This window comes from Methylobacter sp. (genome assembly GCF_023227905.1).
Classification (GTDB): Bacteria; Pseudomonadota; Gammaproteobacteria; order Methylococcales; family Methylomonadaceae; genus Methylobacter_A.
The window spans coordinates 1-57,671 of sequence record NZ_JALOCF010000002.1; the positions used below are offsets into that span (position 1 = coordinate 1).

Consider the following 57,671-nt stretch of genomic DNA (forward strand, 5'->3'; position numbering starts at 1 on the left):
ACTGAACTACCACTCCAAAGTCTGGTGGGTGCTGAGGGGTTCGAACCCCCGACCCTCGCCTTGTAAGGGCGATGCTCTCCCAGCTGAGCTAAGCACCCGACTAAAGAAATACTAGTTTACAGCATCTTTTAAAGATTTGCCAGCTTTAAATGAAGGAATTTTTGCAGATTTAATTGTAATCTCAGCCCCAGTCTGTGGATTACGTCCTTTACGCTCCGCTCTTTCTTTTACGGCATAGGTTCCAAATCCAACTAAAGCAACCGAATCACCACCGCTCAATGCTTTTGTAACCGCGCTAATAAAGCCATCCAATGCACGACCGGCGTCCACTTTAGTTAATTCAGCAGATTCTGCTATAGCATCAATAAGTTCCGATTTATTCATTATTCCCCCTTAGGAAATCATTTTTTAAAGTTATATTGTAGAAGACCAGCGTGATAATTCTTGCGTCCCATCGTCAACAACGCAAGAAACACCTGTATTTATAACAACTGCCCTTACGCAGTGTCAAGCAATAACCAGCCTCCAAGCCATGATTTTTGCGGTTTTGCCAACTTTTTCGACAAATCTACAAATTAATTAATGCGCGGTTACACCCGGTTTTATTTTTTTAACCGCCTCGGTTTCATTTTTGCCTTGCTCTTCAGCTTCCATTTTTTCAAAAGGAATAGGCATATATTGCAACGCAACTTCCAACACTTCATCTATCCAGTGGACAGGCTTTATCTCCAGGTTTTGCTTGATATTTTCCGGTATATCAGTCAAATCTTTTTCATTCTCGGCAGGAATTAAAACCGTTGTTATGCCACCTCGATGTGCTGCCAGAAGCTTTTCTTTTAAGCCTCCGATAGGCAATACCTGACCCCGCAAAGTAATTTCTCCCGTCATGGCAACAGAAGCTCGGACAGGTATCTTGGTCAAAGCTGAGATAATAGCAGTACACATGCCTATACCGGCACTTGGACCATCTTTTGGAGTGGCACCTTCCGGCACATGTATATGTATATCATTCTTTTGAAACAGCTCATGATCAATACCGAAAATTTTCGACCGACTTCTAACTACCGTCATCGCAGCTTCAATCGATTCTTTCATCACATCGCCGAGCTTGCCTGTTGCAGAATGCTTTCCTTTTCCGGGAATTACTGCCGTCTCTATGGTTAGCAACTCACCGCCCACTTCTGTCCAAGCCAAACCGGTAACTTGACCAATCTGATCCTCCTCTTCCGCAAGGCCGTAATGGAAACGTTTAACTCCCAGATACTTATCCAAGCTTTCAGAATCAACCACGACTTTGGTTTTCTCCGTCCTCAACAACAAATCCTTGACCACTTTACGACAAATCTTAGAAATTTCCCGCTCAAGACTTCGCACACCTGCTTCTCGAGAGTAATACCGAATCATATCCCTAACGGCTGCTTCCGTGATCTGAATCTCCTCCTCTTTAAGACCATTATTTTTAACTTGCTTGGGAATCAAATACCGGATTGCGATATTGATTTTTTCATCTTCTGTATAGCCGGCGATCCGTATGACCTCCATCCTGTCCAGCAACGCCGCAGGAATATTCATGGTATTGGCCGTCGCTACAAACATCACATCAGACAAGTCAAAATCCACTTCTAAATAATGATCCGAAAAAGTATGATTCTGCTCGGGATCCAATACTTCTAATAAAGCAGACGCCGGATCTCCACGAAAATCAGCAGCCATCTTATCGATTTCATCAAGCAAGAACATCGGATTTCGCGTTTTAACCTTGGACAAATTCTGTAAAATCTTACCTGGCATAGAACCTATGTAAGTTCGACGATGACCACGAATTTCGGCCTCATCACGCACACCACCCAAGGCCATGCGCACATATTTTCGATTAGTTGCCCTCGCAATGGACTCGCCCAAAGAAGTCTTCCCTACACCTGGAGGACCTACCAGGCATAAAATCGGCCCTTTGAGCTGCTGAACCCGCTGCTGAACCGCAAGATATTCAAGGATACGTTCTTTAACCTTCTCTAAACCATAATGCTCAGCCTCTAAAACTTGCTCAGCAATTTTTAAATCATGCCTGACTTTGGTTTTTTTCTTCCAAGGCACATTGACCATCCAGTCAATATAATTGCGCACTACAGTTGCCTCGGCTGACATAGGCGACATCTGCTTAAGCTTATTAAGCTCTGCATCCGCTTTTGCCCTGGCTTCTTTAGTCATGCCTGCGCTTTCAATTTTCTTCGCCAACTCCTCAACTTCATTGGGCACATCATCCATATCGCCCAGTTCTTTTTGAATCGCTTTCATCTGCTCGTTCAGATAGTATTCCCTTTGATTCTTCTCCATTTGCTGCTTAACGCGCACCCGAATTTTTTTCTCCATCTCCAGAAGGTCAACCTCCCCTTCCATTAACGCCATTAAATTCTCAAGACGCTTTTCAACATCTGCCGTTTCAAGAATGGCCTGCTTTTCATTGATTTTTAAAGTCATATGAGCGGCCATGGTATCGGCAAGTCGGCTAGGGTCATCAATGCCGGACAATGAATTTAAGACTTCCGGAGGGATCTTATTATTCAACTTAACATATTGATCAAACGAGCTAATTACTGTGCGCTGTAACACATCCCGCTCCTGCTCGCTTAACTTAAAAATGCTATTAACCTCTGTTACCGCAGCAGAAAAATAACCTTCTGTTTCTTTGTACTGCAATACTTTGCTACGCTGAACCCCTTCAACCAAAACCTTGACTGTTCCATCCGGCAATTTCAGCATCTGCAGAATATTAGCCAGAGTACCAACCCCATAAAGATCAGCAATATCCGGCTCATCAACTTCCGCTTCTTTTTGCGCGACTAACAAAATCTGCTTATTGTCTTTCATCGCAGCATCTAATGCGTCAATTGACCTTTCCCTGCCTACAAACAAGGGAATCACCATATGCGGGTAAACCACCACATCTCTGAGCGGCAATACCGGAACCAGCGCATCTATTTGTTGTAACTCTGTCATTTTGTGCGTTTCCATAAATGGCACCTTCTAACTATTCTTTAAAAGAAGATTATTGGGACGTTAATTAAAATAGCAAGGATGCCGACTCAAAATAGCACCTCCAGCACAAAAAAAAGGGAGCTTTAAAAATAAAAGCTCCCTTTTCCGCTATCCACCAATAAATTTTAAACTTTAAGATTCAGCGGAAGCCTTTTTCTTTTCGGTTTCATACACCAAAATAGGCTCTGCCTCACCTAAAATAACACTGCCATCAACAACAACTTTGCTAATATTATCCGCAGACGGCAACTCATACATGGTATTCAGCAGGACATTTTCAACAATAGTTCTTAGCCCTCTGGCGCCTGTTTTTCTTTCCATGGCTTTATGAGCAATCGCAGTCAGAGAATCTTCCCTGAATTCCAGCTCAGCACCTTCCATCTCAAATAAATGCTTATATTGCTTAACCAGCGCATTTTTAGGCTCGGTCAATATCTGCACCAGAGCTTTTTCATCCAGTTCTTCTAATGTGGCAACAACCGGAAGACGCCCGACAAACTCAGGAATTAGTCCGTATTTAATCAGATCCTCTGCCTCGACTTCAGCAAAAAGTTGACCAATGTTTTTAGATTCGTCTTTAGTCTTTATATCAGCCGAGAAACCTATCCCGCCCTTTTCCGAACGATTTTTGATAACTCGATCCAATCCGGCAAAAGCGCCTCCAACTATAAACAGGATATTAGCCGTATTAACTTGCAAAAATTCCTGCTGAGGATGCTTGCGTCCACCTTGGGGCGGAACGGAAGCAATCGTTCCTTCAATGAGTTTCAATAAAGCCTGCTGAACACCTTCACCTGATACATCCCGGGTGATTGATGGGTTATCAGATTTTCTGGAAATCTTATCGATTTCATCGATATAAACGATACCCGTTTCAGCTTTTTCCACATCATAATCACATTTTTGTAGAATTTTCTGGATAATATTTTCTACATCTTCACCCACATAACCCGCTTCTGTCAGCGTGGTTGCATCAGCGATAGTAAAAGGTACATCCAGTAAACGAGCCAAGGTCTCAGCCAACAAAGTTTTCCCTGACCCTGTAGGTCCTATCAACAATATATTGCTTTTGGCTAATTCAACAGTCTCTTTTTTAGATTTGCTACGCAGGCGTTTATAGTGATTATAAACAGCCACTGCCAAAATCTTTTTCGCATTTTCCTGTCCGATAACATAGTTATCAAGCTCTTCTTTTATCTCTTTCGGCTTGGGTAATTCACCGCCGCCAAAAGAAGAAAAATCATCCTGTAATTCATCTTTTATAATGTCATTACAAAGATCTACGCATTCATCACAGACATAAACTGACGGCCCGGCAATAAGCTTTCTGACCTCATGCTGGCTCTTACCACAAAAAGAACAATAAAGCAGTTTATCGTCATCTTTGCCGTTTTTGTCATTACTCATAAATTGGACTCCCACAAACATCCAGAGATGATGTTTTTACTTTCGATTGAGCAAAGAATATATCGAAATACAAAAAAATACCAACCGTTATTTATTAACAACGGCTGTTCGGCTCGACAACACTTGATCAATTAGACCATAACTAACGGCATCGTTTGCACTTAAGAAATTATCTCTGTCTGTATCTTGCTGAACCTTTTCTATCGGCTGACCGGTATGATCCGAAAGAATTTTATTCAGTTTTTCCCTGATTGACAGAATTTCTCTGGCATGAATATCAATGTCAGAAGCTTGCCCTTGAAAACCGCCTAATGGCTGATGAATCATCATTCTTGAGTGCGGCAAACAATAACGCTTACCTTTAGCTCCGCCAGTCAGCAGCAAAGCTCCCATACTGGCAGCTTGACCAATACACATGGTACTGACATCAGGCTTAATAAACTGCATTGTGTCGTAGATTGACATACCTGCCGTTACTGATCCGCCGGGCGAATTAATATACAAGTGAATATCCTTGTCAGGATTTTCCGATTCTAAAAAAAGCAACTGAGCAACAACCAGATTAGCCATGTAATCTTCTACTTGGCCGACCAGAAAAATTACCCTTTCCTTTAATAATCTTGAGTAAATATCGAATGAACGCTCGCCTCGAGCCGTTTGCTCAATAACGATAGGGACTAAACCACCTGCTGCTTCCGGGGCCGTCATTTGATTTCTAATATACTGGTTATACATTCAAACCCCTTATTGTTGCTTGCCCATCACATCGTTAAAATTTACTTTTTCCTCAGACACTTTCGCTCTTGCAACCAGCCATTCGATAGTCTGATCCTCCAAAACCATCTGTTGCACATCATTCAAGCGGCTTTCATCTGAATAATACCAATTAACCACATCTTCAGGACGCTCATAGCTTTTCGCCATGTCTTCAATAGTAGAGCGTACTTTATTATCGTCTATTTTAATCTCATTTTTATGAATGATTTCACCCAAAATCAAACCTAGAGCTACTCGGCGCTTAGCCTGTTCTTCAAAGGCATCTCTTGGCAGTTTCAGATCTTCCAGCTTCATTTTCTGTCTTTTAGCCGTTTCAATGTACGGCTTCATCATATTTTCGATTTCTTGGTCAACCAGTGTATTTGGAACGGTAATTTGGATTTTTTCATACAAGGCATCCATTACTGCGTTTTTCAACTTGCCGCGCAATGCTTGATCAAGCTCTCTTTCCATATTATTTTTAATATCTGCACGGAAAGAATCCACGGATCCATCTTCAACACCATAGGCTTTAATAAAAGCCTCATCAATTTCAGGCAGCACAGGCTCTTCAACAGTAACGGCTTCAACTTCAAATACAGCGGTTTTACCAGCCAGCTTTTCATTGCCATACTCTTCCGGAAAAGACACGTCGAAGGTTTTACTATCACCCGCCTTCAGGCTAATCAGATTTTCTTCAAAGCCTGGAATCATTTGTTTTGCGCCAATTTCAACCGGGTAGTTTTCTACTTTTCCATCCGTAAAATTCTCATCTTCGGAAGTCCCTGAAAAACTAATCATCACGCGATCATGTTCCTTGGATTCACGCTCAACAACATTCCAAGTTTTCTTTTGTGCTCTTAATTTTTCGATCATTCCATCAACATCAGCATCTTGAACACTAGCAACAGGACGCGATACTTCAATATGCTCAACACCTTCCAACGATATTTCAGGATAAACCTCAAACTCAGCGGTATATTTAAAACCGTCAGCTTCATCTGTCGGGTGAATATGCGGATGGCCGGCAGGCCTTAAGTTCTGATCTTGTAACGCTTCGAAATAAGTAGACTGAATCAGATCTCCGGCAATTTCGCCGCGCACTCTGTCGCCATACATTTTTTCAACTACATGCTGAGGCACTTTGCCTGGACGAAAACCATCGATTTTTACTGAGCGCGCTAACGACTTTAAACGTGCTGCCATTTTTTCCTGAACAACCTCTTCAGGCACGCTAACAGTCATTTTTCTGCTTAATTCTGATGTCTTTTCGACAGAAACTTGCATTTCTTTACCTCAACTAAATTTAAATAAGAATTTGATAGATTACCGGTAAACGGCTCAAAGAACTGAAGAGTTAATGATGGGGCACTAACTCTTAATTATGAATTGGGTGGTGCGAATGGAGAGACTCGAACTCTCACAGGGTAACCTACTGGAACCTAAATCCAGCGCGTCTACCAATTTCGCCACATTCGCACTTTAAATGAACTTGCAATTATATCCATAACTATACAATTATAACAAGCTGTAAATTTAAAAATGGAAGTATACAGTTGCCCATTACTTAATAATGCCATGTTATTCGCACTTGTATCTTAAAACCATAATCCGATCTTTACATATCGATTTATCAATGTAGTATTAACTCGACGCCAATTTAATGCATAAGGGGGCACGAAATGAACATCACGCCAACTGCCAGCGCAGTTAATCTAATCAATACCGCTCAACATAAATCAGCGGATGCCGCCCATGTGATAGCTAGATTACCTATGCAAAAAGATGAAGTCGGCAGTTCAGAGTTCAAATCCAGCGACATTATCAAACCAGTGATCAGCCTAAAAGAAGCTGAACTTGAAACTTCTGCTGCCGTTAAATTACTTGAAGCGGATAAAGAAACGATTGGTTCTCTATTGGATATCATGGGCTAACGCACCACTCACCCGCACACTAATACCTCATAACCCAAGAGCCTGATTTCATCAGCAAATGCATTCAACACCTCCACCGGCAATCTTTCCAATCGGACTGATTCCGGCTGAAGAGAAGGTCTTGCAATCGTATACAGCATTACCCCCGTCAACATACAGCCCTTCGTTTTAATACTTCTCAGCAAGTCAAGAAATGCATTTTTTTCTTTCCGAGACAAACCTTGTTTATCGTAATCCAATAAACAGGTTTGTAGTTTTGTCGGACAAAGCTTTGCACAAAACAACAGGTTCTCTACACTCGCCTGATAACTTTGCCCGGCATTATTCATTAAAGCCCTACCCTCTTCCGTAGCACTATCAAACTTAAACCATGCCTCTCCACCATATTCTTTTAATTTCTTCAGGCCACTCTGAACGCTAGGTCGATGCACTAAACTGCCGTTAGTGATCAACACAAAATTACTCTGCGGCAGCACCCCGGCTTCTGTCGCTACCCGACCAATCAGAGTTACCGCCTTATCGAAGTCTTTTACGCTGGTCGGCTCTCCATTGCCGGAAATAGCGATATCCTTAATGACCCGCTTGTCTTCATCCACCTGAAAGCGCTGGTAAAAATCACCATTCAACACATCATCAAGAAAAAATCTCAGCTCATCTTCCAATAACTGAAAATCCAAGTCCGGCGCGGCACCGATCTTTAAATCAGGGACTTGGCAGTAAATGCAACGCCAGTTACAGGCATTATTGGTATTAAAATTGATGCCGACAGACAAGCCGCCTGCTCGCCTGGAAAGCACAGGGTATACGTATTTTAGCCCAGCAATATCGCGACTATGATTAGTTGTTGTTAACGTTGTTACCATGACAATACTTGAATGTATCTCCCTTAATAAACAGGCTAATAGATATTAGCGAACTAACAAAAAAGCCCCAGTTTTTATGCTGAGGCTTCCGTTTATCCTTAACCTAAATTACAGAATCAGCTTATTTTAACCAAAATCTCGCCACGCCCCATCTCCGACATATCGCCGGCATAGCGCTGCACCCGGCTGAAAGCCGCCGAATTATTGGCAAAAGCGGAATTTAGCTTTTTAAACGATGCAAATAATATCGGTAAAAACGCCAAAGTATGCGCCCCGCAGTCATTAAATCTTGCCGATGCCTGCGGCTGGTTCCATAACAACAACGTCCCCCGACGCATCGCAAAACCCAAATGCTTGCCGGTCTGCCCCATAACTGCAATGGTGCCTGCCGTCATTCTTGAACCGCAATAATCACCGGCATTGCCTTCAATCAGGATATTGCCTCGGCGCATATGGTCGCCGGCACGCTCGCCGACATTGCCTTTAACCAGAATGGTTCCGCCCTTCATGCCCATTTTGTTGCCGGGCAAGGCGGCTCCCAAAAAGTCTCCGGCATTACCGTTAATGCTCAGATTACCTTTTTTCATTTCACAGGCCGCATAAATACCGACATCGCCCGACACTTCAATCTCGCCGGATTTCATGCCCAAGCCTAGATAAGCCCCTGCATCACCTTCAACCGTTATGCGTCCGCCATCCAGTTCTTTACCGATAAAATCGAGCTTATCAAAGCCGCTCTTTATCACGATGTTTTGTGCGTCGGAGCCGGTAATATCGAATAATTCATCCACGCGGATCTTACGCTTGCCGTTCTGCAAAGTAAGGGCAGCAATTTCAGCAGACTGCATTTCAGCCAGCTTTTGGCAAACCAACGGCGACATATCCACGCGCTGATCCGGCTTCCGTTTCAACGTAAAGGTTAAAGCGCTCATGCCATAATCTCCTGTAAATGAAAGTGGAATGGCCCCAGCTTACCGCCGTAATTACCCGCACTAATGCGTTTAATGCCATTCGCCGCACCTAAATCGCAAACCGCCTGAATACCAACGCGCATGGCTTTATCAATATCCTCTTTGGTTAAACCGTCAATTACGATTTCCATGACCGACTCAATTTCCAGCGACAAATCAGTTTTGGTCATACCCTTTAAGGTCGGGCAGAAAGCATCATTGGTTGATGCCCCCAAAGCCGCATATTTTGAACCGACTTTGGAACCGGAACGTACTACGCCGCCAGGGAAAGGCATGATCACATTGGGGACCTTGCGCATTTCTTCAATTGCCGCCTCGCAGGCCGCCAAGGCTTGCGGTTGTGACTCGGCCAACACCAGAAAGTTGCCGCCGCCGACGGCATCGACCTGCCCGGTAGTCGCTTCGGTTAAAAACTCGCCATCCATAACCGGAATACGCCAGTAACGCTTGCCGTCAATCAGCTTAGCCACCTGGAAACCGTCGCCGAAATAACGCAGATTTTTACCTAGCGCTATACGTGTACCGCCATCAATGCCTGCAAACAAGGCTGAGGTCGGCGATGTCAATACGCATTGCCCCGCCCTGGTTTCAAGCTGCTTCGCCAAGCCTTTGCCGCCCATCGCAAAAATCATGATCGAAACGCCGGGACGACCGTCCGGAGTTTCGGATGGATCAAGAACCCGCTCAATTCCAGCCTCACAACCACAGGCAATTACCGAAGTAGCAAAACCGGTCATAGCTTGCGCTGAAATCATCGCCCATTTTTCGTTTTGTGCGGTGATGATGGCGCGAGTAGCTTTCATCGGAAAAGCCTCGGCAAAGGTTGCGTCTATAGCTACGCCATTAATGATCATGCCACATCTCCTTTAAGCGGATGCACCGTCAAGCTGCCGCGTCCATCCTCTGTTATTTCATCATCGCTGATTTTAAAGTTACCGAGCTTCATGGTCAGGAACCGATCAAAATATTTCTGCAAATCCTTTTCTACCGACAAATCATAATCCGGCTTAACCACATGGGTCGTGCCCCACTTGGTGTGAACAACCTTTCCGTCAACAACTACCAACTCACCGTCTTTAAACACATAATCCGGTTTTTCAAACATAAGTTGCCGGTCGGCATTATCGGTATAAACGGTAATATCCGCCCAATTACCGGCACTCAAACCGCCGCGATCTTGCAACCCGATTAATCTGGCAGCGCCGGCGCGGGTCATAATCGCAATTTCCTGCAAACTGTATTCGCGGTCAATCGACGCCAACGTCGTCATTTTTTGCGCTTCAGGATGAATCGTAGCCAACACATCGTTACGGAAACTTCTGTCCATCAACAAACGGATCAAATGCGGATAGCTGGTAAACGGCGCCCCGTTGGGGTGATCCGTAGTCAGGAAAATGCGCCAAGGATCATCAACCAACAAGAAGGTTTCCAGACCGATCGCCCACTGCAATGCATTGACGAAGTTCTGGTCCTTGTATTTGAACGGTACAACACCGCAGCCCGCATCGCACTCAATATCCATAGTCACCCATTTATTCGGGCTGGCATGCTTATGATTGGCATGTTGACGCATATTATCGCCGGACGCGGTGACGGTTTGCCCAAACAGAATCTGTCCAACATCGATCGTGATGTTTTTGTTTTTGTTGACGGCTTCAGCAATCTGCGCCGCACCGGACGAAAACTTGAAATCCCCTTCCGTGCCGTAACTATGGAACTGAATATGCGTCAAATGCATCGGCAAGCCGCCGATGCCCTGAATGGTATCCAGCGTGGTATTCATGTTGCCGGGCACACCCAGATTACACCCATGCACGTGCAAAGGATGAGTAATACCCAGCTCTTTAACCGCTGTCGCCAATACGCGCAGAATATCGCGTGGGGTCACGCCGTAATGACTGTTCTGCTCATCCAGGTCCAGTTTGCGCTGGTTAAACTTGAATGCACTGATACCGCCGGGATTAACGACTTTAACGCCAATCGCTTTAGCGGCCTGCATGGTAAAAGCGACATAATCATTAATCGCTTTTTGATCTTTTTTGGCCGTCAACAGGCGCAGCAAATAATCATCGCTGCCCATCAACACATAACCGCCCTTATCCAGAATCGGAATATCGGCCATTTCCATATGCGCCTGACGCGCATTGATCGGCAACACCGCAGGCTCGAAACCGGCGGTGTAACCCATTTCCGCATAGCGATAACCTGTCACAAAAGTGCTGGGCATCGCATGACCGCAGCCGGAACGGGTAATATCGGTACGTGCGACAGGGTCGGCGCGATGATCTTCCGGCAATAAGGTTCTGGCGATATTGCCTTTGCCGCCGCCAATATGCGTATGCATATCGATTGCGCCGGACATGACTACCTTGCCGTTTAAATCGTATTCCTTATCGACTTTAAAATCGCCAATCGGCTTATTGACGATGCGTCCGTCCTGAATATAAATATCCTGTTTCCCGCCACCAATCCGCTGGCAGGATCGTAAACTGCGCCGCCTGTTAATCTAATCAACATACTATTTTCCTACAAAGCTTGTTCAATGGCGTTAAGCACGTCAGACGTACTGGGCAAGCCGGAATCGCGCAACTTCTTCAATCGAATTGCAACCACGTTATCCATACGATAAGCATGACCGGCATGGTCAATGCCCGGTGTACCGACAGGAATAAACACATCGGGCTCTTTAGCAAAGGTCATTCCGGAACGGCCCACCACAATGGTAGGCAAATCTGTTGCAGGCGGCACTGCCTTAGCATTAAATGCCTGCACCCAAACCAACGCGTCAGCTTCGCCGTTGTTTAACAGGTAATTGGCATCATTCAAATAAGGATCGTATTCCGGGAAGCCGCTGGAAAAACGGGTACGCGCCGGATAACCGGTTGTCCAACCGCAAACCTGGTTAGCCGTCTGGTCGCCTTCTTTTCCGCCCAGAGGCAGACCGGAACTACGGGTATTTTTATCGTTGATGTCTTTAATCATTTCGGAAAGCGTTTGCACCGTCAGCTCGGCCTGGCTATAAGCCAACGCGCCAGCCGCCCAGGTTACAACGCTATAGCTTGCCGCCTTTAACTTGTCGGCAATGCCCTGTAAATCAGCTACAGCAATACCGCCGACCGAATCGACGCGGATCGGATTACCTTTAACCAGCGCTCTTAATACGGCAACCACATCAGGCAATTCTTCGTTTGCGCATTCAAAAACCTGCGCTTTTTGGCCGCTGGGTGAGGTAGAAGCGTTACCGGAAGGCGCTTTGCCCAAATAAATAACCTCACGTTTGCCGGTGTCGTCCAGGAACATGGACTCTTCATTCCATAGATAACGCTCGAAAAAGCGCGGTGAGAAACTTTCAAGATCGATGCCGACCACAAGTAACAAATCACAACGATTTTTTACTTCAGCCAGCGTCGTATTCATCCAGCCGGAATCTTGCAAGGCCAAGAAATTATTCCGTGCGCCGGTAAAATTCATATTGTCGACAACAGCACCGCTACGATCAGCCAAAGCCAACAATGCCCGCATCCCGTTAACGTCGGTTGCGCAGCCGCCGATAACCGGCTGATTAGTATTGTTTAACAGCGCCGCCGCCTTTGCCACCGCCACATCCAAACTGACTTCCTTGCCCTCAACTCTTGGGCTGGTATCGGTAACAGCCTGTTCAAAAGCGGGCGTATTAACCGCACAGCCGTTTTTAATCACCTTAAGCGATACACCGTCGACCTGAATGGTCAGGTCATCCGTGCCGATGCCGCAAAAAGGGCTAGGTACTTCAGTTATCTCAGCCATGGAGCTGTCCTATTGTTAGTCACTAAATGAGCGTTATTGTGACAGATGCCCTGTATTCATACAACTGTAGGTCCAGCCCAACCAAGCCTTTATTTGTACATTTAAAAGGGTTTCACTTGCTTGGTTATAAGGCATAGACGCCCATATTATTGATACCGGCTCAACCGATGCGCCCAGATATAATCCGCCGACTGATAGTAAGCCATATCTTCCGTTACCAATGAGGCGACCGCATTCATGTCGAGCGGCTTATGCGCACCTAAAGGATCATCAACCACATCGACTTTTTGTTGGGGCGACAGATACACCAGTTTATTGTCTTTAAACAAACCCAGTTTCTGGTAGTTGCTAATTAATGCCCGGCCCTGCTCTTTGGTCATCTGCATAATATCCTGACCGTAAAACTGGCTTTCATAACTGGCGTTTAAAAGCCCAAGCACGGTCGGGGCGACATCAATCTGACTGGACAGGATATCGTTTCTTTTTGCCGGCACATGCTTTGGCGAGTAGATAAACAACGGGATATGGTATTTATCGACTGGCAGCTCGATTTTGCGCGCGCTACCGGCGCAGTGGTCAGCCACCATAACAAACACGGTATCATCGAACCACGGCTTGGTTTTGGCCTGCTCGATAAATTGATGTATCGCAAAATCGGTATATTTCACCGCCCCTTGCCGACCGCTGCCTGACGGTAGATCAATCTTGCCTTCAGGATAAGTATAAGGACGATGATTGCTGGTAGTCATGATCTGGAAGAAGAACGGCTTGTTGGCTTGAAAATCCTGGTCAGCTTCTTTCAGGGTGCGGTTAAAAATGATGTCGTCCGAAACGCCCCAGGCATTGGTAAAGGTTAATTCCTCCTGGGTGAAATCGGTTTGATCAACAATGCGGTAACCGTTACCGGAATAAAAGGCGTTCATATTGTCGAAGTAGCCCCGACCACCGTACAAAAACGCAGTATCGTAGCCTTTTTGCTGCAACACTCTGCCAAAGCTGAATAAATTGCCGTTATCAGGCCGCTTCACGATGGCTTGGCCGGGCGTAGGTGGAATGGACAAGGTTAACGATTCAAGTCCCCTAATGGTTCGGGTGCCGGTCGCGTAAAAATTGGTAAACAATAACCCCTCTTTAAACCATTCATCCATGTATGGCGTGATGTTCTCTTTATTGCCGAAGGTTGCCAGGAAATCGGCGCTTAAGCTCTCGACGGTAATTAACACAATATTCAGGCGTTTTTCTTCGCCCACCGGTTTAACTATGCGTTTGATGTTGTATAAATTCCCGGCTGCATCCTCCGCACCCAGCTGTTTTTTGATGGCATTCGATAAATGCTGATCATCGCCAACCTTGTAAAAATGCCGGTAATCCAGTTCATTGTTTCTAAATGCCGAAAAAAATTGATAAGGCCCGTTGGCGGCCAATTCATTAAGATAGGTATTGGCTGAGAACTGGTACCATGCCGACCCTACGGTGGCGTAGCTAATGACCGGCAGCAGCAGCAAGGCTCCGGTAATTTTCAGCCGGGACGGGAACGATTCACTGGCAGTAAATGTGCGCGCCAGCGTTTTCCTGACCAGTAAGAAGCAAAGCACGGTAATAATTAAAATACCCGATAATAGCCAGCCCAAAGGATAGGATTCAATAATATTGCTGACTACCTCATGGGTATAAATCAGATAATCAACGGCAATAAAATTAAACCGGACGCCAAATTCATCCCAAAAAGTCCATTCCGATAACTCGATAAAAAACAGCCCGTATAGACAGGTAATAAATACCCCAAAGCTGATGATCTTATGAATCTTACTTTGGTAAATCCGGTTGGGCAGCACCAGGAGATACAGAACGAACGGGATTAATAAATAACTGAAAAAAGCCAGATCGTTGACCATCCCTATCAGGAAAGCCAGCACTATCTGGTAAACGGGCGAATCGATATCGGCCAGTTGCTTGATCAGCAAGACCACCCGCAGCAAGGCAAAAGCACCTAAATTAACCAACAAAAACAGCAACACAATAGTGAACCGTGACTTTGAAAACAATGCGTTTATGCCCATTTAAGCCGCTTCCTGAAAAATAAAATAAATAACAGTAATGATGAAAACCAGCATACCGCCAGCGCAAATACATCATGACTAAAAAAATGCGCCCCGCGCGCTTGCTGAGCTGCGCCGAAAACAAAACCTAACGCCAAACCGAAATACAGGCCGTACAACTTATATTCGGGCTTAACGGCCATCAGGAAAAAATACAGGCTGATGAAGGTAAAGCCTGATCCCGCATGAGCTGCCGGAAAGCAATGGCCTATTGGCAAATTATTGGGAATGTCATCGAATAACCGCACATAGGGTTTATCGCCGCCAAACAAGGCTAAATCCCACGGGCAATAAATATGAGTGCTGTTTTTCAACAGCGCGATGATAATCGGTCCGCTGATGCTCGCGACCAGTAAAAAAACCAGCTCACGCCGATAGCGGTGAAAAGCAGAGCTTGTTCTGAGCGACACTAATAGACAGAGCAACATACCGATTGCACTTATATAAATAATATATTGTCCGCCAGTATGCAGAATAGTTTCAGCCAGCAGGCTTTCCTTATAAATCCACTGATGAAGTTCTGCATCGTAAAAATGCCGGCTGATCCATAGGTCCAGCGGGGTAAATTCCAGGCCTGAGAAAAAGATTAAGAGCATCAGAGGGATTGCAAAATGGGATTTGATAAATTGATCAAACTCCAGCTGGATTTGAGTCGGCAAACGGTTTCCTTAGTTGATGGGATTTATCAAGCCGTATAAGTTATACAGGATAGGTAAAAGCCTACCCGCCATATTGTTTTTATATTCTAACATCACCGCTGATTAATTGCTCAGGGCTAAAATCATCCACGCTAATGGCCGCAAATCGGGCCTTTTCGGCGGCTGCTATTAGTTCGGCTTCTTTATTGCTAATAACGGCCTTGCTTATCGCCTCATCCAGTACATCAAGGATCGTGCCTTTGGGCAGCTGTTTTTGCTTTTGCGCGGCATGGATCTTGGCTTCCACAGGCATCGCGGCAAGCACGGCCTGGAAGGCGACTTCAATTCTGCCGGTAGCGTCATCGGGACTATGATTAATGTAAATACCGTGGGTTAAGCGGTCCCGGGCCGGAGAATCTTTCAGCAACAGCGCCGCAGTCTGGTGGATCAAATAGTCGGCGGGTGGCGCATAGGGCTTACCGCTGGGGAAAAGGAAAAACCTGAGCAAAGAAGCCAAGGTGCGTCTAGGCAAGGCCAGGAAAGTAGCCCTTAATAGGACAGCCGGGGTATGCGCAGGCAATGCCTGAAAAATATCCAGCAAAGATTGATGGGCGCGGTGCAGGGTTTGCTGGCAAGCCCAATGCAACAACGGCAAGTCGTCTTTGGGACTCCCCTGATCCTGATAATGTTTCAGCACACAGGAGCACAGATAAAGATTACTCAGGGCATCGGCAAAGCGCCCGGAAATACGTTCCTTGCGCTTAAGCGAGCCGCCCAGCGTCAGCAACGCAAAATCTGTGACTAGCGCAAAGCCGGCGCTAAGTCTGGCAATCTGCCGGAAATATCGCCGGGTATCGTGATCGCCCGGCACATTGACAAAACGTGCGCCGGTTAATCCCAGCCAAAAACCGGCCGCCAGATTGTGCAGCATTGAACCGATATGCTCAAACAGGATCTCATCAAACTGCTGCAACGCCAATTCGGGATCTTCGTGGCCCAAGGCCTCCATTTCCCGCTGGATGTAAGGATGGCAACGCACTGCACCCTGGCCGAAAATCATCATGGTGCGGGTCAGGATATTGGCGCCTTCGACGGTAATGCTGACCGGAATCACTTGGTAAATCCGGCCAAGATAGTTTTTAGGCCCCAGACAAATGCCCGAGCCCCCTTGTATGTCCATCGCATCGTTAATGACCCGGCGCATTCTTTCGGTAAGCTCGTATTTGATAATGGCGGAAATGACCGACGGTTTCTGCCCGTCGTCCAACGCGGCGGCAGTCACTTTACGCGCCGCATCGATAATATAGGTTTCTCCGGCGATGCGCGCCAGCGGCTCTTCAATGCCTTCAAACTCGCCGATCGGCAGATTGAACTGCTTGCGGATACGGGCATAAGCGCCGGTATTGCGGCTGGCCATTTTCGACGCGCCGGTGCTGAGCGCCGGCAAAGATACCGCCCTGCCGGTAGCGAGACACTGCATCAGCATTTTCCAGCCGTTGCCGACCTGCTCGAGGCCGCCGATAATCCAGTCCATCGGAATAAACACGTCTTTGCCCCAGTTCGGGCCGTTCTGGAACGCGGAATTCAGCGGGAAGTGACGATTACCGATGGAAACACCAGGCGTATTAGTGGGAATCAAGGCGACGGTAATGCCGACGTTTTCCTTGTCGCCGATCAGGTGTTCCGGGTCATAAAGCTTGAATGCCAGGCCCAGCACCGTGGCGACCGGGCCTAAGGTAATGTAGCGTTTTTCCCAATTGAGCCGTATGCCCAGCACCTCGTCCTTGCCTTCGAATGGGCCGTAACAGACCACGCCGGTATCGGGCATCGCTCCGGCATCGCTGCCGGCATGTGGGCCGGTTAAGGCAAACGCGGGAATTTCCTCGCCTGTTGCCAGACGCGGCAGGTAATGGTTTTTCTGTTGTTCGGTGCCGTATGCCAGCAGTAATTTGGCCGGACCCAAGGAGTTGGGCACCATCACCGTAACGGCGGCGGTGCTGCTGCGGCTGGAAATTTTCATCACCACTTCGGAATGCGCGTACTCGCCGAACTCCAAGCCGCCGTAGTGCTTGGGTATGATCATGCCGCAGAATTTATTGCGCTTGATATAGTCCCAGACTTCATCCGGCAGGTCAAAGCGGTTATGGGTAATGTCCCAATCATCCAGCATGCTGCATAATGTTTCTACCGGGCCGTCAATAAATGCCTGCTCCTCAGCGCTCAGTTTCGGAGCAGGTAAATCCAATAATACTTTCCAATCGGGATGACCGGAGAACAGTTCGGCATCCCACCAGGTATTGCCCGCTTCCAATGCGTCGCGTTCGGTTTGCGACATTTGCGGCAGCGCCCGTTTCATGATCCTGAAAACCATGCTACTGAAGTGTTGTTGGCGGATCGCCGGAATATTGAGCGTGACAAAAACGACGCTGAAAATAAGCCAGAGCAGGAATACAAAACCGCTAGGCCCCTGCACCAGCGAATAAAGCCCTAACCACCCGAACAGAACCAGCGTAGACCGGCGCAGAGATGCCCTGACATAAGCCAGAACGCCGATAGCAATGAGTAATACGATTAACCAGCTCATGGGATATTCCTTAAGTTAATTGCGTAACGGCTTTCCCGTTTTTAAAAGGTGATCCAGCCTGACCAAAGTGCCGGGTTGCTTGACTAGATGCAAAAACGCGCTCAATTCCAGATTTAGCAAGTCGTCTTCGCTTAATGGCTCGGTGATGTCGCACTGCCCCCCGCTGAGCACGCCTGCCAGTTGCTGCGAGATTTCCACATCATAGTTGGTTACTTTGCCCGCCAATTTTAAATTGCCGACGGCAACCTCCATCGCCGCTTTGGCGCTGGCTCCGGGCAAACGATATTCGGCGGATTTAGGCGGCGTATAATCTTTCGCCAGCAACAACGCTTTAGCTTTGGCATCCGCCAATAAGCGGTCTTTATTCATGGTAATGCCGTCGGTCGTGGACAAGAACAGCATCTCCTTGGCTTCCGCCGCCGATTTCGATACCTTGGCCATGCCGATCGTTTCAAAAGCCTGGGCAATTGCCGGCATCGGGCCGCCGGGACGCCGTGCAAATTCCAGCCAGCGACGCAAATATTCCTTGCAACCGCCCCAACCCGGAACCAGACCGACACCTACTTCCACCAAGCCGATATACAGCTCCGCATGAGCCTGAATCGCATCGCAATGCAGCAGTACTTCGCAACCGCCGCCCAAAGCCAAACCGGAAGGCGCGCCGACCACCGGAAACGGCGCATATTTCACGGCCTGATAGGTCTGTTGCCCCAGTTTGATCAATCGCTCTACCGCAGACCAGTCCTGGCTGTGGATCGCCTGCATCAGCAAGGTTAAATTAGCCCCGGCCGAAAAATTGTCGGCATCGTTATGGATGACCAACGCGGAAAAACCGGTTTTGACTTTTTCAAGACTTTGCCGAACCATCGCCAAACTATCCATATCCAGCGTATTCATTTTGCTGTGAAATTCCAGGCAGGCAACGCCGTCGCCAATGTCCCACAGGCTGGCCGACGGGTTTTCCAACAGCGCCGGAGCCTGCAATTTAATATCGGACAGCAGCAGGATGCCGTCCGTACGGCGGAGGGGCTGGTAATTGCCGGATAAATCTACGTGAAAACGTTTGCCGCTATCGACCTTGTACAGGCTCTGACGGCTTCCCAGCACTAGCGGAACCGCGCGGCTTTCTGCATGCAACCGACCGACAAACCAATCTACGCCGATCCATTCCAGCAATTCAAACGGACCGTATTTCCAGTTATAGCCAAGCCGCATCGCGGTATCGACAGACACGATGTCATCGGAAATCTCCGGAATCAGACTGGCGCTGTAAACCAGCGTATTGGATAACACTTGCCAGGCAAAACGGCTAATCGTGTCGTCGTTAGTCAAAAAAACCCTGAGTTCATCCTGCGATTTGGGAAAATTCGGCAAGGCGAATTTTTCGCTGGGGTGATAGTCGCCGGTTTGCAAATTAATGGATTCCTTGACGCGCTTCCCGCTGCTTTCATCCAAGCGGTAAAAACCGCCCTTGCCTTTCCTGCCGGTATAACCCTCGGCTATCATGCGCTGAATCAACGGCGGCAGCGTGTTGACTTGATGAAACGCGTCGCCCTTGGGCAAAGCCATTTTCATACCGTCCAGAATATGCGGAATCAGATCAAGCCCGACCAAATCCAGCAGGCCGAATATGCCGGTTTTGGGAATGCCGAACGGTGCCGACATGACCGCATCGGCCTGTTCGACAGTCAAACCGAGCTTGATCGCTTCCAGCAGGCCGCATTGCAGCCAGTAAATGCCGATGCGGTTGCCGATGAACCCCGGCGTATCCTTGCAGGTCACGCTGTCCTTGCCCAAATGGGTGTCGGCGAAGCGGCGGATGGCATCAACCAGTTCCGGCCGGGTCTCGGCGCCGGAAACCAGTTCCAGCAGGCGCATATAGCGGGGCGGATTAAAAAAATGGGTGATCATGAAACGCTGTTTGAAGCTGTCCGGCATATTGCGGGTTAACAGCTTTAAAGGCAAAGTCGAGGTGTTGGATGAAATCAGGGTATCGGGTCGGCAAATCTGCTCCAGTTTTTGATACAGCGATTGCTTGACGGCCAAGTCCTCAAGCACCGCTTCCAGAACCCAATCGGCGTCTTTCAGCCACTCAAGATGGTCCTCAACGTTGCCGGGAGTGATCAGACGGGCATAATTCTTATGCATGAAGGCTGCGGGTTCGGCTTTGAGTAATTTGGCAATGGCGGCTTCGGCAATGCTGTTCCGGTTTTTTGCGTCTTTAGGCACGATATCCAGCAAATAGACGGGAACACCAGCATTGGCAACATGGGCGGCGATACTTGCGCCCATAACGCCTGCGCCAATCACCGCAACTTTCTTGATGCCGCTTGTCTTGGCGTCCATTAGATAGCCTCCAGAATAGTCGCTATACCCTGGCCGCCGCCGATGCATTGCGTCGCCAGCGCAAATTGCTTGTTTTCCCGTTTCAGCAAGCTGGCGGCTTTGCCGGTTATTCTGGCGCCTGACGCACCCAACGGATGCCCTAAAGCAATCGCGCCGCCATCCAGATTCAATTTTTCAAGCGGAACCGGCAATTCCTTTAAGACTGCCAAAGATTGCGCCGCAAAGGCTTCGTTCAGCTCAATGATATCGATATCTTCCAACCGCATACCGGCTCTCTTCAAGGCCTTGTAGGTCGCGCTGACCGGGCCTATGCCCATGATTTCCGGCGCACAGCCGGATACGGCTATAGCTTTGATACGGGCGAGCTTTTCCAAACCGTGCGCGTCCGCGTATTTCTCGCTGCATACCAGCACGGCGGCAGCGCCGTCGGTTAACGGTGAAGAGCTTCCGGCCGTTACGCTGCCGTTTTTAAGAAAAGCCGGTTGCAATTCGGATAGTGCCTGAAGAGAGGTATCCGCCCTGATGCAGCCATCGTGTTCAACAATTTCCCCGTCAGCCCGTTTAATCGGAATAATCTCAGCGGCGAATAAGCCGTTTTGCCGGGCTGCTGCTGCTTTTTTCTGACTAGCTAGAGCAAAATTGTCTTGGGCCATCCGGTCGATGTGATATTGCAAGGCCAGGTTTTCCGCCGTTTCACCCATGCTGATATAGGCTTGGGGATAGTTTTTATAAAGGCTGGGATTGGGCAAGTAATTAAAGCCGCCCATCGGCACCCGGCTCATCGACTCGATACCGGCGCAAATAAACACTTCTCCGGCATTCATTTGAATCGCGCCTGCCGCGTTATGGATGGCCTGCATTGAGGAGCCGCAGAAGCGGTTAATGGTGGTGCCGGCTATGGTGACAGGCAGCTCGGCAAGCTGAACAGCTAAACGCGCCAGATTCATGCCCTGCTCGCCTTCCGGAAAGGCGCAGCCTAAAATCAAATCTTCAATATCCTCCGGAATGACCCCGGCATCATTGATCAAGGCTTTAACGATTTGTGCGACAAGATCATCCGGCCGCACTTTAGCCAATTGACCTTTTTGCGCCGGGGTGAAGGGCGATCTGCAATATCCTGCGATAACGACATTTTTCATTTTGCTGTCCTCTATTTGTTGTTTCCACGCGATGAGCGGGAACGAGGAATACTAATGCTTTGTATCTTCGTGTACTTCGTGCTCTCGTGGCAAATCAAAAATTTTAAGCGGGACATTTTCATTGTGTCCGGCGCTTAACTCATTTAAAAAATCATCAATCACGCTCCAGGTATTGCCGATATTTTCCATTAATATGCCGTGGCGCTGGGATTTTATGGCTTGGATTTTCTTATGCGTGGAACCCAGTTTATCCATAATGATCGTCGAGCCTTTGGGCGCAACGATCGGGTCCTCATCACCATACAAGATCAGTGCAGGCTGGGTGATCTGCGGCAGTAATTCATCAATCTGCGCCACTAAACGCCTTAGCTCATAAAGCGCCCTGACCGGGGTATTGCGATAGTTAATGGCCGGATGTTCCGGTTCATTGTCAATAAAAGGCTTGATGCCCTCAAAAGCCGAGACCCATTCGACCAGCGTGTTGGTGCCATGCAGCAGCGGCACTAGCATAAAAGCAGGATTGACGAATTTTAACGGCACTGAGACGGCAATAACGCCGACCATTTCAGGGTAGTGTTCGGAAGCCAACTTTAACGCCAACGCCCCTCCGGTGGAGAAACCGGCAACAAAAATACGCGAACAATGCACCTTGAGTATATCGAAACCCCGCTGCACACAGCCGTACCAATCTTCCCAGCTCTGCTCACGCAAGGCATAAGGCGATGTCCCGTGACCTTTTAGCCGAATACCCAATACTGTGTAACCTTGCGTGACCAGATACTCACCGTAAGCCCTTAATTCAGCGGGACTGGCAAGCAGGCCGTGAACCAGCAAAACGCCGAAGCCGTTGGCAAACTCCGGCTGGATGAAAAAAGGCGAAGGGTCGGCAATGGCGACTTCCTCATAACTGATATCGTCAAACATCATTTTAGAGTACGTCTGCTTTTCCCATGCCAGAGTGCGGCATTCATCTTCAAAATGCCAAGCGGCCAATTTATCTTTGTCGGTATGAGAGCTTTCGTTTATCGCATTAACCAAAGTCTCAAGAACGGAATGCTGCGGCGCGGCTTCGTTGTTGTAAACGACGATCGGGTTTTGCAGGCGGATGTTATCAAAATCCGATTCGGCGCGGAGTTTGGGCAAAAAATGGTAATTGTCGTTATCTTCCCGGATGAGCCCGGCCTCTTTTGCCGCACTCATAAAATAATCGAAACGTGTGTTAGTGGCCTTAAACAAATCGCTGTAATCGTCGGGATTGAGCAGGCTTCGGTGCAGATGGATCACCGTATTGTTTTGCAAGTGCTTAATGGCAATATACAAAATGCCGTAGAACTTGTCTTTTTCGATATGCGTCTGCCCCTGCTCGACGTAATGCATAATCAAGGTTGCCGCCAGATGGCTTAAATTGATCGTGACATTGGTATAAATGACTTCCATGAACCGGTCGCGGGAACGTTCGGCATTTTTTATAAAATACGATCTCAATAAGCGTTGCCTCCAGTTTTTAGGCCTGAAATTCAGCGCAAAGACATCGTCTATCGTGTCAATTTCCCTGACGAATTTATCTACCAGATAACGGGTTCGCCAGTCCCAGGCCCAACAAGGATCGACCGGGTCCCCCATGCGGATATCCATGTCGGTATTCTTCAGCATAATATTGCCTTCAATCAGCAATTCCTCGGACTGGCGCAGGCTCAGGCCGCTGGAAAACAGCTCAACGCTTTTAAATAACAGATTTTCGGAGGAGCGAATCGGATAGAAAGTAATATTGGCAGGTACCATCAGCGTTGGCTTATTCGCTACCGCTATCAGCTGATCCATGCTGTCGATATGCAAAGCGTCCTTCCATTGCTGAAGCCGCGCAACATTATTTTTGCTATGGGCGTGACGGATAGCCGCCTTAAAGGTTTCCACGCCCTGCGCCAAAACCGCAGGCCCCGTGTGCAGTTTGCGCCGGTTGCCGGTCACACGGGAATAAATGCTGTAATAGCCTCGTTTATCGACAACCCGGCGGTCTTTTATCATGCCGCCTTCAGGAAAAATAATGACTTTGCGACCGCGCAAAATCTGCGCGACCAGCAACGGAAACAGTCGGTTATGATCGTGAGGAAAAACGCCAACATGCCTTAAGTATCGCGACAGCACATTGTCTTCCTTAAAGAATTCTCCGGATGCAATGGCGCAACTGTAAGCCCCGGTTTGCTCGTAAATTAGAAATTGCGGGATGAAAGTTTCAAAGCGGGAGAAATGGTTGAATAAAAAGATGTCGCCTTCTAAGAGCTGTGGGTCGGCGTGCAGATCAAGCTTAACTCTCAGCATGTTTTTAACTGCATTAATCAACTTGACCGATCTATTGTAGAGCTTGGTATCTATATCCGGCCAGTTATCGGGGTACAGTGTTTTATTCATATTACCGTCTTTGTCTAATAAGGTAGACGTTTAAGAAACCACCATTGTCCAAATCCACATTTTCAATATAAACTGCCCTAAAAGCAATTGAGGTAATTGCATAGTACCAGCCTGAGATTTCTGCCGGTTAATCCGATAATAACTCTAACCCGACGTAGAAGATATTATTTCTGCTGCCTTACAGTTAAAAAGCCGGCCCCCTGAGCCCTTATGCCGGCTTACATTTTCACTTGTCCCCTGTTGTCGATAATCAAATTCGGTAGCAGGCGGCCGCTCTACGCTCTATCCAGGAATAATCAGGTTTTAGCGGCCTAAAATGAGCTTAATGCCTGCTGAAAAACAAGCTCCTGTCCAGTTCGATGTTAAGCATGTAGACTGAAACTTGCTCACGTGATCCGGCATACGCAGGTAGAGCCATCAACTCAGCCGGTTGAACGTCTATTTCATAGGTTAAGCATCTCTTCAATACACGCAACAAACGCTGAAAGCGGCAGTGGCAGCGCTTTTGCCAACATTGCCGACTTATGTCTTACACTACTGGTTTTTTCTGAGGGGCATTTTACCCAGGTTATGCAGATAAAATTTTTACGGCATGAGCAAAGATAAACTTCAATTGAAACAGACATCATTCATTTGCCTTAAGGACGCGTTTTTATGCTTAATAATATTTCAATTAAAGAATCATCATTTAATGAAGACAAGCAGGAAAAAGAATCTGCTGGAACTGAACATCAATTGAAATATTTTGGCCCTGGCAATTATCAATTAACGAAAAAAGATATTAGCTATATTGCACATGGCGCCTGTTTTTTAGCATCTGGTGGCGGCGGATCAATCGGGTTAGCCCGGCTATTTATTGACACCATGATTAACGACACCGATGTTATGCATTATGTAAATCCAGATAACCTTAAGGCAACGAAAAATATCTCTTTTATAGCGACTTTAGGTTCACCCGGTAAAATGTTTGAAGGTTTCGGGCAAACGGCTTCATTAAACGCTTTTCTGGAAATGAATAACCATCTAACCCAATCCGGTCAAGAACCGTTAGGCTATTTGATACCCGTTGAAATGGGAGCAATTAATACCCTAATCCCTTTTATAATTTCAGCGAAAAAAGGCATAGAGGTCATTAATGGCGACCCCTGTGGCAGAGCAATGCCGGAATTGAGCATGACACTCTTCAATATTAATAAATTGTCCATAAACCCTGTTATCTTGACGTCCGATACAGACGAATCGGGAAATTACCAAAAGATAATTGTACAGGCAGAAGATGCGGATGATGCGGAGAATCAAGCCCGGCTTTTCGCCTTGTCTCATAACAACTTAGCGGGTATGGCCTGTTATCCAATGCAAGGCGCTGATTTAAACTGTTCAATTTTATCTGACAAAAATTGGGCTAAATTTAATCAATGGACAGTGGGGCTTGCATGGAATCTGGGGCGAAATATTATTGAATCCAGAGACTACCATGAATTCATGAAGTTCCTGGACAGCTCGGCAGTACGCAATTACACACTATTCGAAGGCATAATCACCAACAAGGAAGAGAGAGAAATAAGCGGTTTTGACGCGGGTAAAATTACCGTATCAAATGAAGCTGAAACATTTTTTATCTATTATAAAAATGAAAGCTTGTTAGCCTGGAACGCAACAAGAAAATGCTATGTTGCCATGGGGCCTGATTCAATAAACTTGCTTGCCCGGAAAGACGCTCAACCATTGTCAAATGCCGATATAAATAGTGATCCTGAAAAAAACCCTAAAAACATATCGTTAGGAACATCGATTGGTATTATCGGGCTATGTGCTTTTGAAAAATTGCAAAATACTGTACTTGTGGGCTTGTTTTTATCAAATATTCAAGAAACCTTAGCCGCGTTCCCCGAAGATCATGTACCTGTTCCCGATAGCTATATCCCTCTGTCAGATTTAATGTCTAATCGTAAATAATCTGAGCATTTGTAGGGGGCGATCTAGCCTACAAGGCTGTTCTTGTTAAACCATAACGCATAAGTTGTACCGGTTACATACAGTAAGCGCCTGCTTTTGACGCTCTCGACACACTGCAACGCTGCCCTGCATTAACTCTACCTCCAGGGTCGTAATTTTCTGCATCATGTGGTTTTTATATGGCTGCATAACATCAATTACTCTTTACCTTAGGCTAAAATTTCAGGCTGACATGTCCAAAAAACGCCCTTCCGGCCATTTGATAATCGCCGATAAAATTTAAGCTGGCGGGGGCCGGATCGTAATATCGTTTGTCGAAGAGGTTGTACACATTAAAACTGATGTCAACTTTCTTATTGAACATACTTTTCCCCAATAATCCCACATCTAATAAGGCGTATCCGGGCACATCGTTGCGCATGTCACCTAAATCGCGTGAAGTACTGTCTTTGATAAGGACATGCGCAAAACTGCTCCAGGTATTATCGAAAGCCCAATTTGCTATCAAGTTGGCGCGGTGTTGGGGTACATCCGCTAACTGTTGATTGAGCTGGATGCTATGCTGCAAGACATAATTGGCGCTCACATAGGAGCCTTGCAGATTGCCGTCAAAATCATAGCGCGTCTCCAACTCAACGCCTTCGGCTACTACGCTGCCATTATTGTCGTAACGCGAAATCGCTGTTTGAACGGGAACTCGTGAGATAATTTGATTGATTGCCGAGTGATAATAGGTAGCCTGAGCCGTTAAACCCGCCACGGGATGAGCAATAATGCCCGTTTCAAAGGTTTTAACTTCCTCCGGCTTAAGCGCTGGATTACCCAATAACACCGGATTGTTGGCCAGGCCGAGTTCACCAAAAGCGGGCGCCCGGTAAGCCGTGCCGTAAGAGAATTTGAGCGAATAATTTTTAATAAACTCCCAATTAAACCCCATTCTTGGATTGAATGTACCCCCAAAGTCATTATATCGGTCATAGCGGGCACCTAAAGTAAGACGCAAGTTCTTTAACGGGTCCCAGACATCTTCCAGATAAACTCCCCAGCGCCTGCGTATTCTTTCTTCGGTAGTAAATGGAACTGGCACCATATTCGCCGGATCTGACCCGGCTTCATCAATAAGATTACCCTGCTGTTCTTTTGCATAAGAAAATCCGCTGATCAAGGTTTGAGCGTCGCTAATATGATAATTAGCTTGAATTTCACCGCCTGTGCGTGTGTCTTGAACACCGTTACGAATAAATTGGTCCGGTTCAGTTTGCCAGATATTGTCGTAGCTAAAAAAATCGTGAAATATCTGGGTGTCTACCGTGAAATTATCCTTAATCTTCCAGGTTCGGCTCAAGCGCAGGAAGTAATCGTTATAATCTTGTTGAGTCCTGGAATCGCTAAGAACAGATGCTATGCCATAAAATGTGCCGGCTTTTTTGTTAATATAGCGCCCGTCCAGCTTAAAGTCCTGATAACCTAACTGCCATTCCAAGTCGTAGCGACCTTCCGTAAGCTGGCTTCTGCCGGGTGCCGAAGAATTGAGTCCTTGTACACTCAAACTATCGTCGGGAATTGGCGAGTTAATGCCATTGGTATCGGTAAAATTAAAATGCAACGCCGCTTCAGCGCTATTGTCAAATTGCTTGCCCCAAGATGCACGATATTGCTGGGTATCGAAACTGCCCCACCCGGCTGAAGTTTGCAGCCCATTCAAGTCCTTGGCGTCTTGGGTGATGATATTGATGACGGCGAGAAAAGCATTAGCGCCGTATAAAGCCGATCCCGGACCACGCACGACTTCCACACGTTTGATCGTATCAACCGGCAAATCGTCGTAAACCCAAGTACTGCCGGCATTTTGCAGGTTATGGTCCAGCGGATGGCCGTTCAACATAATCTGCACTTTTTCGGAAGCCAATGTTTTAACGCCACGAACCTCTATTTCACGCCAACCAAACTGGGTTTGGGTAATGCCGATACCCGGAACCAAACGCAGGACATCCAGTAAGTTACGTGCACCGATATGTGCAATATCGTCTTGGGTAATAACCGTGGTCGTTGCGACAGTCTTGTCCACATTCTCTTCAATTTTCGAGGCCGTGACCACGACTTGTCTTTCTGCGGCGAGATAGGCCAATTCCTTTTCAAGATCGTCATTCGGTGCTGCCGCGCCTGCAAAAGCGGCTGAATTCAAGATTAATGCGCCAATCAGTGACGTGTTTATATATTTAATCATTTCCCGCACTCCACGATCTTATTAACCGAGTCCAGAGCGTCCTGATTAAAACCGAGTTGCAATGCATCGAGAGCGCATTTATTTAAAGTCACTGTTGAACCGGCAGGACTTTGCACCGTCCCTTCCGGCACTTTATCCTTATCCATCATCAGGGCTAAATTTGCCGATTGCCGGCCAATCGTTGCAAGGTCAGCAGAAATCGCCATGACCGCGCCTTGCTCTATATACACATCACTGTAGGCGTAGACGGGTTTTTTTTGCTGCTTCGCCGATTGGAAAATTTGCTGCACTGAGGCCTTACTGCTTAAAACAACCGGATCGGAAATAATCCAGAACAACTCTATTTTCGGCAGTAATTCATTGAGTGCCTCGCTGATCTCTTGCGCATCATTAATGGGCTGATTAACGATATTGATGCCTAAGGCTAGCGCGTCTTTCTTGATGGTTTCTACGTATTCACGGCTAAATTTGTCATTGTAGAGTAAGCCAATGTTTTTAATCGCAGGAAAGAAGTAGCGTAGCAATGATATTTCTTGCGCAGGCGACAATTCATTGGCTACACCATAGGTTCCTTCGCTAACATCCAAACGTCGCCAATTAATGGCGGCTGAAAATAATAATTTCCTGTTCTCGGCATGATTACGCGCTAACGAATAAGCTTTGGTTCCTATGCAATAAATAAACTCAGGATTTTCTTGCAGGATAAGCTGTTTCAGCTTTACTTCGGCATCGACGTGACTATTTAAATTAAACTCAATCCATTGATAAGCGTTTTGCTGCAAAACTTTTTTAAATTCTATAGCGATTGTTTCATACCGAAAAACGCTATTATCGCTATTAATAATGAGTATTTTATTTGATTGGGCAAAACCGGTGCTAACCAGAAAAGTAGTTAATAGAATTAAGACCTTACAAAAATTTATTATTTTCATAGTTGATTCCAGTCTTGAGAAGATGCGTGGCGGTTATTGAAGCGTTTCACTGCAGCGCCCTCCAGCCATCTATGCCCAGTAACTTTAAATTTTCTTCGCCTGCATCCTCCGGCATTTTGCGTAGTATCTCTAGCAATGGCGCTTCTTGCTGCTCCGATTTTTTCAATGTTGCCGCAACCAATAAATAATCCTTTTCGCTAAAGCCTAGCCCATGTAATTCTCTAAATTGATTGGGATTAATCATCGCCAGTTTATCCAGGCTGCTTTCTGCCGAAATAGCGGCTGTCGCCATTCCGAAACCCACCGCCATAATCGCATCTATATCTTTAGGCACGATGAGTATTTTGATGTCTTTAAGCAGCGATTCCTGCTCTTTACCGAGTATTTGCTTCAATACGCTCTGAATGTATTCTTCACTTCCTGCGCCGGCAACCACGGTATTCTTGAGCATATTGACATTGACAATGTCTTTTTTCGTGCTCAATACCTTCCTTTGCATGGTGCTGCCCTTTGACGTGCCGACCAAGGCAATTTTCAGTGGCACATTTTTTTGCTGTAAGGCCTTTAAATGCCAGCTGGATAATAAATAAATATCGCCTTTCTTTTCATAGACTACTGCTTCAAATTTTTCTTTATTGTCAAAAGGCTGAAAATAATAACCGCCATGGTTCACCAGATAGGTATCGAAAGCTGTTTTAAGCGTGGCAAAATTATTAATATTTGTTTCAGGATTATAAAAATAGATAACCGATCCTGTATTGGAATGGGCAGACCAATAGCTTCCGGCAATAAATAGAAAACAGATAAAAAAGACAGAAAAGACGCGCTTCATTCCTAGTATCTTCCGTTAGAACCGCACGTTAATACTAAAAAGGAGCCTTTGGGGGTAATCATTTAAAGTTATTTAATTATAGGAAGCCGCAATAATAGCCGTTAAAGAAAAATAAATCATCGGAAAATATATTGATCTCTTAGTAATTCTCTTCCAATTAGGCCATTGCCACAATCGCTTAGGATATTCAAAACAGTGAACTGGATCATCTATTACTTAATATTTTGTGACGCACTCCTCAAATTCGTAATTTAACTTGACTTCATCCCAGCCCAGCGTTTTTGCAGCAAGCTCGGCAAGATAGCGCAATTCGGGCTGAGCCATTTTTGCCAGAATTAATAACGGGATTCGTCGTCTGAGCAAATCTTCCAAATGCACAACCATTTCATTAGCGGCACAAAACACCAGATCGGCAAAAATTAAAGGCAGCGTAGGCGTTATCCGCTGTGCCAATGAAGCATCCTGCTCTATTAATTGAAAAATCACCGGCACGCGTTTTGCGTGTCTCCGTATCAGCCATTCGGCGCTTTCCTTGTCTATGCCCAGTGTTGCGGCTTGGAGCAAAATCGTACCTGCCCATCGCCGATAATCCTGACCGGATAACCACGGAAACGGCTTGCCGTTTGTTGCACAGGGTTCGTTGACGTCTAAGTTCTCGCAAAGCGTATTGACGATTTGCGCCGCATCCTCCCTGGCCGAAGTGATTTTTCCGCCGATCGAAGTCAACAAGCCGTTATCGGCGACTTTCAGCTCCCAGTCACGGCTGACGTCGGACGGCATTGCTTTTGAGCTTTGTTTTAAAACACGCAGCCCGGCGAAGCGGCCGATAACGTCGGCCTCGGTCCAACTCACCTTCAACACACGATTGGCCTCGGCCAGCAGATAATCGACTTCATCCTCTTCGACACGCACCTGATCGATATTGCCGGTGTAATCGGTATCGGTAGTGCCCAGCAGCGTTATTCCGTACCATGGGATTATGAAGAACACCCGTCCGTCCGACTCAGCGGTCAACAATAACGCTTCATCGTCCAGTATTTTTGGCAGGATTAAATGCACGCCCTTGGTTAATCGGCATCCGCTTTCAGCAGTCCATTGGCCGATTGCATTAATGACTTGCCGGGCGTAGACGGCTGCTGTTTTACCGTCAACCTGGTCTTGAACTGTAACGCCGCAAACTTGCCCCTGGTCTTCAATAAAACCGGTCGCTTTGCAGTAATTCACGCATACTGCTCCGGCCGATAACGCACCGTCAACCAATTCTAAAACTAAACGCGCATCGTCGGTCTGTGCATCGGCATAAGTAAACCCGCCGGTTAATGAGGCAGGATTGAGGCAGGGAAAACGCGCCATGAACGCGGCCCGGCTGAAATGACGATGGGCTTGGCCCGAGCCCAGCGTTCCGGCCAAAAAATCATAAAGCATCAAACCGAGTTTCAGGCTGACGCTGTTTAGCCGCCCGCCCTTAAAAACCGGAACGCCAAAACGCAACGGCCAGACGCGATGCGGCGCGGCTTGTTGCAGCATTTCTCGTTCACGCAGGGCTTTTTTAACCAGCTTGAAATCCAGCGATTCCAAATAGCGCAAGCCACCGTGTATCAGCTTGGTGGAAGCGGACGAGGTTCCCGAAGCCCAATCGCCTTGATCGACAATGGCGACTTTCAGGCCACGCAAAGCGGCATCATACGCCGTCCACGCGCCGTAAACGCCGCCGCCGCAAACCAGCACGTCAAAATGCCGATCGGCCAGTTGCGCAAAGTCCCGCTTCATGAATCGCGCATCCTCAACGCCAGCTGCGGGTCATCGGTAATCAGGATATCGACTCTCAGGTCCAGCGCCTTTTGGATTTCCTCAACACTGTTACAGGTATAAACTACGGAGCCTTTGCCCTGCTCCCGCAAAAGACTGGCAATAGACGGATTATGGATGTCGATGGGCAGGCAAAAGCCGGCAAGAAAATTGTATTGTTTCAGGAACTGCTCAATGTCGGCCTGAGTGTGGTGACCCGATAGTAGATAATAAAGAGGAAAATCCGGCGCATGCTGATGGGCAGCAATCAGCCCGGGCAGACTGAATGAAGAAATAAACACGCCATCGCCAGCCGAGGGGCCGATGATTGCCAACATCTGTAATATCTTGCTTTCCAGCCGCTGCGGCGATTCCCCGTCGCGGCTTTTAAGCTCGATATCCAGACCGCAACGCCCCCGATAAGTGTCGATGAATTCCTTAAGGCTCAACGCGCCTTCCGGCGGCGCATCGGGCGAGCAGTATCCTGTAAAATCCATTTGCTCAAGCTGCACGAAATCAAAATCGTCGATGCATTTTCCCTGATGGCCCAGTTTATCCAGCTCCCAGTCATGCCAAAGTACCGGCACTCCATCCAGGCTCAACTGCACATCCGTTTCAATGCCGTCAACCGGGTATTGCAGCGCTTTATTGAAGGCGGCTCGGGTGTTTTCGGCGGCCTCCCTGTTAGCGCCGCGATGGGCAAAGATCAAACATGCACTCTGGTCGCTCATAGCGTTATATCCTCATTAACCTGACTTAATAGCTCACAAGGTACTCGATGAGTGCTTTTTTAGCTAATTGAAATTGAGCCCTATTAATGGGTTGATTGCTACTCTGTTCATCCTATGAACGAATCCCGCATTCAAGCCAGCCCTTCTTCCTTCAATGCTTTTTGTACTGCGGGCCGCGCGGAAATTTTAGCGGCATAGTTCGCCAGTACCGGCCAGCGAGAAATATCGATATTGACATAAGCCCCCCAACGCAGGGTAACGAACAGATAAGCATCGGCCACGGTAAAATCATCGCCGAGCAAAAATGCCCGGTTGGAAAGATGCGCCGCGGCAGTTTCCAGACGCGAAGCCAGCAGGTTAGTGACCACTTGTTTAGCCTCTTCAGGCATAGCCGGATTAAACAAAGCCCCAAACCCTTTATGAATCTCGGTTGAAATAAAATTCAGCCATTGCTGCAATTGATAGCGCTCGAATGTTCCCGCCGGCGGGACTAATTTTTTGTCCGGCGCCTGGTCGGCAAGATACTGAACGATAGCGGGGCCTTCGGTTAATTTTTTGCCGTCGTCAAACATCAACACCGGCACGTAGCCATTCGGATTGATCAGCCGGAAATCCTCCCCGGCGCTGGTACGCTTGCTTTGCAAATCGACTTCGACCAGTTCAATAGGGAGTCCCGCTTCACAGGCTGTGATATGGGGCGACAGCGAACAGGCGCCTTTGCTGTAATAGAGTTTCATGGCTTTATCCTCTGAGCTGAATTAATAAACAAGGCCGATCAGTCTTTGACCGCACAATTTGAAACCGGTATTGACTGCATCGCACGGACCGGTGCGCAGATTAATAACTCACACACCGGCATTTAACCTGGACATTACACGGCAAACGGTTGCACATCGCCCGGCTTTCGCAACATTTTGTTCACTTCGTCAAGATGCAGTTCTTCGTCTACGATCATGTCTCGCGCATATTCCTCCAGTAGCACGGAAACGCCCTCCGCCACCTTCAGCAGCTCAAAATAGGCGGCTACCGCTGTTTTCTCGTGTTCCAGGCTCTCCCTTAGAATATCGCCGATATCATGCTTGGCTGTTTCCAATAAAGGGCCGATCTTAAGCGATGGATGACCTCCCAACAAGGTCACCAACTCACCCGCTTTATGGGCATGAATAAGGCTCTCGTCGGCATTGCTTTTAAGCCAGGAAACGATAGGAATGCGGTTATAGCCGTAAACCATCAGGGAATAATGCGTATAGCGAACAACCCCCGCCAGTTCAAGCTCCATAATTCTGTTAAGAATTCCCACCGCCTGTTGTTTTTGCTGATCGTTCATGTCCTGTCTCCTTTTGATTATAAAAGCGTTGCTTAAGCAACACCTCATTCGAATATTCATCAAAATTCTGATAACGATGCCCGTCACCGCCGCTTTAGCCGATATTATCGAAACAAGGATTTTTCTCAAGCGAATTGATGAAGAAATGACCGACCGCCTGAACCCAAGCCCTCGCTTAAACAAGCGGTTTACCCCGCTTGTTTTTAAACGCATAATTTGTGCTTTCGCAATAAATCCATCAGGGGAGTTTTCGATGAACTATGCAAATATGCTGGCCGTGGCGTTTGCCGAAGCGCAAGCCGGTTTTGATGAAGGCGGCGTCCCGGTCGGCGCGGCGCTATTCGATGCGCATGGCAATCTGCTCGGACGCGGCCGCAATCGCCGGGTGCAGGACAATGACCCGTCCGTACACGGAGAAACCGACGCCTTCCGTAAAGCCGGACGACAAACCAACTATCGCGATAAAATCCTGGTCACGACGCTGGCGCCCTGTTGGTATTGCTCGGGCCTGATCCGGCAGTTCAATATCGGCACGGTAGTGGTGGGCGAATCGGTCAACTTCGAAGGCCACCTGGATTGGCTCAAAGAGTCTGGGGTTAAGGTCATAGAAATGAACGATCTCGATTGCATTGAGCTGATGCGGCGCTTTATCGAACAATCACCGCAAATCTGGTTTGAAGATATCGGCGAATGCGATTGCAACTGATGCAGATACTCTGCCGACCTAACAGGTTTCGTACATCCGTGTGTCTGAATTCGCTCAGAGCCAATCTAAACGATATGCCCTATAGCGGTTTTTCAGTTATAATCCCTCACTTTTTATTGCCCAAGAGCGTTAATCCGTGTCCAGCATAAACAACGACTTATCTACTTTTCAGGGACTCATCCTGGCCTTACAGAAATACTGGTCAGATCAAGGCTGTATTCTATTACAGCCGTTGGATCAAGAAGTTGGCGCCGGGACCTTTCATCCCGCCACATTTTTACGCGCCATCGGCCCCGAGCCTTGGAATACGGCTTATGTGCAGCCGTCACGCCGGCCGACCGACGGCCGTTTTGGCGAAAACCCCAACCGCTTACAGCATTACTACCAGTTTCAGGTGGTGTTAAAACCATCGCCGGACAATATCCAGGAACTGTACCTGGGTTCATTGCGTCATTTGGGGCTGGATCTGCTCGAACATGACGTGCGCTTCGTCGAAGACAACTGGGAATCGCCAACGCTGGGCGCGTGGGGCTTGGGCTGGGAAGTCTGGCTGAACGGCATGGAAGTAACCCAGTTCACCTATTTCCAGCAAGTCGGCGGCCTGGAATGCCGTCCGATCACCGGCGAAATCACTTATGGCCTGGAGCGCATCGCCATGTACTTGCAGGGCGTTAAAAGCGTTTACGATCTGGTCTGGACCAAAGGCCCGTTCGGCACTGTCACTTACGGCGACGTATTTCATCAAAATGAAGTGGAAATGTCCGCCTATAACTTCGAGCACGCCAACGTCGAGTTCATGTTCCAGTGTTTTGAAACTTACGAGCGGGAATGCACCAAGCTGATCGACTTGAATCTGCCGCTACCGGCCTATGAAATGGTGCTGAAAGCCTCGCATGCGTTCAACCTGCTGGATGCGCGCCACGCCATCTCAGTTACCGAGCGCCAACGCTATTTGTTAAGAGTCAGGAATTTGGCCAAATCCGTAGCCGAAGCCTATTACCAACGCCGGGAATCGCTGGGCTTCCCGATGTTAACCGAGCAGGGAGCATAACATGAGCACAAGCCAACATTTATTATTCGAGCTGGGTTCGGAAGAACTGCCGCCCAAGACTTTGCTGAAACTCAGCGACGCTTTATTGAACAACATTATCCAGGGACTGAACGCCGCCGATTTAACGTTCACCGGCAGCAAGGCTTACGCCACGCCCCGGCGTCTGGCCGTTTTTATCGAAAACCTGTCCAGCGCACAACCCGATAAAATCGTGGAAAAACGCGGCCCGGCAGTGCAAGCGGCGTTTGCGCCCGACGGCACGCCCAGCAAAGCGGCCATGGGTTTTGCGGTCAGCTGCGGCACCAGTTTCGAACAACTGGAACGCCTGCTTACCGACAAAGGCGAGTGGCTCAGCTATACCCAAGCCGTCAAAGGCCAAGAAACTAAAAACCTGATTCCGGACATTATCCGCCAAAGCATCGCCGGACTGCCGATTGCCAAGCGCATGCGCTGGGGCAGCTTTACGACCGAATTCGTCAGGCCCGTGCACTGGGCTGTCTTGCTGTACGGCGACAGCGTCATTGACACGGAAATTCTGGGCCTGAAAACAGGCGCTTCAACCCAAGGACACCGCTTTCACGCACCGCAAAAAATCACCCTGACCAAGCCGGAAGACTATGCCGATGCCCTATATAAACAAGGCCATGTCATTGCCGACTTTGAACAACGAAAAACATTGATCCGTGACGCGGCGCAAAAAGCTGCCGCCGCAGTGAACGGCATTGCGCATATCGAAGACGATCTGCTGGAAGAAATTGCCGCGCTGAATGAATGGCCGGTGCCGATTACCGGGACGTTCGACCCGCGCTATCTGGAACTGCCCCCGGAAGTATTGATCACGACCATGCAAACCAACCAGAAATACTTTCCGGTTAAAAATGCCGACGGCGGTTTGCTGGCCTACTTTATTACCTTCAGCAATATTGAAAGCACCAACCCCAAATCCATCCAGCAAGGCAATGAGCGCGTGGTCACTCCGCGTCTTTCCGATGCTGAATTTTTCTGGAATCAGGATAGAAAAAAGACGCTGGAAGATCGCGTCGACAGCCTGTCCAGCGTTATTTTTCAGGAAAGTCTGGGCACGGTTTTCGAAAAAACCAAACGCGTTCAAAATCTCGCGAAATTCATTGCCGGGCATCTGCATGCCAACGTCGAATTGGCCGAACGCGCCGCGTTATTAGCCAAAACCGACCTGATGACCGAAATGGTCGGCGAATTCGGCAACCTGCAAGGCATTATGGGCCGCTACTATGCGCAGGCCGACAACGAACCGGCAGAAGTCGCACTGGCGCTTGAGGAACAGTATTTTCCCAAACAATCCGGCAGCCCTACCCCCAGCAGCACAACGGGGCAGATCCTTGCTATTGCGGAAAAAATGGACACCCTGGTCGGCATTTTTGCGGTCGGCCTGATCCCGACCGGCGACAAAGACCCGTATGCCTTACGGCGCGCCGCCCTGGGCATTCTCCGCACCATCATAGAGAACAAGCTCAACATCAATATCATTGAGTTAGTGGAATTCGCCGGCGCCCAGATTAAAACAGCATCCGATCAATCGGCAACCTCCGACCGGGTCATTGATTTTATTTTTGACCGCCTGAAAGGCTACTGCCTTGATCAAGGCTACACTGCCGATGAATTCGATGCGGTGATCACTGTAACGCCTGCCGAACCGCTGGATTTCATGCAACGTTTACAGGCCGTTAAAGCTTTCAGGCAGCTGCCCGAAGCCGAGAGTCTGGCGGCGGCAAACAAACGCATCCGCAATATCCTGAAAAAATCGGAATCGCAACCGGCGGCCAGCGTCGGGGCATTGATTGAAGCGCAAGAAAAGCAGTTATTGCAAGCCGCGCTGCAATCCGAGGACGATATTAAGCCGTTACTGGCGCAACGCGATTACCAGGCGACACTGAACCGCTTGGCAGGCTTGCGCAATGACGTCGATGCGTTTTTCGATTATGTGATGGTAATGACCGACGATCTTGACCTGCGCGCCAACCGGCTGGCATTGCTGAACCTGTTGTCCGAGCAGTTTTTGACTTGTGCAGACATCTCCAAACTGCAATCGTAAATGAACAGTACCTTGTCCCAACGCTCCAGCGGGAGTGCCGTAGGATGCGCTGAACGCAGTGAAGCGCATCATTCGTGAATGATGCGCTGGAGTGGCCTATAAATCATGCCTGAAAACCGCTACGTATTGCTGGATCGTGATGGCGTTATCAATCACGATTCGGATGAATTCATAAAGTCCCCGGAACAATGGCTGCCGATTGAAGGCAGCCTTGAAGCCATTGCCCTGTTCAATAAGCACGGCTATAAAGTCGTCGTGATCACCAACCAGTCCGGCTTGGCCCGGGGCTTGCTTGATGCCGCAACGCTGGAAAATATCCATGCAAAAATGCAGCGCATGGCCGCGGAAAAAGGCGGGAAAATCGATGCGATCTATTTTTGCCCCCACGGCCCGGACGATGGCTGTAGCTGCCGCAAACCCAAGCCGGGATTGCTTGAAACATTTGCAGCCGACAATAACGTCAACCTGAGCGGTATTGCTTTTATCGGCGATTCGCTCCGCGATCTCCAGGCAGCGCAGGCTGCCGGCGCAAGCCCGATATTAGTTAAAACTGGCAAAGGCCGAAAAACCCTGACTGAAAACCCCAATCTCGACATTCCCGTTTTTGAGAACTTATATGACGCAGCAAAACACCTCACATCAAGACCCTAGACCAAAAAACTATATCGGCTCGGCACTGTTATTTGTAGGCATATTCTCGACCGCGACCATTGTCGGCCTGTTAATTATTTTAACCAGGCCTTTTCCTTTTATCATTCGCTACAACATATCAAAGGCCTGGTGTACTGTGGTGTTATGGATGTCCAAGGTCTTTTGCGGCCTGCGTTATGAAGTGGAAGGACTGGAACACATCAATCCTCAACAACCCGCTATTGCCTTGAGCAATCACCAGTCCGCTTGGGAAACACTGGCGCTAAGACATATTCTTCCGATGCAAAGCGTGTTATTGAAGCGCTCGTTGCTGATGTTTCCCATTTGGGGCTGGGCGCTGGGAATGGTCAAACCTATCGCCATAGACAGGAACAACCAGCGCGCCGCATTGCGTATTCTGCTGGAAAAAGGAGCGATGTATTTAAACCAAGGCTTATGGATAGTTATTTTTCCGGAAGGCACGCGAACGGCGGCCGGGGAAGTCAGAAAATTCAGCGCGGGCGGAGCCATGTTGGCACAGAAAACCGGCTTCCCGGTCATTCCGGTCGCGCATAATGCCGGCGATTTTTGGCCGCGCTATAGCTTTTTGAAATATCCCGGTGTCATCAAGGTAAAAATAGGACCGGTTATTGAAACTAAGGGCCGCAAAGCTTCCGACATTAACGAAGAGGCAGAAGCCTGGATAGCTCAGGCAATAAAGGAGATGGGTTGATTACAGGCGAAAGACGAAAGGCAAAGGGCGAAAGGAACAGCGGCCCCTTTAGCCTTTAGCCTTTTACCTTTCACATATGCGTATAATGCCGCAAAGCGCATTTTCAATTTAACAATGGGAACAATCACATGAAAAAACTACTGCTCATTTCTCTGTCTGCATTATTACTCTCCGGTTGCGCAGATAGAAAAGAATATGAAGAGACTGTATTGCAGCAAATGCAGCTGGAAAAGGATATCAAGGACTACAAATTATCTCCGGAACGCATGGCCAAATGCGTCGTTGATACAAGCTCGAACAATATGCCCGGCATTTTTGCTTTCGATCCCAAACGCATGGAAGCCTACCGTAACTACACAAAAATGCTGACGCTGTCATCCTCTAAGGACCCTAAAAAGACTCTTGAAGAATTACGCGCTAATTTCGGCTCGGCAAAAGAGCTTGCAGAAGCCCATTCCAACTACACCGAAAGTCAGATGGACTGTTTGTCCGCTCTGATCGGAGAATCGGAAGAACCTACGAAAGACGAAAAATAACGCTGCTTTTCGTATAGCCCGATTAAAACAGCCTAATCAAGGGCGGCTCGGCCGCCTTTTTTGCCCCCGACTCACCCAGCTCCGCAACACCGTTTAAACTTTTTGCCGCTGCCGCAGGAACACGGGGCATTCTTGCCCAGGTTAGTCTGCAAGCCTACCTTGCCGATCGACTTAACCACCCCGTCCAGATAAAACCAGCCGCCCGCACGTTTGATAAACTGGCTGATCTCATTCATAACGTACTCTTCGCCATCCTCCAGATAATACGCTTTAAACTCCACGATACCTTTAGCGTCCTTAGCTCCGCCTTTTTTAGTATTGACGATTTCCAAGCGTTGCCAATCAACTTTTTCCTTGGAAAAATCGATCAATTCAGGCCGCACCGTGGCATCCCAGGTGTCCTGTAAATAGCCGGCATTATGCATGGCGTAAGCGGTAAAGCGCGAGCGCATCAGGGCTTCGGCGGTTAACGGCTTTTTTTCGCCGGAGTGAAAAGGGCCGCAGCATTGCGCGTATTCAATGCCCGAGCCGCAAAGGCAGAAAGTCTGTGTATTCAAAAGAAGTTTCCTTGTAAAAATGTTGGCTTATTTTACATGGATACGCATTTGCCGGCAGCGTGAATCGCGGCAACTTGGACGGTTCGCTTGGCGACGGGACTTTTGTTTATGAATGAGCGTTCTCGGCGGCTGCCCACCAGCACAGGGGGTAACAGATCGACATGACATATGTTCATAGCCTTACCATCACCGTAGTTGCTGATAGTATTGAGCGAGCTCTTGTATTTCTGCATCACTCAATTGTTGGCTGATCACGCGCATTCGACTGTAGATGTCGTTGTGGCGTTCACCCTTTTTATAGGCCATGAGCGTGGCTGCAAAATATTCAGCCTGCTGCCCAGCCAGAGCCGGTATATCCATTCTTTCACCTTCCCCATCTGAGCCATGACAGGTATAACACGGCGGCAGGGTGCGCTTGCCATCACCCTCAGAAACCAGGCGCTCGGCAACTTCCAGATCTTTCTTGCCGGCTTTATTCTTGGGGAGCGGCAAAGAGTTGTACCAAGCGGCCATATCCGCCATATCTTGATCGCTTAATCCCGTTGCGATTGAGGTCATGAGCGTGTGAATACGTTGTCCGTTTTTGTAATCCTGTAACTGCTTGTAGGTGTAGGTTGCGAGTTGGCCTGCCAACGAGGGGAAGTCCGGCGATGGACTAACGCCGTTGTCGCCATGACAACCGGCGCACTGCGCAGCTAATTCCTTGCCGTTATTGCTGTTGGCCTGCTTTATGAAATTCAGTTTATCGGGCGTCCAGGCGACTTGTGATGAGGGTTCCGCATGCGCAAAGCTTGCAGTAAAAAGCCCCAGCACTACTGCTTGAATCATTTTATTCATGATTAGTAGCCCCATCCGCTTGACTCAAACGTGTCCATGAGAAAGAACTGAAGAATAGGATAGCCAAAGCTGATAAGCATGGAGACGGCAATAACCCAGTGCCAGATTTTGAAATCATTCAGAAATTCAGGTAGATGATGGACCGGATGAATCGGTTCGGCGTATTCGACTTTGCCGGTATAGATTTCAGTCGTAGGATTTAACTGGGTCTTCGCCAGATTGTAGACAAATAAACAAGCCGATCCGAGCATGATCAGGCCCCCGACAATCATGGCCAATTCAAACGTATCCCAGGCCAGCGTGAGCGGATGGTTATATTGAACGCTGGAAATGCGTCGGGGCTGCCCTAACAATCCCAGAATATGCCAAGGCGTGGTCAGGACAACCATGCCGATAAACCAGGTCCATAATTGCAGCAATGCCATATCATTTGAGAACAGCGGCTTGCCCGTCAGTATCGGCCAGAGATAATAAGCGATGGCAAAGTACATGATCACGGTCGTGCCGGCAAAGATCAGATGGAAATGGCCGGGTACCCAGGCGGTATTATGAATCATCGCATTCATGGCATAGCTGGCGTTGACGATGCCACCAAAACCGCCCAGCATCAGCATCAGTAAGCCCAGAATCATGGCCAGCACCATCGAGTTACGCCAAGGCAGGGCGCCTATCCAGCCGAACAAGCCTTTGCCGCCACGCAGTCTGCCGGCAATTTCCAGCGAGGCAATTACAGCAAAACCGGTCAACAAAGTTGGCAGGACCACAATGAACGTGCCGACCCCGTGCAATAACTTCCAGCCTTTGGCCTGTTCCGGATCCATATACAGATGATGGAAACCAATCGGCAGGCTGAAAACGACCAGCACAATAAACGAAACTCTGGCTATTTCATCGCTCAATATATAGCTGCCTGCCTGCTTGGGCACCAATACGTAAAAAGCCGTGTAAGCCGGAATCAACCAAAAATAAACGATGGGATGCAGAGTCCAGGCAAACAGCGTACGCGCCAGGCCGGGATCAATCGTATCCATCCAGCCGAAAGCCCACGGCAGTATTTGAAACAGGACTTCGGCAGCGACCCCAACGCTGGTCCACAGCCATAACACGGCATTGGACACAGTTGCGAACATGGCCAGAGGCACGGGCTGGCCGGGGTTTGCCCGCTTCCATTGGCCCATCATGACAATCATGATGGCGCACCAGACCCAAGAGCCGGCAATTAATAAAGTCGCGCCGACATAAAATAGCGTATGCGCCTTTATCGGCGGATAAAAGGTATAGAGCACGGAGGCCGAACCCGTCAGCAACGGTATGGCCGCCAGAACCGTACCCAACAGGGAAACGGCGAAGCCGGCCCAGGCCAGTTTTATGTTCCATACCGGCTGATTCAGGCTGGTCGTGGCTGTGTAATAGCCGAAACCGGGTACAAAAAAGATGGTGAGAACATAAGCCATCAACACGCCGTGGCTGCTGACCGAAGCAAAATAAACCCGGCTTGACTCAATAATCGGCAGGAAACCGCTGCGTTCCATAACCTGGTAAGCGCCCATGAATGAAGCAATAAGAAATGCTCCGAAAGCAATCCACATGTGGCTTAATGCCAGTTTTCTTTCTGCCGCATCATTCATGGTCGCTGTCTCCTTTAGAGGCTGTTGTTACCGGAGCGGTCCAGTGTTCTTTTGCGACAACGGTGATACTTCCCCACATGTGATCGTGCCCCATGCCGCAATATTCATTGCACAGTAACGGGTAATTGCCGGGTTTCGGAAAGTCCGTCTTAAGCTCTGCGACGTAGCCGGGCAGTATCATGGTATTCATGTTAGTCATCGGCAAATGGATGCCGTGCAAGACATCCATACTGACCCAGCGGAATTTTAAAGGCGTACCGGAAGGTACGGTAACCTGTTTGGGGTAAAAGCCATAGCGCCCGGCCACTATCCTGACCGTTACGTTGCCGTTACCATCAACCTGAACACCCAGGTTGTCTTCGGCGAATTCTTTGCTCAGATGCAGACGCGCGGAATCGATGGTTTCAACATGACTAGGAGGATTAATGTCATGGACTAGCGCATCTATCATAATGATGGCAACAAACAGGCTGGCTATGGCCAGTATCACGTAGGCCCATCTCTTTTCCAATGGATCAACATGAATAGGGTCGCCTTTAGACAGATCGGCTATGGTCTGAATTGCATTGGCCCATTTCTTTTTCAATGGATCGGTATTCATAAGGCCAGCCTTAGTCTATAGCACCGCGCGGCAGGAATACGCCGTAATAGAGAAACAGCCAGGCGGCAACCATGCCTAGGCTGACAGTAAGCATCAGTGCCCAAGTACCGATAGGCGAGCTATTGATGATTTTTTGACGTTCTTCTTCGCTTAATTGACTCATAGCTTCTCCTCAGTGTTCTTTTGTTATTGGCTCTAACGACGATACTGGAGATTCAGCCGGTCCGGCAGATGGGACGGAGATTGTCTAGACGGGCATGTCCGAATTTAATTGCCTGATGGGTGAAAAGTCAATTTTTATTATGTTGTTGAAATATAAAACAATTAAGTATTAATACTTACTGCCACACCCTAAGCATCCGATTTATAACGTGATGCTGATTCGAGTCTGTTTAAAGAAATTTGTCGAAGTCAGACAAAATATGAGCAGCGCCTTCCCATTGACCCAGCTATATTTGAGCCGGCGTTCTTTTGAGGCGGCAGGTTCTAATGTCTTGATGGCGGTTTAGGCAATTCTGGTATTGAACTGGGTGAGTGATCCCGTCTAATCTCATGATGCCGACATTTTGAAGGCAGATTTCAGAAACTTTTCGGAAAATGTTGCCGGAAAAAAGCTGTTTTAGTGTTTAATGGTGATAATTCATAGTACCAAATTGTTGAGCCATTTCTGCCTCAACAATATCCATAAATTTCTTGAAAATAGACAAGAACATCCAACATCTGTACAAGCGAACTAATGTCACAAGCTCAAAAAAATCATAATAACTCTTTAAATTGCAATAACTTACATAGGCTTTGCATTGCCCCTATGTTAGATTGGACTGACAGGCACTGCCGCTATTTCCATCGGCTGATTTCACAACATGCGTTTTTGTATACCGAAATGGTAACTACCGGCGCGTTGATTCATGGCGAGCACCACCGGTTTTTACAATTTAACGCCGTTGAAAAACCGGTTGCGTTCCAGTTGGGCGGCAGTAATCCGCGCGAACTGGCCCACTGCGCGAAAATGATCGAAGATTACGGCTACGACGAAGTCAACCTGAATGTCGGCTGTCCGAGCGACCGGGTTCAAAACGGCCGTTTCGGCGCTTGCTTGATGGCGGAACCCGAACTGGTCGCCGAATGCGTTGCGGCAATGGCGCAGGCGGTATCAATTCCGGTTACGGTCAAATCGAGAATCGGCATTGATGAGCGCGATTCTTATGAAGAATTAACGCATTTTATCTCGACCGTGGCCGCTGCCGGTTGCGAAACCTTTATCATCCATGCCAGAAAGGCGTGGCTGAGCGGCTTGTCGCCCAAACAAAACCGTGATATTCCCCCCTTACGCTACGACGTGGTCTATCAAATAAAGCAGGACTTTCCGCAACTGGAAATCATCCTGAACGGCGGCATCACCACCTTGGATCAAGCCGAAGATGTTTTACAGCATGTTGATGGCGTCATGGTCGGCAGGGAGGCTTATCACAATCCTTATTTATTGGCCGATGTGGACAGACGCTTTTATGGCGATTCCACAGAACCCCGGTCACGGGAAATGATTATGGAATTGTTAATCCCTTATATCAAAGAGCAGCTCGACCTTAACGATGGCGTCCGCTTGAACAGTATAACCCGGCACATTTTAGGTCTTTTTCATGGCGAGCCGGGAGCCAGAGGCTGGCGCCGGCATCTTAGCGAAAACGTTTGCAAGCCCGGCGCGGACATCAATGTAATCTTGAATGCGCTACCTCCAAGGCTATAGGCAAAGGCATTAGCCGAAGCTTTGCCCACAAGAATGTAGTCAAGGGGTGTAAGCTCGACTGCATGAATTGCAGGAGCAATTGCCGAGGAGCAGAAGCTTCGCCTACAGGACGTAGGCGAGGGGCGTGAGCTTGGAGCGGAAGCTTTAAAACTCAAGGCTCAATGTGTATACTGACCAGCTATTTTTATAAGTGAGATTGAAATAATGGAAGAGCATTTTGCCAAGATTATCGAGGCAGTCGGTGAAGATTTAAATCGCGAGGGCCTGATCGATACGCCAAAACGCGCGGCCAAGGCTTTCAAGTTTTTAAATAACGGCTACGAAAAAACACTGGATGAAGTGTTGAACGACGCTATTTTTACCGCAGACACCGAAGACATGGTTATTGTGAAGGATATTGAACTGTATTCTTTATGCGAGCACCATTTATTGCCGTTTATCGGCAAATGTCATGTCGGTTATTTGCCGAAAGGCAAGGTCATGGGCTTGTCCAAAGTGGCTCGCGTTATCGACATGTACGCCCGCCGCCTGCAAATCCAGGAAGTGCTGACCAAGCAAATAGCCGATGCGATTGAACTGGCAACCGGCGCCCGAGGTGTGGCGGTGGTTATTGAAGCCAAGCATTTGTGCATGATGATGCGCGGCGTTGAAAAGCAAAACTCGGTGATGACTACTTCCGTGATGACCGGGATCTTCCGCAAGGAAATCAGCACCCGCTCGGAATTTTTAAACCTGATCAACCGTCAAACCTAAGCCTATGGGAGATAAAGTCGAACTCATGACGACCAAAAAAACCGGCGTGTTACTGGCGAACCTGGGTTCGCCTACCGCACCGACCACGTCTGCAGTTCGGCGGTTTCTTAGGGAATTTCTTTGGGATCCGCGCGTCGTCAACCTGCCCCGGCCGCTGTGGTGGGTAATACTGCATTTTTTCGTACTGCCGTTTCGCCCCCGCAAATCGGCCTTAGCCTATCGCAACATCTGGCATGAAAAAGGTTCTCCGTTAATTTTCCTGACTCTGCAATTAAGTGAACGGGTCGCCGAGAAATTGCATCGCAAAGGCGTCACTACCCAGCATGTCATGCGCTACGGCGAACCCTCGATAGCGAAGCAATTAAGAGCATTCAAAAATGCGGGCGTCGATAACTTGATCGTCCTGCCGTTGTATCCGCAATATTCTTCGACCACCACCGCCTCCATCTATGATGAAATGGTCAAGGAACTGAGCCACTGGAAGCACCTGCCCCACATTCACTTTATCAGCGATTATCACCAGCACAGCCATTATATTGCCGCGGTTGCCGAATCCATCGAACAAAGCTGGCGGGAGCACGGCAAAAACCAGCTGCTACTGATGTCTTTCCACGGCCTGCCCGAGCAACTCACCAAGTGGGGCGACCCTTATTTTCACCAGTGCCACAAAACCGCTACCCTGATTGCAGAAAAACTGGGCATTGATGAAAAACAATGGATGATTGTGTTCCAGTCGCGTTTCGGCAAAGCACAATGGCTAAAACCTTATTGCGTGGACACACTAAAAAGTCTTCCTTCGCAAGGCATTAAAAAGATAGATATTGTCTGCCCGGGCTTTGCGGTGGACTGTCTTGAAACGCTGGAAGAAATAGCAATGGAAAACAGGGCTATCTTTTTAGCGTCCGGCGGCGAGGAGTATCGCTATATCGCGGCGCTGAATGATTCAGAAGCCCATGCTGATGCGATAGTTAATTTGCTTGAACAGAAGCTGTAAACTTATCCCGGCTGCTTAAGGCGCAACACCCCAACGCGGCATAGCGCAGTTGCCGGGACATAAAACAGTAACACGCTATACTTTAATATTAAGCATTTCCAATCACGTCATGCCGATGACGGCTTTTGACTCGGCAAAGTTGTGCGTAACAATTAAGAGCAAGAGCTTGAGAACGAGAAGAAGAGCATAATCCGGTCACGATATAGGCTAAACCATGAAAGAAACACTATTACAAACCTGGCAAGATAGCAGTTGGCCGATAATCAAATCCAGCAAACCCCTGGATACCGGCGATGGCGTTCTTGATGAAAAATCCTTCAATACCATTGAAGTCGATGAGCTATTCGACGCCGTCAATCATGCCTCAACGGTTGTAGGGCAAGCGGCGTTGTATCGATCTTTAGCCCAGCCGCTGAATGACCTGGAGCAAATCAAGGCCAAACAGCAAGCCGTTGAAGAACTGCGCGATAATCCGGTGCTCAAAGAACAATTTGAGCAAATCGTGCAACAGGCTGTGCCCAATGAAAAGAACTTCTATTTATTGCTGTTCGGCGAATTCCTCGGCTCGTTCGGCACCGCCAGAGAAGAGCATGAAATCGAAGGCTACGGCTACCTGCAATACAAACGCGGCATCCGTTTTATGCTGGAACTGGTCGATCAGATCCAATCCGTGGAAGCCCCGCAAAGCGAGTACCTCAAAGGCATTTGCGACAAGATCAAAGCATTCGCAGAATCACGCCCTTACTCGCTAATGGAAGGACCTGTCTACATCACTGAGAACAATCTCCAGTGCAAGGAACAACGGAAGGGCAATTTCTCGCCTGCGATTATTTTTAGGCCTCGGCTATTCAAGCCGCTGCTGATCGCCCTGTTTTTCGGAGCCGTCTGGACGCTCGCGCATTTTTTTCCGAGCGACATGTTCCAGATTTCGGTTGAGGCCATCCCGACCGCGTCTATTTTCTTCGTGCCTCTTTTACTGATTTATTATCCGATAGTCGGCGGCTTTGACCGTGACAGCTGCATTATTCCATTACGAAACGAGTTCAGACAATCCCCCGCAGTAGCCGAAACTCTGGATGCGCTGGGTCAGCTTGATGAATTACTGTCATTCCTGAAGTTTGCCGAGGCATTCGCCGGAAACACGGTGTTACCCGAACTGGTTGACGCACCGCATCATCGGATAAACCTGCAAGATGCCAAAAATCCGGTTTTAGGCAAGCAAAACCCGGACTATGTCGGTAACGATTTTGTGCTGGAAGAGGACAAATTGGTCCTGGTTACCGGTCCCAACAGCGGCGGCAAAACCGCTTTTTGCAAAACCGTCACCCAAATCCAGCTACTTGCTCAAATCGGCTGCTATGTTCCGGCCAAATCGGCAACGCTGACCGTCGCCGACCGGATATTCTATCAAGCGCCGGAAATCAGTCATCTGGACGACGGAGAAGGCCGCTTCGGCACCGAACTGAAAAGAACCAAAGAGATTTTCCTGGCCGCAACCGCGAAAAGCCTGGTGGTGCTGGACGAATTATCCGAAGGCACAACCTTCGAAGAAAAAATGGAATCGTCGTCGAATGTGCTGAACGGCTTTTACCGGAAAGGCAACAGCACTGTTTTAATTACCCACAATCATCAATTGGTCGATCATTTTGTCGCTCAAGGCATAGGCTTGCCAAGGCAGGTCGAATTTGCCAACGATGCCCCCACCTACAAACTGGTTCCAGGCATTTCAAGGGTCAGCCATGCGGATCGCGTAGCTAAAAAGATCGGTTTTTCTAAAGAAGATATAGACAACTATCTGGCAGATTCACAATGAAAATAGGCACAGCATTATCAAACAGCGCAACCAAAGCCCTGCTGCTTGGCAGCGGCGAACTGGGCAAGGAATTGGCGATTGCATTGCAACGCTACGGCGTGGAAGTGATTGCCGTCGACCGCTACCCGAAAGCACCGGCTCAACACGTCGCGCATCGCAGCCATGTGATCGACATGACCGACACCGAAGCCGTCAAAAAACTGATCGCTCTGGAACAGCCGGACTTTATCATCCCCGAAATTGAAGCGATTGCGACTCAAGCACTACTTGACATAGAGTCAGAAAGTGGGTGTATAGTTGTACCCAACGCCCGGGCGATTCAATTGACGATGAACCGGGAAGGCATCAGAACCTTGGCCGCAAAGCAGCTTAAAATTCCCACCTCGGACTATGCGTTTGCTGAAAGTTTTGATGAACTTCAGGCAGCAGTTGACGGCGGCATCGGTTATCCGTGCTTTATCAAACCGACCATGTCGTCATCCGGCAAAGGCCAATCCATGGTCAAAAGCGCCGACCAACTTAAAGCTGCCTGGGATTACGCCAAATCCAGCGGCCGAGTGGATACCGGCAAAGTCATTGTCGAAGCAAAAATAGACTTTGATTTTGAAATCACCCTGCTGACGGTGCGCGCCTTGAATCAGCACGGCGAAGTCGAAACTCACTTTTGCGCACCGATAGGCCATGTGCAGGAAAGCGGCGATTACCGGGAAAGCTGGCAACCGCAAGCCATGAGTTCCGCCGCGATAAAAGCGTCGCAAGACATTGCTTTTAAAATAACCGATGAGATCGGGGGACTCGGTCTGTTTGGGGTTGAACTGTTTATCAAGGGCGACACCGTATGGTTTAGCGAAGTCAGTCCCAGACCGCATGACACCGGCATGGTGACGATGGCCACCCAAAAACAAAATGAATTTGAATTGCATGCCAGAGCTATCCTGGGCTTGCCCGTCGATACCGGCATGCAAAGCACAGGAGCCAGCGCCGTCATATTAGGCGGCTTGGATGCACAAGGCGTAATTTACGAAGGGCTGGATAAGGCGCTGTCTGTCCCAACCAGCGAAATCAGGTTGTTTGGCAAGCCGGAGGCCTTTGTAAACAGACGCATGGGAGTTGCGTTAGCGACCGCTGAAACTGTCGATGAAGCCAGAAACAGGGCCGTCAAAGCCGCAACTATGATCGTTATTAAACCTGATCGGTAGGTGACAATATGATGAGAATTCACGTCAGGCTATCCCGCCTGCCGCCCTTCGGGTTAATGCAAATCTGTTCCAGACAGATTTGTCACGTCAGGCTATCCCGCCTGCCGCCCTTCGGGTTAATGCAAATCTGTTCCAGACAGATTTGTCACGTCAGGCTAATGCAAATCCGTTCCAGACAGATTTGTGCCGTTATTTTAGCCAGTTTACTCATCTCAAACGAGGCGCTGGCCGACATCTACAAATTCATCGCGAATGACGGCCGCATCTACTATACCGATAAACCTAAAAACAGCATGTACAAGCGTATCATACGCACCAGGGCATTAAATTATTCCGCCGCCCTGCCGTACATGGGCGTTAATAAAAAGAAATTCACCGACCTGATTACCGAAGCAGCCAACCGCCATCAGGTTGATGCCAGACTGGTACATGCCGTTATCCAAGCCGAATCCGCTTACAATGCTTCCGCAATATCCTCAGCCGGAGCCGTCGGCTTAATGCAACTAATGCCCGACACGGCAAGACGCTACGGCGTCGTTAACCGGAACGATCCGGTACAGAATATCGACGGCGGCACACATTACTTAAAAGACTTGCTCAGAATGTTTAATTCGAATCTGGATTTGGCCGTTGCCGCCTATAACGCCGGAGAAAATGCCGTAATCAGACACAACAACTCCATTCCGCCCTACCCCGAAACGCGCAATTACGTCAAAACGGTGTTGGGTTTGTATTACAGGCACTCTTGAGCTGACGGTCGTCTTTTGCTGACGACAGCGTAACTGTTGGATTATTTCACTTTTAGGACAGTATCCATTGGATGCAGTTGCAAGCTATCCAGGGCTGCAAGCTATCCAGGGCTGGATCACAACCTGTCGGGTAAACAAGCATGGTAAACGTAAGCGACACCTTAGCCTTAAGCCGTTTCATGGATGCGCAGCAAAATACCTATGACAGCGCCCTCGCAGAGTTAAGAAGTGGCCGGAAACGCACGCACTGGATGTGGTATATTTTCCCGCAAATTGATGGCTTAGGGCACAGCGCAACATCAAGACACTACGCCATTAAGAGCCTGGAAGAAGCTCGACAATACCTGAATCACCCTGTTCTTGGAAAAAGACTGCTGGAATGCGCGGAAACCGTTTTTGCCGTTGAAGGCCGGTCAGTTTCGGAAATATTTGGTTACCCTGATGACCTAAAGTTTAAGTCCTCCATGACGCTGTTTGCCTGTGTCGCGGCCCCGCACTCCGTTTTTTTATCTGTCCTTGATAAATATTTTAGTGGGGAGAGGGATACATTGACGCTCCAGTTACTAGAAAAACTTAAGGCAAATGAGCCAATCTAATCCTCGTACCGATTGCTGCCATTGATAATTGAAGTAAGGTATAAGCTTTCCAAACTGGAGGTTCATTTATCAAGGCTTGAAAAATGGCATGCAACGCGTATCAGCATGACTTAAACTCGACGGAGATTGCTATGAAACGCCAACATTATGTTATTCCGGCCTTGATGCTGTTGACAGGCGTTGCCTGGAGCGACGGGGACCGGGGCCACTATAGCTCTAATCCGTATGCTGGCTACGGCGGCAACTCTTACAGCCCAAACGCACCGCAGCTTTATGGCCGTCAAAGATATTACCCGGAGCCTTTTTATAGTCCCTATACTCCGAATACTACATTGCCCCCTTATAGGCATTACAACCATCCGCATTCCGCTTATTCGAACAGCACCCCGTACAGCTCACCGAATCCGTATAAGTTCAACAGCAATCCCTACGCTGGTGATTCAATCAACACTCCGTATAATGACAGCCCGTATAGGGCAAGAAATCCTTATAGAACTTACGGCAGCCCTTATACAGCCACTTACCCTTATGCGACAGACCCGCAGCAGCTCTATCACAGCCACGGAAGTTACCCAGGAACGCTTCGTGATCCGAATTCCGTATCGCCCCCCTATGGCCCCTACGGCAATCCATACTCTCCCGATTCATTCAATACTCCGTACGAAACCCGCAATCCCTATGAACGGTAATCAGCTGCTGCAACATAACGGGTCTAAAACATACGGCCAGCTTACGACTTAGCCCGGCTAATCACATAAACGCCAACCAGCACCAACGCAGTCCCGGCCAGCTGCGCCAATGTCAGCGCTTCGCCTAACAACAAAAACGCCAGCCCCAACGTAGCTATCGGCCCTGCTGAACTGACAATGGATGCCGAACCGGCGCCGATGCGCCTGATCCCGGCATTCATTAAAAAAGCCGGAAGCACAGTAGAGAAAATCGCCATGATCAGCGCCAGCCAATAAACATTGGCCGGCAGGCTCAACATTTCAGAGCCATGCTGAATCACGAAATGCAGGCCCGTTGCAAGACACGCTACCGTCATCGAGTAGGCGGTAAAACGCGTCGAACCGATCCGTTTAACCATCATGCCGCTGCCCATTAGAAAAAAGGCATACGCAACTGCGCTGCTCAAAACCAACGCCGAGCCTAACAACAGTCCCGATGAGGCTATGGACGCCATATTGTCGACAAACACCAAAATCATCCCGGTATAGCTTAAAGCCAGCGCAAGCGCTTGATGACGGTTAATGGCCCGGCGTTGCAACGCCGCCGTGAACAAAACGACCATGGTCGGGTAGAGAAATAAAATCAAGCGCTCAAGGCTTGCCGAGATATATTGCAGCCCCGCAAAGTCGAGGAAGCTGGCAATGTAATAGCCCAACAGGCCCAAGCCGAAGATCATCAGCCAATCCTGCCCGCTTAGGCGTTGCGCATCGTTTATTCTTGCCGAATCGTTGGCCGACCATATCGCAACCACCAGAAAAAACGGCAAGGAGATCGCCATGCGCAACACCATCAGAGTGATCGCGTCCAGTTGATAACTGTATGTGTAGGCTAATTTGACCAGTACCGCCTTGGCTGAAAAGCCAAACGCGCCGAGTAAAACAAATAAATAGCCGAAAATAACCTGCTGATTGTTTTGCGATATAACGGGTTCGGGTTGATGCACAAACTTCTCCTTAACATGGAAAAACTGCGAATCTTGCCGGAAAGACGACTAAAGTAACTGGGAGACAAGACCCGCAGTTGCTTTAGTAAAAATGGGATTAATGAACCAAAAAAACAGCACTGCGGCAAAAGCTAATAATCTTTCGCAGCCATCGTGTGTTGAGTTTTAGGGATAAAATCATGTGGTTCATGGTTTGTATTCTATGAATACAGTTGTGCGATGTCAATTTATGCTGAAGTTTTCAAATTTTGTTTAATGTACTATTTGCCTTTTAAAACAAACTCAAACCTGACAGGAAGAATACACATGGATCATCAATTCGCCGAGTCTTTTGCCGCCGACTGGATCGCTTCGTGGAACGCCCACGACTTGAACAGAATTCTATCCCACTACGCCGACGACTTTGAAATGTCGTCGCCGATGATTAGTCAAATCGCCAACGAACCCGCCGGCACGCTCCAGGGAAAAACCGCCGTGAGCGCCTATTGGGCTCAAGCGCTGCAGCTTATTCCCGACTTGCATTTCGAGTTACTATCAACTCTGATCGGCGTAAACAGCATCACGCTTTACTACAAAAGCGCCAACAACCGCCTCGCAGCCGAAGTCTTGCATTTTAGCGCCGATCAAAAAGTCATTCGGGCATTTGCTCACTACGCTTTGTGATAGTTACTATGGACATTCCCGGTTGTACGCTATCAATTTCCATTGCGTGATAAAATCAAGTTCAGCCAACAAGGAGTTCAAAACCATGAATCACATTGCCATAAAAATGCTGATGGGAGACCGAGGCAAATATCTCGGTATTGTCATGGGGCTGACCTTTGCATCCTTAATCATGACTCAGCAACCGGCGATCTTTCTGGGGCTGATGTCGCGCTCTTACAGTTTTATCACCGATGTCGGCTTGCCCGACATCTGGGTGATGGACGAGAAAGTGCAGTTCGTCGATGACATCAAGCCCTTGCAGGATACCGAACTTTACCGGGTGCGCGGCATTTCCGGCGTGCAATGGGCCATGCCGATGTACAAGGGATTATTAAAAGCGCGGCTTGCCGACGGCACTTTTCAAACCTGTATTGTTGTGGGATTGGACGACGCCACTTTAATCGGCGGCCCGCCGGTCATGCTTGAAGGCAAGCTTGATGATTTGCGCCGTAGCGACGGGGTTATCGTCGATATAGACGGCGCCCAGGACAAACTGGGCAAGCCATCGCCAACCCCAGGCGGCAAGCTCATTCCCATTAAAGTCGGCGACAGCCTGGAATTAAACGATCAGCGCGCTATCGTTGTCGGCATCGCCAAAGTTACCCGCACTTTCCAGTCCCAACCCGTGGTCTACACCACGTATTCGCGCGCCAAGAACTATGCGCCCAAAGAGCGCAAGTTGTTATCTTTCGTTCTGGTTAAAGCCAAGCCGGGGCAAGACCTTGCCGTCTTGACCCGACGCATCCGCGCAACTACTGGTTTGGCGGCTTATACGAGCGAGGAATTTAAGTCTCTTACTTATGAATATTTTATGCGCAATACCGGCATCCCGATCAACTTCGGTATTTCGGTACTGTTGGGTTTTATCGTCGGCGCGGCCATTGCAGGCCAGACTTTCTACAATTTCACGTTGGAGAACCTGCGCCAATTCGGCGTGCTGAAAGCGATGGGCACCAGCAACTGGACCTTGCTGCGCATGATCTTGTTACAGGCTGTTTTGGTCGGCACCATTGGTTACGGTTTAGGCGTGGGTTTGACCGCCTTGTTCGGCTATTCGATGCGTAATTCGATACTGGCATTCAAGTTTCCGTGGCAACTGCTGATGTTTAGCGGCGCGGGAGTCAGCCTGATTTGTGTCTTTGCGGCCCTGGTCAGCATCATTAAAGTGATCCGTTTGGAACCGGCTATCGTATTTAAAGGCTAACGCATGGATTCGTCATCATTGGCAGTACGCTGTCAAAATGTGATCAAGATTTACGACACCGGTGGACAAAAAGTAACCGCACTGAACGGCGTCAACCTGGATATTGCCATGGGCGAACTGATGATGCTGGTAGGTCCCTCCGGCTGCGGTAAAACCACGCTGATTTCAGTCATCGCCGGCATACTCGACCAGGATGAAGGCTGCTGCGAAGTGTTCGGCGAGGATTTACTGAACATGAGCGGCCAAAGCAAGCTGAATTTCAGGGCGCGTAACATCGGTTTTGTTTTTCAGGCCTTCAACCTGTTACCTGCGCTGAACGCGGCGGAAAACGTGTCGCTACCGCTGATCATCAACGGCATGAAACGCCCCGAGGCTGAGCGCAAAGCCATCGCCGTGCTGGAGCAGGTAGGCTTGGGAGCGCGGGTAACGGCATTACCCTCGGAACTTTCCGGCGGACAGCAGCAGCGTGTCGCCATTGCCCGGGCGCTGGTGCATAGCCCGAGATTGATCGTTTGCGACGAGCCCACCAGCTCATTGGACCATGAAACCGGGCATAATGTGATGACCTTGCTTAAGGATGTCGCTTTACATAAAGATCGGGCGCTGGTCATCGTTACCCATGACGCCCGGATTTTCAGTTTCGCCGACCGCATTGCCAAAATGGACGACGGGCATATTATTGAGGTGAAAGATGAAAACTGAACGGGAAATTACCATTTGGAGTACAGGCTCCGCCTGCCAGCGCAAGCCCCAAAAGTAGGCGCTTGAGGCGAAGCTTGCACTCCCGCCGCAATTTTGTAAGAACAATGCATTACTCTAAAACTTCCCACAGAAGGTGATATGCAAGTTAAATACACATTACCTGCACTGGCGGCAGCCGGATTCCTCTTTGCCGCTTATACGGTCGTCAGCAGCAACAAGCCGATACCGGTTGCTCCGGCCGTTGCCGCACCCGCCTCCGCGCCGTTTAAATCGTTTATTGCCGGATCGGGCATTGTCGAGGCAAAAAGCCGGAACATCGCCATCGGCACGCCGTTGTCAGAAATTGTCAAGACTGTAGCCGTCAAAGTCGGCGATAAAGTCAAAGCCGGAGCGCCGCTGTTTTATCTGGACGACCGCAATACCCGAGCCGAACTGGCCGTTAAGATCGCCGATCTTGCCAAAGCCCGGGCCGGCGTTAACGAAGCCAACGCCTCACTCAAAGATGCCCGTTCGTTGAGCGATTTGGCGGAAGCCGTAACCGACCGGCGCGCCATCAGCTCTGAAGAACTGCTTAGAAGACATAATGCCCTGCTCATCAGCACGGCCAAACTGGACAGCGCCAAAGCGCTGGTGCAGCAGGCCGAAGCCGCATTGGCAACCACGCAAACCACGCTGGCCCGCCTCGTCGTGCAAGCGCCGGTAGATGGCGAAGTGCTGCAAATCAACATCCGGCCGGGCGAGTTCGCCCAGGCCGGAGCCTTGGACACACCGTTGCTGTTGCTGGGCAACATGGACCAGCTGCATGTCCGGGTAGACATCGATGAGAACGATGCCTGGCGCTTCGACAAAAACAGTAAGGCTGTGGCTTTCCTGCGCGGCAACCGGGACTTCCAGACCGATCTGGTTCCGGCTTATGTAGAGCCCTACGTGGTGCCCAAAAAATCGCTGACCGGCGACAGCACCGAGCAGGTTGATACGCGCGTATTGCAGGCGCTGTACAGCTTTGACCGGAATCAGCTGCCCGTCTATGTGGGCCAGCAGATGGATGTGTTCATTGAAGCCAAGGATTATGCAGGTGATGGCGGTTCACCGTTATGAGCCATCGCCCGTTTGCGCTTTTTGCCGCACTGCTGCTGTCCGGCTGCCCTGCCGTCGGCCCCGACTATAAACCGCCGCAAATGCCTGTTCCCCGGCAATGGAGCGAAACGACTGCGGCTACAGGTCCCCGCGCAGAGCAGCCGGACCAATGGTGGAAGAGCTTTAATGATCCGGTTCTCGACAAGCTGATCAGCGACGCGATCGCCTCCAACCTGGATTTAAAGCTGGCCCTGGAGCGAGTCAAGGACGCCCGCGCATTGCGCTCCGCGACCATTGCCGCAGGCTTGCCCAGCGTGGACGCCAAGAGCAATGTCAGCCGGCGTTTCAATAACACCTCCTCACCGGCGTCCCAAACCGGCACCTCTTCTGTCGGCGGCGGTTTTGGTATCGGCAACCAGTTCATCAACATCTTCCAGCTGGGCTTTGATGCCCAATGGGAGCTGGATTTTTTCGGCGGCGTCAGACGTGCAATAGAAGCCGCCGATGCCACGATTGAGGTCGAACAGGAAAACAGCCGGGATGTACTGGTTACCTTGCAAGGAGAGATCGCCCGCAACTACATCGAGCTGCGCGCCAATCAACGGCTGGTCGCAATAACCCGTGAAAATTTGCATGCGCAACAAGAAACCCAAGAGCTGACGCAAATTCGGCAACAATCAGGACTTGCCAGCATGCTGGAAGTGACGCAGTCGCAAGCCCTGGCTGCCACGACCGAGGCGCAGCTGCCGAATTACGAATCGGCTGCTAAGCAGTCGATTCACGCACTCGGCGTGTTGCTCGGCAGAGAACCCGGTGCTCTGGCTGTTCGCCTTGACCAGCAAGGCGCCATCCCAACCGTTGCCGCTAATGTAATAACCAACCTCCCCTCAGAGCTATTGCAACGCAGGCCGGACATCCGCCGCGCCGAACGGCAACTGGCCGTCGCCAACGCATCCGTCGGCGTCGCGACTGCTGAGTTGTACCCGAAAATCAACCTGGCCGCGTTCATCGGCCTGCAAAACACGACCATCACCGACTTCACCCCGATCGGCAAATCATGGTCGGCAGCCGGCTCATTAACCATGCCGATCTTCAACTGGGGAAAATTGAACGCCAATATCAGAAGCAAAAAAGCGCAATACGAACAAACTTTCCTGACTTATCAGTCCACCGTGCTGTTGGCTTTTAAGGAAGTGGAAGACGCACTGGTTGCCTACCGTAAAGAACAGGAACGCCGCAAAGCCTTGGCAAAAGCCGTAGAAGCCAACCAGCTGGCGGTTCAATTAGCCAACGAGCGCTATCAAAAAGGCCTGACCTCGTTTCTGGACGTATTAACCAGCCAAGCGGCG

The 57,671-nt window shown here is 48.8% G+C and carries 50 protein-coding genes, 2 tRNA genes and 1 pseudogene (1 of these 53 running past the window's edge); 22 read left to right on the forward strand and 31 right to left on the reverse strand.

From position 1 onward, the window contains the following. Positions 1-22: 22 nt before the first annotated feature. The 7 genes from M0R47_RS00810 to M0R47_RS00840 all read right to left on the reverse strand — a co-directional run bounded on the left by M0R47_RS00810 (position 23) and on the right by M0R47_RS00840 (position 6,678). Positions 23-98 (reverse strand) — tRNA-Val (locus tag M0R47_RS00810). A 13-nt stretch (positions 99-111) separates the two neighbouring features. Further along, positions 112-384 carry an HU family DNA-binding protein gene (locus M0R47_RS00815; RefSeq protein WP_292549029.1) on the reverse strand — a complete coding sequence of 91 codons (273 nt, stop codon included), beginning with the start codon at positions 382-384 and terminating at the stop codon, positions 112-114. 195 nt (positions 385-579) lie between these two features. Further along, a complete protein-coding gene (lon, locus tag M0R47_RS00820) occupies positions 580-3,012 on the reverse strand; it encodes an endopeptidase La (protein WP_292549031.1) in 2,433 nt (810 codons plus the stop codon). 156 nt (positions 3,013-3,168) lie between these two features. Beyond that, a complete protein-coding gene (gene clpX, locus M0R47_RS00825) occupies positions 3,169-4,443 on the reverse strand; it encodes an ATP-dependent Clp protease ATP-binding subunit ClpX (protein ID WP_292549033.1) in 1,275 nt (424 codons plus the stop codon). An 87-nt stretch (positions 4,444-4,530) separates the two neighbouring features. Continuing rightward, a complete protein-coding gene (gene clpP / locus M0R47_RS00830; protein WP_292549035.1) occupies positions 4,531-5,178 on the reverse strand; it encodes an ATP-dependent Clp endopeptidase proteolytic subunit ClpP in 648 nt (215 codons plus the stop codon). Between the two features lie 9 nt (positions 5,179-5,187). Further along, positions 5,188-6,486 (reverse strand): trigger factor, encoded by a 1,299-nt coding sequence (gene tig, locus M0R47_RS00835; RefSeq protein ID WP_292549037.1) that lies wholly within the window; start codon positions 6,484-6,486, stop codon positions 5,188-5,190. Between the two features lie 107 nt (positions 6,487-6,593). Beyond that, positions 6,594-6,678 (reverse strand) — tRNA-Leu (locus M0R47_RS00840). Positions 6,679-6,881: 203 nt separating this feature from the next. On the opposite strand from M0R47_RS00840, the gene M0R47_RS00845 reads away from it, so the two are divergent. Next, positions 6,882-7,133: a hypothetical protein gene (locus M0R47_RS00845; RefSeq protein WP_292549040.1), complete on the forward strand. Its 252-nt coding sequence runs from the start codon at positions 6,882-6,884 to the stop codon at positions 7,131-7,133. Between the two features lie 8 nt (positions 7,134-7,141). Here M0R47_RS00845 and M0R47_RS00850 read toward each other — a convergent pair whose 3' ends face one another. From M0R47_RS00850 to M0R47_RS00900, 11 genes and pseudogenes are all read right to left on the reverse strand, one after another. Continuing rightward, on the reverse strand, positions 7,142-7,930 hold the full coding sequence (locus tag M0R47_RS00850; RefSeq protein ID WP_366513156.1) for a radical SAM protein: 789 nt from the start codon (positions 7,928-7,930) through the stop codon (positions 7,142-7,144). Between the two features lie 182 nt (positions 7,931-8,112). Further along, complete coding sequence (locus M0R47_RS00855) at positions 8,113-8,928, reverse strand: formylmethanofuran dehydrogenase subunit C (protein ID WP_292549044.1); 816 nt, start codon at positions 8,926-8,928, stop codon at positions 8,113-8,115. Then, positions 8,925-9,821: a formylmethanofuran--tetrahydromethanopterin N-formyltransferase gene (fhcD, locus tag M0R47_RS00860; protein ID WP_292549046.1), complete on the reverse strand. Its 897-nt coding sequence runs from the start codon at positions 9,819-9,821 to the stop codon at positions 8,925-8,927. The genes M0R47_RS00855 and fhcD overlap by 4 nt, the downstream gene beginning before the upstream one ends. Next, positions 9,818-11,484: pseudogene (locus tag M0R47_RS00865) on the reverse strand (formylmethanofuran dehydrogenase subunit A). The gene fhcD and the pseudogene M0R47_RS00865 overlap by 4 nt, the downstream one beginning before the upstream one ends. 9 nt (positions 11,485-11,493) lie before the next feature. Next, the gene (locus tag M0R47_RS00870) at positions 11,494-12,753 is read right to left on the reverse strand and encodes a formylmethanofuran dehydrogenase subunit B (RefSeq protein WP_292549048.1); all 1,260 of its coding nucleotides are present in this window, start codon (positions 12,751-12,753) and stop codon (positions 11,494-11,496) included. Between the two features lie 146 nt (positions 12,754-12,899). Continuing rightward, complete coding sequence (locus M0R47_RS00875; protein ID WP_292549050.1) at positions 12,900-14,813, reverse strand: LTA synthase family protein; 1,914 nt, start codon at positions 14,811-14,813, stop codon at positions 12,900-12,902. Beyond that, positions 14,804-15,511 carry a phosphatase PAP2 family protein gene (locus M0R47_RS00880; protein WP_292549052.1) on the reverse strand — a complete coding sequence of 236 codons (708 nt, stop codon included), beginning with the start codon at positions 15,509-15,511 and terminating at the stop codon, positions 14,804-14,806. Before M0R47_RS00880 ends, M0R47_RS00875 begins: the two co-directional genes overlap by 10 nt. A gap of 79 nt (positions 15,512-15,590) precedes the next feature. After that, positions 15,591-18,074 carry an acyl-CoA dehydrogenase gene (locus M0R47_RS00885; RefSeq protein WP_292549054.1) on the reverse strand — a complete coding sequence of 828 codons (2,484 nt, stop codon included), beginning with the start codon at positions 18,072-18,074 and terminating at the stop codon, positions 15,591-15,593. Between the two features lie 15 nt (positions 18,075-18,089). After that, positions 18,090-20,420 (reverse strand): 3-hydroxyacyl-CoA dehydrogenase/enoyl-CoA hydratase family protein, encoded by a 2,331-nt coding sequence (locus M0R47_RS00890; RefSeq protein ID WP_292549056.1) that lies wholly within the window; start codon positions 20,418-20,420, stop codon positions 18,090-18,092. Further along, a complete protein-coding gene (locus M0R47_RS00895) occupies positions 20,420-21,559 on the reverse strand; it encodes a thiolase family protein (RefSeq protein WP_292549058.1) in 1,140 nt (379 codons plus the stop codon). Before M0R47_RS00895 ends, M0R47_RS00890 begins: the two co-directional genes overlap by 1 nt. Before the next feature lie 51 nt (positions 21,560-21,610). Further along, a complete protein-coding gene (locus M0R47_RS00900; protein WP_292549060.1) occupies positions 21,611-23,968 on the reverse strand; it encodes an alpha/beta fold hydrolase in 2,358 nt (785 codons plus the stop codon). A gap of 96 nt (positions 23,969-24,064) precedes the next feature. Here M0R47_RS00900 and M0R47_RS21825 point away from each other — a divergent pair, with 96 nt between their 5' ends. After that, positions 24,065-24,172 (forward strand): TRASH domain-containing protein, encoded by a 108-nt coding sequence (locus M0R47_RS21825; protein ID WP_366513151.1) that lies wholly within the window; start codon positions 24,065-24,067, stop codon positions 24,170-24,172. A gap of 450 nt (positions 24,173-24,622) precedes the next feature. After that, a complete protein-coding gene (locus M0R47_RS00905; RefSeq protein WP_292549062.1) occupies positions 24,623-25,924 on the forward strand; it encodes a DUF917 domain-containing protein in 1,302 nt (433 codons plus the stop codon). Positions 25,925-26,138: 214 nt separating this feature from the next. Here M0R47_RS00905 and M0R47_RS00910 read toward each other — a convergent pair whose 3' ends face one another. From M0R47_RS00910 to M0R47_RS00940, 7 genes are all read right to left on the reverse strand, one after another. After that, positions 26,139-28,151 (reverse strand): TonB-dependent receptor, encoded by a 2,013-nt coding sequence (locus M0R47_RS00910; RefSeq protein ID WP_292549064.1) that lies wholly within the window; start codon positions 28,149-28,151, stop codon positions 26,139-26,141. Continuing rightward, complete coding sequence (locus M0R47_RS00915) at positions 28,148-29,083, reverse strand: ABC transporter substrate binding protein (protein ID WP_292549066.1); 936 nt, start codon at positions 29,081-29,083, stop codon at positions 28,148-28,150. The genes M0R47_RS00910 and M0R47_RS00915 overlap by 4 nt, the downstream gene beginning before the upstream one ends. A gap of 46 nt (positions 29,084-29,129) precedes the next feature. Continuing rightward, on the reverse strand, positions 29,130-29,915 hold the full coding sequence (locus M0R47_RS00920; RefSeq protein WP_292549068.1) for a hypothetical protein: 786 nt from the start codon (positions 29,913-29,915) through the stop codon (positions 29,130-29,132). Positions 29,916-30,131: 216 nt separating this feature from the next. Further along, positions 30,132-31,685 (reverse strand): glycerol-3-phosphate dehydrogenase/oxidase, encoded by a 1,554-nt coding sequence (locus M0R47_RS00925; RefSeq protein ID WP_292549070.1) that lies wholly within the window; start codon positions 31,683-31,685, stop codon positions 30,132-30,134. Next, positions 31,682-32,434: a glycerophosphodiester phosphodiesterase gene (locus M0R47_RS00930; RefSeq protein ID WP_292549073.1), complete on the reverse strand. Its 753-nt coding sequence runs from the start codon at positions 32,432-32,434 to the stop codon at positions 31,682-31,684. The genes M0R47_RS00925 and M0R47_RS00930 overlap by 4 nt, the downstream gene beginning before the upstream one ends. 131 nt (positions 32,435-32,565) lie before the next feature. Then, entirely contained in the window at positions 32,566-33,171 is a 606-nt protein-coding gene (gstA, locus tag M0R47_RS00935) for a glutathione transferase GstA (RefSeq protein WP_292549075.1), read from the reverse strand. A gap of 134 nt (positions 33,172-33,305) precedes the next feature. Further along, the gene (locus M0R47_RS00940; protein ID WP_292549077.1) at positions 33,306-33,761 is read right to left on the reverse strand and encodes a ferritin-like domain-containing protein; all 456 of its coding nucleotides are present in this window, start codon (positions 33,759-33,761) and stop codon (positions 33,306-33,308) included. Positions 33,762-34,014: 253 nt separating this feature from the next. Between M0R47_RS00940 and M0R47_RS00945 the strand changes: the two genes are divergently transcribed. The 6 genes from M0R47_RS00945 (at position 34,015) to M0R47_RS00970 (ending at position 39,488) form a co-directional block, all read left to right on the forward strand. After that, entirely contained in the window at positions 34,015-34,467 is a 453-nt protein-coding gene (locus tag M0R47_RS00945) for a nucleoside deaminase (protein ID WP_292549079.1), read from the forward strand. Between the two features lie 136 nt (positions 34,468-34,603). Beyond that, positions 34,604-35,518: a glycine--tRNA ligase subunit alpha gene (glyQ, locus tag M0R47_RS00950; RefSeq protein WP_292549081.1), complete on the forward strand. Its 915-nt coding sequence runs from the start codon at positions 34,604-34,606 to the stop codon at positions 35,516-35,518. A 1-nt stretch (position 35,519) separates the two neighbouring features. After that, on the forward strand, positions 35,520-37,589 hold the full coding sequence (gene glyS, locus M0R47_RS00955; protein ID WP_292549083.1) for a glycine--tRNA ligase subunit beta: 2,070 nt from the start codon (positions 35,520-35,522) through the stop codon (positions 37,587-37,589). A 105-nt stretch (positions 37,590-37,694) separates the two neighbouring features. Further along, on the forward strand, positions 37,695-38,240 hold the full coding sequence (gmhB, locus tag M0R47_RS00960) for a D-glycero-beta-D-manno-heptose 1,7-bisphosphate 7-phosphatase (protein WP_292549085.1): 546 nt from the start codon (positions 37,695-37,697) through the stop codon (positions 38,238-38,240). Next, complete coding sequence (locus M0R47_RS00965; protein ID WP_292549087.1) at positions 38,206-38,952, forward strand: lysophospholipid acyltransferase family protein; 747 nt, start codon at positions 38,206-38,208, stop codon at positions 38,950-38,952. Before gmhB ends, M0R47_RS00965 begins: the two co-directional genes overlap by 35 nt. A 128-nt stretch (positions 38,953-39,080) precedes the next feature. Then, positions 39,081-39,488 (forward strand): hypothetical protein, encoded by a 408-nt coding sequence (locus M0R47_RS00970; protein WP_292549089.1) that lies wholly within the window; start codon positions 39,081-39,083, stop codon positions 39,486-39,488. A 71-nt stretch (positions 39,489-39,559) separates the two neighbouring features. Here the strand turns inward: M0R47_RS00970 and M0R47_RS00975 are convergent, their stop codons facing one another. The 5 genes from M0R47_RS00975 to M0R47_RS00995 all read right to left on the reverse strand — a co-directional run bounded on the left by M0R47_RS00975 (position 39,560) and on the right by M0R47_RS00995 (position 43,274). Beyond that, complete coding sequence (locus M0R47_RS00975) at positions 39,560-40,045, reverse strand: YchJ family protein (RefSeq protein WP_292549091.1); 486 nt, start codon at positions 40,043-40,045, stop codon at positions 39,560-39,562. A gap of 186 nt (positions 40,046-40,231) precedes the next feature. Beyond that, complete coding sequence (locus M0R47_RS00980) at positions 40,232-40,882, reverse strand: c-type cytochrome (protein ID WP_292549093.1); 651 nt, start codon at positions 40,880-40,882, stop codon at positions 40,232-40,234. A 2-nt stretch (positions 40,883-40,884) separates the two neighbouring features. Next, positions 40,885-42,510 (reverse strand): cbb3-type cytochrome c oxidase subunit I, encoded by a 1,626-nt coding sequence (locus M0R47_RS00985; RefSeq protein WP_292549095.1) that lies wholly within the window; start codon positions 42,508-42,510, stop codon positions 40,885-40,887. Next, positions 42,503-43,111 carry a cytochrome C oxidase subunit II gene (locus tag M0R47_RS00990; protein ID WP_292549097.1) on the reverse strand — a complete coding sequence of 203 codons (609 nt, stop codon included), beginning with the start codon at positions 43,109-43,111 and terminating at the stop codon, positions 42,503-42,505. Before M0R47_RS00990 ends, M0R47_RS00985 begins: the two co-directional genes overlap by 8 nt. A gap of 10 nt (positions 43,112-43,121) precedes the next feature. After that, a complete protein-coding gene (locus M0R47_RS00995) occupies positions 43,122-43,274 on the reverse strand; it encodes a hypothetical protein (protein ID WP_292549099.1) in 153 nt (50 codons plus the stop codon). Between the two features lie 573 nt (positions 43,275-43,847). Here M0R47_RS00995 and dusA point away from each other — a divergent pair. From dusA to M0R47_RS01035, 8 genes are all read left to right on the forward strand, one after another. After that, complete coding sequence (dusA, locus tag M0R47_RS01000) at positions 43,848-44,858, forward strand: tRNA dihydrouridine(20/20a) synthase DusA (protein ID WP_292549101.1); 1,011 nt, start codon at positions 43,848-43,850, stop codon at positions 44,856-44,858. A 204-nt stretch (positions 44,859-45,062) separates the two neighbouring features. Further along, positions 45,063-45,611, forward strand: coding sequence for a GTP cyclohydrolase I FolE (gene folE, locus M0R47_RS01005; protein WP_292549103.1), 549 nt, complete (start codon positions 45,063-45,065; stop codon positions 45,609-45,611). A gap of 25 nt (positions 45,612-45,636) precedes the next feature. Beyond that, on the forward strand, positions 45,637-46,605 hold the full coding sequence (gene hemH, locus M0R47_RS01010; RefSeq protein ID WP_292549105.1) for a ferrochelatase: 969 nt from the start codon (positions 45,637-45,639) through the stop codon (positions 46,603-46,605). 214 nt (positions 46,606-46,819) lie between these two features. Next, positions 46,820-48,418, forward strand: coding sequence for a DNA mismatch repair protein MutS (locus M0R47_RS01015; RefSeq protein WP_292549107.1), 1,599 nt, complete (start codon positions 46,820-46,822; stop codon positions 48,416-48,418). Further along, positions 48,415-49,617 (forward strand): formate-dependent phosphoribosylglycinamide formyltransferase, encoded by a 1,203-nt coding sequence (gene purT / locus M0R47_RS01020; RefSeq protein ID WP_292549109.1) that lies wholly within the window; start codon positions 48,415-48,417, stop codon positions 49,615-49,617. Before M0R47_RS01015 ends, purT begins: the two co-directional genes overlap by 4 nt. A 158-nt stretch (positions 49,618-49,775) precedes the next feature. Continuing rightward, positions 49,776-50,366: a lytic transglycosylase domain-containing protein gene (locus M0R47_RS01025; RefSeq protein ID WP_292549320.1), complete on the forward strand. Its 591-nt coding sequence runs from the start codon at positions 49,776-49,778 to the stop codon at positions 50,364-50,366. A 140-nt stretch (positions 50,367-50,506) separates the two neighbouring features. Next, positions 50,507-50,962, forward strand: a complete 456-nt coding sequence (locus M0R47_RS01030) for a DUF1810 domain-containing protein (protein WP_292549111.1) — start codon at positions 50,507-50,509, stop codon at positions 50,960-50,962. Between the two features lie 131 nt (positions 50,963-51,093). Continuing rightward, positions 51,094-51,651, forward strand: a complete 558-nt coding sequence (locus M0R47_RS01035) for a hypothetical protein (RefSeq protein WP_292549113.1) — start codon at positions 51,094-51,096, stop codon at positions 51,649-51,651. A 41-nt stretch (positions 51,652-51,692) separates the two neighbouring features. On the opposite strand, the gene M0R47_RS01040 is transcribed toward M0R47_RS01035, so the two are convergent. Further along, on the reverse strand, positions 51,693-52,634 hold the full coding sequence (locus M0R47_RS01040; RefSeq protein WP_292549115.1) for a DMT family transporter: 942 nt from the start codon (positions 52,632-52,634) through the stop codon (positions 51,693-51,695). A 306-nt stretch (positions 52,635-52,940) separates the two neighbouring features. Here M0R47_RS01040 and M0R47_RS01045 point away from each other — a divergent pair, with 306 nt between their 5' ends. The 5 genes from M0R47_RS01045 to M0R47_RS01065 form a co-directional block, all read left to right on the forward strand. Next, complete coding sequence (locus tag M0R47_RS01045) at positions 52,941-53,297, forward strand: nuclear transport factor 2 family protein (RefSeq protein ID WP_292549116.1); 357 nt, start codon at positions 52,941-52,943, stop codon at positions 53,295-53,297. Between the two features lie 85 nt (positions 53,298-53,382). Further along, a complete protein-coding gene (locus M0R47_RS01050) occupies positions 53,383-54,543 on the forward strand; it encodes an ABC transporter permease (protein WP_292549118.1) in 1,161 nt (386 codons plus the stop codon). 3 nt (positions 54,544-54,546) lie between these two features. Further along, a complete protein-coding gene (locus tag M0R47_RS01055; protein ID WP_292549120.1) occupies positions 54,547-55,245 on the forward strand; it encodes an ABC transporter ATP-binding protein in 699 nt (232 codons plus the stop codon). 138 nt (positions 55,246-55,383) lie between these two features. Further along, a complete protein-coding gene (locus tag M0R47_RS01060) occupies positions 55,384-56,343 on the forward strand; it encodes an HlyD family efflux transporter periplasmic adaptor subunit (RefSeq protein ID WP_292549122.1) in 960 nt (319 codons plus the stop codon). After that, positions 56,340-57,671 carry the 5' portion of an efflux transporter outer membrane subunit gene (locus M0R47_RS01065; RefSeq protein WP_292549124.1) on the forward strand. The gene runs 162 nt beyond the window's last position, so the window shows 1,332 of its 1,494 coding nt (coding positions 1-1,332); its start codon is at positions 56,340-56,342; its stop codon lies off the right edge, out of view. The genes M0R47_RS01060 and M0R47_RS01065 overlap by 4 nt, the downstream gene beginning before the upstream one ends.

Coding starts and splice junctions, on each gene's coding strand:
- M0R47_RS00815 (WP_292549029.1), bottom strand. CDS start 384: ATGAATAAATCGGAACTTATTGATGCTATAGCAGAATCTGCTGAATTA.
- lon (WP_292549031.1), bottom strand. CDS start 3,012: ATGGAAACGCACAAAATGACAGAGTTACAACAAATAGATGCGCTGGTT.
- clpX (WP_292549033.1), bottom strand. CDS start 4,443: ATGAGTAATGACAAAAACGGCAAAGATGACGATAAACTGCTTTATTGT.
- clpP (WP_292549035.1), bottom strand. CDS start 5,178: ATGTATAACCAGTATATTAGAAATCAAATGACGGCCCCGGAAGCAGCA.
- tig (WP_292549037.1), bottom strand. CDS start 6,486: ATGCAAGTTTCTGTCGAAAAGACATCAGAATTAAGCAGAAAAATGACT.
- M0R47_RS00845 (WP_292549040.1), top strand. CDS start 6,882: ATGAACATCACGCCAACTGCCAGCGCAGTTAATCTAATCAATACCGCT.
- M0R47_RS00855 (WP_292549044.1), bottom strand. CDS start 8,928: ATGAGCGCTTTAACCTTTACGTTGAAACGGAAGCCGGATCAGCGCGTG.
- fhcD (WP_292549046.1), bottom strand. CDS start 9,821: ATGATCATTAATGGCGTAGCTATAGACGCAACCTTTGCCGAGGCTTTT.
- M0R47_RS00870 (WP_292549048.1), bottom strand. CDS start 12,753: ATGGCTGAGATAACTGAAGTACCTAGCCCTTTTTGCGGCATCGGCACG.
- M0R47_RS00875 (WP_292549050.1), bottom strand. CDS start 14,813: ATGGGCATAAACGCATTGTTTTCAAAGTCACGGTTCACTATTGTGTTG.
- M0R47_RS00885 (WP_292549054.1), bottom strand. CDS start 18,074: ATGAGCTGGTTAATCGTATTACTCATTGCTATCGGCGTTCTGGCTTAT.
- M0R47_RS00890 (WP_292549056.1), bottom strand. CDS start 20,420: ATGGACGCCAAGACAAGCGGCATCAAGAAAGTTGCGGTGATTGGCGCA.
- M0R47_RS00895 (WP_292549058.1), bottom strand. CDS start 21,559: ATGAAAAATGTCGTTATCGCAGGATATTGCAGATCGCCCTTCACCCCG.
- M0R47_RS00900 (WP_292549060.1), bottom strand. CDS start 23,968: ATGAATAAAACACTGTACCCCGATAACTGGCCGGATATAGATACCAAG.
- M0R47_RS00905 (WP_292549062.1), top strand. CDS start 24,623: ATGCTTAATAATATTTCAATTAAAGAATCATCATTTAATGAAGACAAG.
- M0R47_RS00910 (WP_292549064.1), bottom strand. CDS start 28,151: ATGATTAAATATATAAACACGTCACTGATTGGCGCATTAATCTTGAAT.
- M0R47_RS00915 (WP_292549066.1), bottom strand. CDS start 29,083: ATGAAAATAATAAATTTTTGTAAGGTCTTAATTCTATTAACTACTTTT.
- M0R47_RS00920 (WP_292549068.1), bottom strand. CDS start 29,915: ATGAAGCGCGTCTTTTCTGTCTTTTTTATCTGTTTTCTATTTATTGCC.
- M0R47_RS00925 (WP_292549070.1), bottom strand. CDS start 31,685: ATGAAGCGGGACTTTGCGCAACTGGCCGATCGGCATTTTGACGTGCTG.
- M0R47_RS00930 (WP_292549073.1), bottom strand. CDS start 32,434: ATGAGCGACCAGAGTGCATGTTTGATCTTTGCCCATCGCGGCGCTAAC.
- gstA (WP_292549075.1), bottom strand. CDS start 33,171: ATGAAACTCTATTACAGCAAAGGCGCCTGTTCGCTGTCGCCCCATATC.
- M0R47_RS00940 (WP_292549077.1), bottom strand. CDS start 33,761: ATGAACGATCAGCAAAAACAACAGGCGGTGGGAATTCTTAACAGAATT.
- M0R47_RS00945 (WP_292549079.1), top strand. CDS start 34,015: ATGAACTATGCAAATATGCTGGCCGTGGCGTTTGCCGAAGCGCAAGCC.
- glyS (WP_292549083.1), top strand. CDS start 35,520: ATGAGCACAAGCCAACATTTATTATTCGAGCTGGGTTCGGAAGAACTG.
- gmhB (WP_292549085.1), top strand. CDS start 37,695: ATGCCTGAAAACCGCTACGTATTGCTGGATCGTGATGGCGTTATCAAT.
- M0R47_RS00965 (WP_292549087.1), top strand. CDS start 38,206: ATGACGCAGCAAAACACCTCACATCAAGACCCTAGACCAAAAAACTAT.
- M0R47_RS00970 (WP_292549089.1), top strand. CDS start 39,081: ATGAAAAAACTACTGCTCATTTCTCTGTCTGCATTATTACTCTCCGGT.
- M0R47_RS00980 (WP_292549093.1), bottom strand. CDS start 40,882: ATGAATAAAATGATTCAAGCAGTAGTGCTGGGGCTTTTTACTGCAAGC.
- M0R47_RS00985 (WP_292549095.1), bottom strand. CDS start 42,510: ATGAATGATGCGGCAGAAAGAAAACTGGCATTAAGCCACATGTGGATT.
- M0R47_RS00990 (WP_292549097.1), bottom strand. CDS start 43,111: ATGAATACCGATCCATTGAAAAAGAAATGGGCCAATGCAATTCAGACC.
- M0R47_RS00995 (WP_292549099.1), bottom strand. CDS start 43,274: ATGAGTCAATTAAGCGAAGAAGAACGTCAAAAAATCATCAATAGCTCG.
- dusA (WP_292549101.1), top strand. CDS start 43,848: ATGTCACAAGCTCAAAAAAATCATAATAACTCTTTAAATTGCAATAAC.
- folE (WP_292549103.1), top strand. CDS start 45,063: ATGGAAGAGCATTTTGCCAAGATTATCGAGGCAGTCGGTGAAGATTTA.
- hemH (WP_292549105.1), top strand. CDS start 45,637: ATGACGACCAAAAAAACCGGCGTGTTACTGGCGAACCTGGGTTCGCCT.
- M0R47_RS01015 (WP_292549107.1), top strand. CDS start 46,820: ATGAAAGAAACACTATTACAAACCTGGCAAGATAGCAGTTGGCCGATA.
- purT (WP_292549109.1), top strand. CDS start 48,415: ATGAAAATAGGCACAGCATTATCAAACAGCGCAACCAAAGCCCTGCTG.
- M0R47_RS01025 (WP_292549320.1), top strand. CDS start 49,776: ATGCAAATCCGTTCCAGACAGATTTGTGCCGTTATTTTAGCCAGTTTA.
- M0R47_RS01030 (WP_292549111.1), top strand. CDS start 50,507: ATGGTAAACGTAAGCGACACCTTAGCCTTAAGCCGTTTCATGGATGCG.
- M0R47_RS01035 (WP_292549113.1), top strand. CDS start 51,094: ATGAAACGCCAACATTATGTTATTCCGGCCTTGATGCTGTTGACAGGC.
- M0R47_RS01045 (WP_292549116.1), top strand. CDS start 52,941: ATGGATCATCAATTCGCCGAGTCTTTTGCCGCCGACTGGATCGCTTCG.
- M0R47_RS01050 (WP_292549118.1), top strand. CDS start 53,383: ATGAATCACATTGCCATAAAAATGCTGATGGGAGACCGAGGCAAATAT.
- M0R47_RS01055 (WP_292549120.1), top strand. CDS start 54,547: ATGGATTCGTCATCATTGGCAGTACGCTGTCAAAATGTGATCAAGATT.
- M0R47_RS01060 (WP_292549122.1), top strand. CDS start 55,384: ATGCAAGTTAAATACACATTACCTGCACTGGCGGCAGCCGGATTCCTC.